Here is a 57,671-nt window from a genome sequence, read left to right on the forward strand (position 1 = left end):
AATAAATGCTAGGGTTTATTTTAATTGGCATATTTATTTTATTTATGAGTATTGGCGTACCCATCGCATTTGTAATAGCAATCATAGCACTATTAGGTATTTCAGCAGCACCATATATACCAACAGTTACAGTTGTAACCAAAATGTTTAATGGACTCAATTCATTTGTTTTATTAGCAGTACCTTTGTTTATATTGGCTGCAAATCTTATGAATCGTGGACAAATATCTCAAAAATTGATTAATTTTTCTATTGCTATAGTAGGACATGTAAGAGGGGGATTGGCCCATGCAAATATACTTGTATCAATGATTTTTGCAGGGGTTTCTGGTGCATCACAAGCAGATACTGCAGGGGTTGGGAAGGTTTTAATACCAAATATGATAGAATCAGGATACGATAAAGAGACAGCAGTAGGTGTAACAGCTGCATCTTCAACCATAGGGGTTATTATACCACCAAGCATTCCTATGATTATTTATGCAGGACTGACCAATGCTTCTATTAGCTCTTTATTCATTGCTGGGATTGTTCCGGGTGTTCTTATTGGCTTAGGCATGATGTTGGTTGTATATATATTGGCTATAAAAAAAGGCTATCCCAAATATGAGAGAGCTTCATTAAAGAAGTTGTTTAAATTATTTTGTGAATCATTTCCAGCTTTGTTAACACCTATTATTATTATTGGAGGGATTATTACAGGATTTTATACGGCAACAGAAGCGGCAGCTTTTGCCTCGCTATATACTTTTTTAATCAGTATGTTTTTTTATAAAACGTTGAAATTAAAAGATATACCAGATATTTTAGTGGAGACCTTAACGCTAAGTTGCCTATCATTATTTGCACTCGCTGCAGCAAGTGCGCTAGGTGAATTGTTAGGATATTATCAGATTGCAACAATAGCAGAACAGTTTTTCACAACTTATATTACACAAAAATGGTTATTTATGTCGATTGTGATTGTATTCTTCTTATTAATTGGAACGTTTATGGATGCTATTCCAGCTATGATTCTATTTATACCGGTTATATTGCCAACTGCATTAAAATTAGGGATTAGTCCAATCCTTTTAGGGATTGTTACAATCATTACTTTAGCGATTGGTCTTGTAACACCACCTTATGGATTATGTTTATTAATAGCAGCTCAAATTGGAGAGCTATCCATTGAAAAATCGTTTAAAACCACAGCTTTATTTATTTTAGTGATCCTTGTAGTTTTAATCTTTGTTGCGTTTTTTCCAAATATTGCTTTCTTTATTCCGCAAAAGATGCAGCCTAATTTATTTTAAAAAGAGTTATAGACAAACAACTTAAAAATCGAATTTTAACGTTGCTTATCTATAGCATGTGTTATGGATGATTATTATAATACAGCGGAGTATAGTAAAAGTAGGAGGAAAAGTTATGAGCAAAAAGGTTGCTATAACGTCTGAGTTTTTTGGTAGATTCTCAGATGAAGGAGAAAGGATCTTAAAAGAAGCTGGATTTGAAGTTATTTCAAATCAAGATAAGAAGTTTTTAGAAGAGGATGCGTTGATTACAATCATAGCGAATGCTGATGCGATTATTTGTGATTTAGAAAAAATCAATAAAAAAGTTATGGATCATGCACCAAACCTAAAGATCATCGCAAGAAGAGGTGTGGGGGTAGATTCTGTTGATGTTAAATATGCCAAGGAAAAGGGGATAAATGTTGCAAGAACCCTAGGAGTTGTAGAAAAGCCAGTTGCTGAATTAGTAATGGCATATATACTTCAAATTCATAGAAAAATTCATGAATCAAACCAGGAAATGAAAAAGGGTAATTGGAATAAGCAATTAGGCAATAGTTTAGAAGGAAAAATTCTCGGGATTGTTGGAATGGGGAATATTGCAAAAGAAGTAGTAAGAAAGGCAAAAGCCTTTGATATGAAAATAATATATACAAACTATACGAGAAAACCTAAACTAGATGATGCACTTCAAATAGAATATGTTTCCTTTGAAGAACTACTTAAGCATTCAGATGTGATAAGTATTCATGTGCCTTTAACAGAAACTACTGCCAATATGTTTGATTATCATGCAATGAAATTTATGAAAAAGCAACCGATACTCATAAACACAGCTAGAGGCCCTGTTGTGAATGAAGAAGATTTATGCAAAGCCCTAGAGGAAAAACGGATATCTTTTGCAGCAATTGATGTTTTTGATGTGGAGCCAAAAATGGATTCACCACTTAGAAAATATGATAATGTCGTATTAACACCACATGTTGGAACGTTTACGAAAGAAGTATTTATAAATATGGATATTTTAGCAGCAAAAAACGTTATTGACTACTTAGGGTAAAAGATGATAGAGGGGTATTAAAGCTTTATCGTAAACGTGCTGTATTGTCTATGAAAGGTGCATACATGGAATGAAATTTAAGTAAGGTTATTTTTTAGAGTGACCCCATAAAAAACTGTTTTCCTTAAAATCCAAGGAAAGTAGTTTTTTTTGTAGAAATATATCCAAAGATATTACTTAAAAGTAAACATAATTACGATTTTCTTTGAAACATTGTATGATACAATTAAAATAAATAACGCAAAAAGGATGCACAAATTAAATCGAATGTGTTCTTCGCAGTAGATAGAGACAGGAAAAACGAAAGAAATTAGAGATCTGAATTATTTAAGAACTTTTATGGAATCATTCAAAAGCTATTAACATAATTTTAAAATACAATATAAAAAATGAATAAGAGGTGAAAAGAATGAATTATTATTTAGGTGTTGATTTAGGGGGGACAAATATTATAGCAGGTGTGGTTGATGAGAACTATAAAATAATAGCACGAGTTACCAGCAAGACAAAGGCGCCTAGAAGTTTTTTAGAAATTGGAAAAGATATAGCAAGTTTGTGTTTTGAAGCGATTAAACAATCAAATTTGACAATAAATGATATTCCGTATATTGGAGTAGGATGTCCAGGAATGATTGATCCAGAGCAAGGGAAAATAGTTTTTTCTAATAATTTAGCTTTATATGATGAACCAATCAATCAAATTATTGAGGATTTGGTTGGTAAAAAAGTATTATCAGGAAATGATGCCAATGTAGCTGCTTTAGGGGAATATATGGCTGGCGCTGGGAAAGGATGTAAAAGTTTTGTTGCCATGACATTGGGTACGGGTATTGGATCAGGAATTATTATTGATGGTAAAATCATTGAGGGATTTAATTATGCTGGTGCTGAAATAGGACACACAGTGTTACAATTAAATGGAAGAGCTTGTACGTGTGGAAGGAAAGGTTGCTTTGAAGCCTATGCATCTGCAACGGGACTTATATTATCTACCAAAGAAGCAATGGAAAAAAATGAAGATAGCATCATGTGGCAACTCGTTAAAGGGGACATAAGGAAAGTAGATGGTAAAGTTGCCTTTGATGCGAATGAAAAAGGGGATATGGCAGCTAAGGGCGTGGTGGATGTATATATGGTATATCTTTCAGAAGGAATAGGAAATATTATTAATGCATTTCAACCTGAGATTATCGCTATTGGTGGAGGGATATCTCAACAAGGGAAGTGGATGACCGATTACATACAAAAATATGTAAGTTCAAGGGTTTTTGGACGTTTCGGAAGAAAACAAACAGAAATAAAAATAGCAGAACTCGGAAATCATGCAGGTTTAATTGGCGCAGCTATGTTAGGGGTGAAATTATAATGTTGCTAAAATTATCGCCTTCAATGAAGGATTACCTATGGGGAGGAAGCAGACTAAAAGAGAAATATGGTTAAATTTCTAGTTTAGAAAGAATTGCAGAAAATAGGGTGGTTCTTGTGCATGGAGAAGCTTTAATTGTCCCTACTGACTTAGGCGTGTATAATGTACAAGGTACGGGAATGTATATAAAATGTTATATAAAACCATCTATATAATACGATTGATTACTATTCAAGGAGTGAACAAATGGCATTAACAGTTCATGAAGCGTTAAAATTAGATGCATTAAAAAGATTTAGGCTCGTTGCAGGTATGAATGGATTAGATCGAAAAATAACTAGAGCTGGAATACTGGATCATGAGGTTGCGGAACAAGTTGGAGATATCGTTCAAAGTGGCGAATTTATTTTTAGTAATCTACTTGCCATTCGGGACCAACCCGAAAAAATTATTGATTTTGTAAAACATTTGATTGATGCACAAGCAGCATGTTTTGCAATTAAGACCATCTATTTTAAGGAGATCCCGAAAGAAGCGATCGAATTAGCCCATAAGCATAGATTGCCGTTGTTCTTATTTGATGAAACTTATGTTGAGACCCTTATTCTAGAGATTGATAAAGCGATTAATATTCAAAATCATGAACAACATATCAAATTGATGATTGACCAAATTTCAGGGAGCAATTTGAATGAATTCCGCATAAGGGATCTTGCTTATGAGATTAACAGGAATTTCAAGAAAAATCATATTGTTTACTTTGCACGAGAAACAGAAAATCATGGAGGGAATAATACAGGGCTATTTAATCCAAACAACCTCAGTAATTTTTTAGGAGACAGTGGCTTGGTTATTTCGTATAGAAACGGATATTTAGTCATTGCAACCTATGATAATGAGAAAAAAGAATATATCAAAAAAGTTTCTGAATCAGCATTGAAAGCATCGGGGCTATTAGAGGGTAAGTATCGATTGGGAATGAGTGAGATTAAAAATGATTTGGGTGCTTTAGGCAGAGCTATTGACGAAAGTAAATATGCGTATGATTTTGCATCCCTTTATAATATGAAACAAGCTACATTTTTAAATATGGGTATTTACCAATTATTGATTCCCATCATTAATGATCCATGGGCGTATGCATTTTATAGGAGAAAGATTGATAAACTTATTTCTTATGATCAGAATAAAGGAACAGATCTTTTAAATACTGCCATTGCTTATGTTGAAAGTGGAGGCAATATACAAAATACATCTAAAAAATTATTTCAGCATACGAATACAATACGTTATCGTATTCGAAAAATCAATGAAATCGTAGACAATACACAGCTTAAAAGCATGACTTATGAAACATTAGCCATAGCGATTCGTTTGCACCTAATTCATTCAAAGTTGATATAAGGAGATAAGAAATGAGAATATGTTTTCCAAAGTCTGCGTAGTTTGTATATTGTACAAATTGCGGAGACTTTTTTTGTATGAATTGAAATGCTCGATTGCATAGCAATACTATATAATGATTGTGGAGTAGTAAGCGAACTTTATACAATAAATGAGTACAAAGAGGAGGGGGCGCGTATGAAAAGAGGGAATGCAGAAATCATTATGATTGTAATTGTAGCAATGTGGGGGTTATCGTTTAGTTTAACGAAGCCAATACTGAATGATATTGAAATATTCAATTTTATGGCTATTCGATTCTTGATGGGTGGAGGTTTGTTATCGATCCTATTATTTCTAATAGGATATAGAAAGATTACACGCGAACAATGGATTGGAGGAACTATCACAGGAACTGTTCTATTTTTTGCTTTTACATTTCATACCATAGGATTAAAATATACAACCGTTGCTAAAAATGCATTTATTGTGGGTACCAGTGTTGTTTTTGTACCTTTTATCGTAACGTGTATACGAAAACAAAAGCAGCCTCCGCTTATTTGGGTGGGCACTTGTTTAGCTATTATTGGGCTTGCATTAGTCACATTAGAAGGGCATCAAGGGAACATTAATTTTGGTGATTTGATGACATTGATTGGATCAATTATTTTAGCGTATTATATTATTTTAGTTGAAGAATATGTTAAAAAATATGATGCGAAGGTAATTGCAGCGATTCAGATTGTTATTGTTGGGTTTTTGAGCTTGATTGAATCTTTGATGATAGAAACACCAACGATACATTTGTCTTCAGAAGCTTGGAGCAGGATGTTGTTTTTAGGTATCGTATGTACGGCTTTGACATATTTATCGGCGAATATAGCACAGAAATATATTCCTGCCACGAATATCGTGTTGATTTATACATTAGAGCCAATTTTTGCAACTTTATTTGGATGGATATTTTTATCTGAAATGATAGGATTACAAGCAGTAATTGGTTCTGTGGTTATTGTTATTGGCGTGGGTATGCCAAACATGGGTATGTGTATGAAGAAAATAGCTAGGCGTATTCAAGCAGAGTGAAATAATTGCAAAGGTAAAATAAACAATGTTAATTTCTCCCCTTTTGAATAAAAAGAAAAAACATTTTACGATCGTGTAAGATGTTTTTTTCTTTTTCCTTAAGAAAGTTGTAAGAATTATAATAGTAAAATCTTAGAAAATATATGCTAATATAGCTATAAGAGATATCTCAAAAGGTTTAGGAGTGAAATATGCATATGTACAATATATTAGTGGTTGATGATGAAAAAGAAATAACAGATGCGATAGAGGTTTATTTAAGAAACCAAAATTATCATGTTTTTAAGGCATATGATGGGAAAGAAGCGTTAGAAATTTTTGAAAAAGAAGCAATTCATCTAGTGATTATAGATATTATGATGCCAAGGCTAGATGGTACAAGTACTACAATCAAAATAAGAGAAAAAAGTACAGTGCCGATTATTATGCTTTCTGCAAAGTCAGAGGATATGGATAAAATATGGGGACTAAATATAGGAGCAGATGATTATATTACAAAACCCTTTAATCCAATGGAATTATTAGCAAGAGTGAATTCAAATCTTAGAAGATATACAAGTTATTCAAATCCTACAGTGATGAAAGAAAATACGATAAAAATAGGCGGCGTTGAGCTAAATGATGAAAGTAAAGAGGTGTTAATAGATGGGGAAGGGGTAAAAGTTACGCCGCTAGAATATAAGATTCTTTATTTACTCATGAATCATCCAAATAGGGTGTTTTCTATAGAAGAAATATATGAAAAGGTATGGAAAGAACCAGCTTATAATCCAGATACAGTGACAGTCCATATACGAAGGATTCGGGAAAAAATTGAGATTAACCCGAAAGAACCAAAATACTTAAAGGTGGTGTGGGGGATTGGATACAAATTTGAACAATAATATAGAGGATGATAAAAATAAAAGTAATCATGATAAAAATCATAAGGAATATGAAGAACAGAAACAGGAAGGAAGTACTAAGCGAATAAAGGATCAAGAAATAATTAATAAAAATGAAGAAGTGAAAGAAAATTACAATCAAGAAGATGAAAAAGAATACATAAAGGAAAATAGGAATAAAGAAAAAATAAAAAAACAGCAGAATAAATTTATGGCATCAGCTTTTGTGACAATACTGATGATTTTAATATTTGCAGTAGTTTCAGTAGGAAGTTATGCACCTATGAGGGAACGCATATTTAATACAGAAGAGAATGTAGAAACTTATATACAGAGCAATGATTTTGTTTATACATTGACCAGTCTAACAAGACATTTAAAAGAATCAAAGTTAGAAGATACGGATTGGTATAATTATAGATATGAAGATCTAAAAAGTATTAAGTATTATATGCACAATAAGGATCAAACAATCCGTATAAGTAATCTATCAGATGTTACAGAAAATGCATTACAAGAGCAAATCAAGAACAGTCAGTTTTATATGCATATGATAATAGATGGAAAGGGCAATCCTAAAATAGAAAGTTCACTAAATGACAAATTTAATAAAGCTGCATTTATAGATGGATTAAATTTAAGAAATGAAAAGAAACTGGAATATGCCAATTTAGATATTCTATATGTTGTTCCAAAAAATTTGGAAAGTTATCAAGATATATTTATTTATAACATGAAGAATTTCCATATGCTTTCATATGGCATATTCATTTTAGCAATAGGTGCAGTAAGTATTATTATTTTAAGCATTATGGCTTTTTCGATCCCTTATGATCTACAGAGAAGAATATCTATTTGCAGGCTTTTTAATAAAATGTTTTTAGAACTTAAGGGACTTATATGGATTGGACTTATTGGTTGTGTTTGTATGGGTGGGGAATATTTCTTTAATAATGGGATAGATGGATGGTCTAGCTTTATGGATATGATCTATTATATAAATAGGTATTTTTATATGATAGGAATTCCCATAACCTTTATATTGTACTTATTGATTTACTTAAGCATTGTTTATATAAAGAATATCTATTATACAGGATTTAAGAAAGGGTTTATTGAAAACAGTATTTTCGGAAAAATATGTTTTTATTTCCTAAAAAAATCAAAAATATTTTTCCAAGATATAATGAAGATCGATGTAAAGAAGGATATTCATAAAAAGCTTTTGATCGTATTAGGAATCAATTTAACCGCATTATGGATCATTGCATTATTTGGACCTTTTGGACTTTTTTTAGGGATTGTTTATACAGTATTTTTATTTCAATATTTATTGAAATTTATTCTTAAGATTAAGGCTTTAAATGATGCTAGTAGCAAATTAGCCCAAGGTGATTTCGATATTATTTTTAATGAAGATATGGGGATATTTACTTCTATTTGTGAAAATTTAAATAATATTAAAGATGGATTTAAAGTAGCAATTGATAAAGAAATAAAAAGTCAACAGATGAAAACAGAGTTGATTTCAAATGTTTCCCATGATCTTAAAACACCGCTTACATCGATTATTACCTATGTTGATTTACTGAAAAATGAAAAAATTACAGATGACAAACAAAAGGAATATATAGGTATTCTTGATAGAAAATCGAAACGGTTAAAGGTACTGATCGAGGATTTATTTGAGGCAAGTAAGGCGAGTAGCGGAAATATTGATCTTCATTTAGAAAAGGTAGATGTGATTGCTTTATTTCGGCAAACCTTAGGAGAATTAGAAGAAAAAATCAATCAAAGTACCCTTCAAATGAAAATGAATCTATCAGAAAATAAGGTGATTTGTGAGTTAGATGGGAGAAGGACATATAGAGTTTTTGAAAATATTATGAGCAATATTTTAAAATATGCACTACCCTATTCAAGAGTATATGTAGATGTTTTAGAAGCTGAAAAAGAAGTGAGTTTTATATTCAAGAATATTTCAGCTTATGAAATGAATTTTGATCCAACAGAGATTACAGAACGGTTTGCAAGGGGAGATAAATCAAGGAATACGGAAGGGTCAGGGCTTGGACTTGCAATTGCTAAAAGTATTATGCAACTTCAAAATGGAGAACTAACGATCGTTATAGATGGAGATTTGTTTAAATTGACGATATCATTTCCAAAAGTAAAAAATAAATAAATAAAAGGGGCGATCATAAAGGTAACACAACGGGTGTTACCTTTGTTCATGGTGTTAATATTTACTATTATATGGTAGAATGTGATGATAAAACTTTAATCATTGAGGTGCTTATTTTGAATAAGAAAACAACCTATTTAATTGTTACAATGTTTTTGATGAGTATGTTAGCAAATACGGCACATCCTGTTACACCAGAACTTGTTGTGAGTTTGAATATGTCTTCACTTATGTATGGAATCATGTTTGCTTCTATGTCCATAGCTAGTTTTACTATGTCACCTATTTGGGGGAGTTTATCAGATAAATATAAAAATAGAAAATTGTTTATATGTGGACCCTCTATTGGTTATGGACTTGCTCAAATAGGATTTGGTTTTTCCACATCTCCAATGATGATCATCATATTTAGAGTTTTGGGTGGTGGGTTTGCCGCATCCATATTTACCAACGCGGTAGCTTATATCGTTGATGAAACAGATCATACAAATAGAGGGAAAGCTATATCTTATTATACAGCCATAACAGGATTTGGCGTGTCATTAGGATATCTATTAGGGGGCTATATAGGGGCAAATGATTATCATAATGCTTTTGTTTTCCAATCACTAGGATTGGTTATACATGGTATCATGGTATATTTCTTCTTGCCAGAAAGTAATGTAAAGGTTGATTCTATAAAGAAATCATCAAAACATCTTATATTTCAAATTAAAAATGATTTTAAGCAATATATGCCTATGGCTTTAGGAACGTTACTTTTAGTGGTGTTATTAACATCATTTTCATTCGTTGCCTATTCTACAGGTATAAACTATTTCCTAAAGAAATATTTAAGTTTAAATCCTTTGCAAATAGGATATTATATGGCTTTTACAGGTACTATAGGTATGATAGCTAATGTTTATTTAACGCCAAAGGTATCAAGAAAATATGGGGATAAAAAATCACTTCAATATGTATTATTAGTTACGGGTATTACGCTTATAATTCTTGCAATGATCGATAATCTATTTTCTACTCTTTCAATGGTTATATTTATCGTATTTATATTTTTTATTTCCATGTTTAAGCCATTATTACAGACAATGGTATCCAACTTAAGTAAAAATGAGCATGGTAAAATCATGGGTCTTCAAAATTCGGCTAACTCTATGGGAATGGTTGGAGGATCTTTGTTTGCGGGAACTTTATTAGATATATACCCTAAAATACTATTTGTAATAGCAGCTATAATATTTATCGTATCTTATCTAACCATTTTATTTAGTAAGAGGTTAAAAGGGGATTAGGTGCATAAAAACAATACTTTGTACGAAATATTTTTTTGAATTTAAATAACAGAAACTTTAAAGGATTTCTTTGAATCTTTTATTGGTATAATTGTTATAGCGAAAATGATTAAATATGAATGAATGCAGGAGGAAATCAAATGAAGTTTGTATCATGGAATGTCAATGGATTAAGAGCGTGTGTAAAAAAGGGATTTTTGGATTATTTTAATGCGATCGATGCAGATATATTTTGTGTGCAGGAAACAAAACTACAAGAGGGACAAATTAACCTTGATTTAAAAGGGTACGAACAATATTGGAACTATGCGGTCAAAAAAGGGTACTCCGGCACAGCTATATTTACAAAGAAAAAACCATTGTCTGTGAATTATGGCGTGGATATAGAAGAACATGATCAAGAAGGGCGTGTCATTACCCTAGCGTTTGATGAATTTTTCTTGGTGAATGTATATACACCCAATTCTAAAAGAGAGCTAGAACGATTAGATTATAGAATGAATTGGGAAGATGATTTTAGAAAGTATCTTAAAAAATTAGATGCAATGAAGCCTGTTATTCTTTGTGGAGATTTAAATGTTGCCCATAAAGAAATTGACTTAAAAAATCCAAATACAAATCATAAAAGTGCAGGATTTACAGATAAAGAGAGAGGGAAAATGACAGAATTATTAGCTGCACAATTTGTAGATAGTTTTAGATATTTTTATCCAGATAAAGAAGAAGTCTATTCTTGGTGGTCCTATATGAGAAAAGCAAGAGAGAGAAATGCTGGATGGAGAATCGACTATTTTATTGTATCAGAAAGACTGAAAGAACGTATGAAAGATGCACAGATTCATCCAGAGATTATGGGAAGTGACCATTGCCCTGTATTTTTAGAACTAAAATAGTATGAACAAGAACATTGGATTGAGATGAAAAATATAAAAGTGAAATAAAAAACAATGTTCTATAGGAACATTCGAGGTGAATATAGAACATTATTTTAATGAAGCTTTAATTAATAAACAATACTTGTCCTTATGACATGAGTAGAATTATTTCCCTTATTAAAAATACAAAGGGGTAACCTTTTAGAGTGATTTTTTATATGGATAAGCAACAAATCTCCTGTCTGTAGAACAACCGCTTCTTTTTGATCAATCATAATATGTACAGGATGATCTACACAATAAAAACTTTCTGTGGATACAAAAAAATCATTTGTATATAAATCATGCATATCCATTATTTCCATACTTTCTTCTTTTGTAAGCGAAATAGCTTGTATTTTTCCATTACAGCGTTCAGTTATCATTAAATTAAAATCTTTTACCTTTCCAAAACTTTTAGTGATCCATGTGCCACTAAAGCTATCTTGTTCAAAGGGTTTTAAAGAAATAGAATGATGCCCTTCATGCTCAAGATGTATTTCTCCATCAAGGATCATGATGAATCTCCAAATATCTGGAAGTGGTGTAAATACGGATTCATCCATCTCAACCTTAGCAGAACTAATGCGCCATTTAAAATTACGTTCGCTATAAACAGCATCCTTTGGATAAATCGAGAGCTGTGTTGTTGTTCCCCCAGACCATGTACTTGTTTTTTGTTCGTTTTTTCTAATGATTTCAATAGAATAGAACATTGTGATCCTCCTCTTTTATGTTTTATCGTAATTTTATTATAGCATGTTGATTGTTATACTAAAGAGTTTAAAAAAATATGGATTAGTACCAAGGGAAAGATTTTATGCACTTATAACAATTTTTATATTTATTTATTTCCTCAATACGATTATAATAATGTTGAGTTAAAGAATTGTACACCGTAGGAGGTCAACATGTTTAATATAAATTACAAAATTACAGATGAAAAAGTTTGGCAAGGAAGAGTAGATAGTGAGAGTAATTATGATGCCTTCAGATGGCATCAATGGATTGAAACAATTGATTTAAGAAAAGATCATTTAGAACCCTATACGTGTAAAATAGGATTTGCTTTTATTGGTTTTTGTTGTGATGAAGGGGTGAAGCTTAACAAAGGAAGAGTTGGAGCTGCTGAAGGTCCCTATAGCATTAGAAAAAAATTAGCGAGTCTACCTTGTTCTTTTACTAAGGACGTAAAACTTTTTGATGCAGGGGATATATTTTGTGAAAATTGTACATTAGAGGAAAGTCAAAGCGTGCTTTCAAAAGCGGTGGAAAAAATATTAAGCTTAAATCTTTTTCCAATTGTCTTAGGGGGTGGGCATGAAGTTGCTTTTGGAAATTATAATGGGGTATTAAACTATTTAGAAAAAAATAGGAATAAGCCTAAAATAGGCATTGTCAATTTTGATGCACATTTTGATATTAGGCCCTATCCAGATGGTGCTTGCTCAGGAACAATGTTTAGACAAATAGCAGATCAATGTAAAGAAAAGGAACTTGATTATTCGTACTTTTGTTTGGGTGTTCAAAAACGTGGCAACACGATTGACTTATTCAAAACAGCAGATAGTCTTGGCGTACAGTATATTTTAGAAGATGATGTGCTTGACTATCCATTGCATACTATATTAAAAAAATTAGATGGATTTATTAAAGATCAAGAGCATATTTATGTCACAATCTGTACAGATGTATTTTCTTCGGCGTATGCACCAGGGGTAAGTGCTGCACAACCTACAGGACTAAATCCTGAAAGGGTATTAAAGATTCTTGAGTATATCTTAAAATCTAATAAAGTAGTAAGTTTTGATATTGCCGAAGTTTCACCCCGATTTGACCAAGATGAGAAAACGGCAAATTTGGCATCAACATTAATTTTCTCAGTAATTAATACATTAGCTGAAATGTACAGCTGATACTTTTTCAGAGAAAAAGGAGTTTTATGAACATAAATAATAAATACTAGTAAGATATGAATTTCTTGCTGGTATTTATTGTTTTTATAAATGTATATTGACTTAGACATATTTTTATTTTACAATTAAACTACCGAACGGCAGGTAAAAAAAGGGGAGATGTTGTGAGTATCAATAAAATTAAATTGGTGGCATTAAATTTATTTGCGAAGAACGGTTATGAAGGAACTTCTTTATCTGCTATTGCAGAAGGCGTTGGCATGAAAAAAGCTTCTATATATTATCATTTTAAATCTAAGGAAGATTTATTCATGACTATTTTTGATGATATTTTAAATGATGAGATTGCGCGTATGAAAAAACTTACACAAGAGATTAAAAATTATAAAGTTGAGGAAAAATTATACAGTATGTTCCAATTTTATTATGAAAAAAATGAGACAAATAAAGTAGACACAATTTTCTGGAAAAGAGCGATGTTATTTTCACCTGTAGCTTTATCAGAAAGTATTAAAATGAAATTTATTACGTATGAAAACGTTTCGAATGGTATATTAGCGTCTATTTTTGAGGAAGGTATTGAAAATGGCATTATTAAATCAAATAACATAAAGAATTTATTAGCAGCTTTTTACTGCTTAATCGATGGAGTGTTTGTAGAACTTCATTATTATGGAAGAGATGCATATAAAACAAGATTAGATAGTATTTGGAATGTATTTTGGACTGGAATTATAAATATTGATTAAGAAAAAGTGAATCTAGTCTTTCTAATGAATCTATATAGTTTGATTTATATATATTTCAACACTTATTTTTTTAAAAAAATATATTTCTGTAAGTACTAAAAAATTAGAAGGGGGCGAATTTATTATATGGATATTAATTTGATTGGAGTACCTATTTTTTATGGAGCGGATAAAAGAGGTCCTGAATATGCGCCAGCGAAACTAAGAGATAAGCAGGTTGTATCGGTTTTAAGTAAGCACAATCATAAGATTTATGATCTTGGAAACCTGAATGTACCAGAGACGAAAGAATATAATAAATTTTATGCACATCATAATTTAAAATATGTACAACAAATTGTAGAGGTAAATACCAATCTTGCCCATATGGTATATACATCTTTAAAAGCTGAAAGTTTTCCACTGATTATAGGTGGAGATCATTCTGTTGGACTTGGAAGTATATCTGGCGTTAGCAAAGCATACAAGAATTTTGCGGTCATATGGATGGATGCCCATGCAGATATCAATACACAGGATACGAGCGGCAGTGGAAATATTCATGGGATGCCTTTAGCTGAGGCTATGGGGCTTGGATATCATGATTTAGTGAACGTTTACTTTGAAGGACAAAAAGTTTCTCCTGAAAATGTTTTTATATTAGGTGCGAGAGATTTAGATGATGGAGAAAAAGCATTAATAAAGGAAAAAAATCTTAATGTATATTCACCAGAAAAAATTAGAGAAAAGGGTCTAGAAAATCTAGTGAATGAGATTGTGCAAGAGATTAAAGATAGAAATATTGAAGCTGTACATCTTAGTTTTGATATGGACTTTATAGATTCAAAATATGTGCCTGGCACAGGTACGCCTGTAAGCGAAGGTATGAATATTGAAGAAACAAAAGTACTTATAAAAAGTATTGTTGAAACAAAGTTAGTAAAATCTATGGATTTGGTGGAGTTAAATACACTATTAGATAAAGACGATGTTACGGCTGATTTAGCGATTGATTTATTAGATTGGACGTTTAAGCATATGAGATAGAAATTTTTTATGAACTCTGTTTTCTTTTATATTTGAGGAAAACAGAGTTTTTACTTATAAAATATTCTGTTCCAAAAGCATAGTACCTATTCGGTTTAGAGTAGTATTAGAAATACGCGCGTTAGCTCGATTATTGGTTCACAATGTAATAGGCTTTTAAGAATTTATGTTAATTATAATACTTAGCTTGTTTTATATCTTTTATTTTGGGATAAGTAATTGATAGATGTTTTAAGAATACTAATAACTCTGTTGATTTTCCAATAAAACATATTCTATTTGGTTTTGTGAATTTTAACATACTTAACAGCCCCTTTAGGAGGTATCTTTTGAAATTTTAAGCGTTATTACTGAATAGGTAATTATACCTATTTTTCACATTATATCATATTTTTCCATATATTTCGAAAGATTTTGACATATTTTTTCATATAAATTTCTAAAAGACTATAATTGTAAGTCAGCTGTGTTAAAAAAGATTTAAAATATTGTAGAATTTTTTTATATGAAAAAATTAGCAATTAATTCTTTACGAATATAAATTACCGTGGTATAATTGTACCAAGGTAACTGAAAATAGTATATTTAAAGGAGGCAAAAATATGAGTAAAATCAAAGTTCAACGTGTTCAAACTGGGGTTCGCATGGAAAAACAAATGGTAAAAGTACTTAAGGGTTTAGCAGAATACTTTGATATATCTTTAGGAGACTTACTTGAAGGCATCGTATTACATGCTTTTGAAGGTAAAAGTCCATTTAGTGATGAAACATTAGCGAAAGTAGAAGAATTAAAAAAAATCTATTCTATGGAGTATGATGCAAGTGCAAGTCATAATTTCATAGAAGAAGATGAGTAAATTAAACTGAAATATCAGCACAAAACAAAATCATCGTATATTCGTAAACAGCTACAGAATTATTGAAAAAATAAAAATAGAAGGTGATTTTAATAATCGCCTTCTATCTTTATTTTTTGAATGCAACATAACATATAATATTCAAGTGTTATATTATAATGGAATTGAAACCATGACCCTTCTTATGGTATTGTGGGGATATTTGAAAGACCTAAAAAATTTATGGGTATGGGAGGCAAAGAAACTTTAAGGCTATATGCCCCCTAAACTAATTTAGAACAAATTACAGGTAAAATAACTTATGGAGTAATAGAAAGGAACATGAAAAGTGGAGAAAATGTAAAAAATACCGTAATCAGTATTATAAATCTACTAGAAAGAAGACATGATATAGTAGGGAAAGAGAAATATGTCATGAATACCTCGGAAAGGATAAGAAAGGCGATAGGCGCTAATAAAGCTGCAAATCTCAATATCATTGTACGAATAGATAGATGCATCTCGTAGGTAGTAAATAATACTATGAATAGGAGGGAGACCTATGATTGACGTAGTTGCCGCGATCATCATAAATGAACAGCAACAAATACTCATAGCAAAACGGAAGGAAGAAAAGATGTTAGGTGGATATTGGGAGTTCCCAGGAGGGAAAATAGAATCTGGAGAAACAGCAGAGGAAAGTTTAATCAGAGAGTTGATGGAAGAGATGCATATAGATATAAAGATTTATAAATATTTTGGAGAAAATATCTATACGTATGAAAGAGAGACAATCAAACTTATAGGGTATATTGCTGAAATTGTAAAAGGGAAAATTATATTAACCGATCATTCAGATTATAAGTGGGTAAAAAAACAGGAACTTACAAAATATAATATGGCGCCAGCAGATATTTATTTCATCAAAAAGTTAGAAAAGGAAGCTAGTATTTAGGGATACCCCTTCGGACTAAAGGAGGATGAAATACCTATTCAATGTAGGATTCTTTTTATTGTAGATGCATATGATACCATGGCCAGTGATAGACCATACAGAAAGACCCTAAGTAAAGAAGACACAATCAACGAATTGAAACGCTTTAGAAAAATACAGTTTGATCCATATTTGGTGGATCATTTTTTGAAAATCCTCTAAACCTTGACACAATAAGTCTTATTCTATAATATAGAGCCTATGAAATATAGGATGTCATTATTTTGAAGGGGTATAAAAATGGGAAAAAATTATATGAAGCAAGCCCTTATAGAAGCGCAAAAAGCGATGGAACTAGAAGAAGTCCCTATTGGAGCAGTAATCGTAAAGAATGGGGAAATTATAGCAAGAGCACATAATTTAAGAGAAACAGATAAGGACCCTACTGCCCATGCTGAACTTTTGGCCATTCGAAAGGCTTCGCAGTTTTTAGGGGGGTGGAGGTTAACGGGATGTACTTTGTATGTAACGGTGGAGCCGTGCCCTATGTGTGCAGGCGCGATTATGCTTTCAAGAATTGATAAACTTGTCATAGGAACAATGGATCCAAAAGGTGGCGCTGCAGGATCTCTTTTAAATATCCCTGAAGATGATCGATTGAATCATCAAACAGAAGTGGTAAGGGGTGTTTTACAAGAGGAATGTGCGAATATTATGAAGGTATTTTTTAGAAGGTTAAGAAGTAAGCAATAGTTTTTTGTAATATAAGCAAATGGTTTTAGCTATTTTAATAAAATATTTTTTGGACTAACTTTTAACTCAATTTCATTTAAAATTTCATGTATTTCAGATTTATTGTCATTATCGTTTTCTTTTATGTTCTTTATTTTATCTAGTACTAAATACATATGATTATTTATATTATCTTTTTGAATTTGCTGTAGTTTTGAAGAACTATCATTAAATTTATCTCTAAAATATAGTAGTCTATCGATCGAATTGCTTAACTCTTTTAATGCATCTAAATTGTTATTATTTATTAATTTTCCATTGATAATACCAATAAATTTTTCTATTTCAGATTCAGCTTCAAACAATAAATTAATATAGGAATTTGATTCATCTAGCAAATCTTCATAGTCTTTATTTTCTGATAATATTAAATTGAATTTATTAGATAAATCATTATTTTTATCGATTATAATATTATAATTAGTTTCATCATTATTTAGGAAATTACTTAAGTCCTTTACAGATTTTGTGATTTGCTTTGAAATATAAGCAATACATATAAGACCAATAAACATAATAATAAAACTACTCGTAAATAGTTCTTGCATCATATTTTTTGTCTTTTTATAAATTTTTTCTTCTTCTATAATTCCAAGTACTTTCCATCCAGTTAAATCATTTGTCGTATAGGTTACATAATAATCAACATGATTTTCGCTTATATAAAAACTTCCTGATTTTCTTCCATAAATTTTATAAATCCAATTTGATTCAATAATCTTATCAAATCTTCTATCATTTATATCCTTTGTTATAAAAACATAATTTTCTTTATCTTGATCTATCAAAAACGCATATCCTTGTTTAAATGCTTGAAAGTTTTCAATTTTATTAGATAGCTCATCTAAAAAGAAATCTATAGCTATAACGCCTTTGAATTCATTATTATAATTTTTTACTGTTTTCGAAATGGTAATCGTTGTTTTTTTTGTTGTGGCATCTAAATAGGGTTTTGTCCATGCTGTCTTTTCATTTGCTTTTACTGCATTAATATACCATGGTCTTTGATTTGCAATCCAATCTGTATACTCTAATTCCTCTGATGTATCAGGCCAAGTTACTAGTTTCTTATTTCCTAAAATTATTTCAGTAGGCGCAAAATAAGCAAAAGCAATAGATGGATAAGATTGTTGAAATGATTTGAAAAGCTGTCTTGCAGGTAAGTAATATTGTTCTGGATTATCAGAAACATTTTGTATCATTTCATTTTGGGAGAACATCTCTAAAGCACTTTCAAAAGTAGAGATAAATTCAGATATTGAATGATCTAATTGTACAACCGAGCTATCAAATGATTCAATGTATTGATTTTTTAAAATCATTCTTGAATTATCAAAATAAAAAATACCGATTAATAAAACTGCTACAACAAATAATATAATAAACCACAATATAAATTTGCGTGGGGTATTGTCCATAATTCTCCTCCGTTCGTCTATTGCATGCTTATCTATATTTATTTTAACAGATAATTAAATTATTTTAAATGTTCTAAAATAGAAAAATGACCCTATCAAAAAGTTAATGAGCGGGTCATTTTTTTATTTGTGTTAAGTATTAAATTGCTTTTTCAAGACTTGATTTTTTAGATGTTCCCCAGCATTCAACATTTTTTAATCCTTCAATATTGTCTATATGGAAAACAGGATCTTTTCCTGCTTTTTTTTGTTTTATATAATCTTCTAATGCTGCAAAAGCAATTTTCCCTAGTATTGCAATTGCAATTAAGTTTATTACTGCCATTATACCCATAAATAAATCTGCCATGTTCCAAACGATTGATACTGCTGATTGAGTACCCCAAAATACCATACCTGCTACTGATAATCTAAAAATTAATAACCATGTTTTATTTCCATTTAAGAATTCAATATTTGATTCCCCATAATAGTAATTTCCAATGATAGAACTAAATGCAAAAAGTAAAATACAGGCTGCGATAAAAGTACTACCCCAAGCACCAACTTGAGAGCTTAAAGCTGTTTGTGTAAGCTGAATTCCTGTTAATCCTTCAGTAGTATATTCTCCTGAAATTAAAACGACTAATGCAGTTGCGCTACAAATTATTATCGTATCAACAAATACGCCAAACATTTGAAGAAGTCCTTGTTTTACAGGGTGACTTACAGTAGATGTAGCACCTGCATTTGGAGCACTACCCATACCTGCTTCATTAGAGAAAAGTCCTCTTTTAATACCTTGCATCATAGCTGCTCCAATTCCTCCACCAACAGCTTGCTTTAATCCAAATGCACTCGCAAAGATTAACTTGAATGTCTCTGGAAGGAGGGTAATGTTTTTAACAAGTACAAATAATGCAACCAATACATAAGCTGTAGCCATTACTGGTACAATCATTTCTGCAACCTTTGCAATTCTTTTGATTCCTCCAAAAATTACTAAGCATGTAAGTGCTGTTAACCCTATTCCTACGGATAACTTGTTAATTCCGAATGCAGTTTCAAATGCAGCTGAAATTGTATTTGCTTGAACAGAGTTAAATACTAGTCCAAATACTACTGTAATTATAACTGAGAAAGTAAGACCCATCCATTTTTGTCCGAGTGCTTTTTCCATATAATATGCTGGACCACCACGATATCCATTGTGGTCTTTTACTTTGTAAATCTGTGCTAAAGTATTTTCGACAAAACTTGTTGCAGCACCAATTAAAGCGATTAACCACATCCAAAAAACTGCGCCTGGACCTCCAACAGATACTGCCATTGCAACGCCAGCTAAGTTACCTGTCCCAACATGAGATGCAACACTAATACAGAAAGCCTGAAAAGCTGAAATGCCTTTTTGTCCATGTTCATCTTCAACGCTGCCTCTTCCTTGACCTAATACCTTAAACGTTTCGCTAAGAAGCTTAATTTGAACAAATTTTGTTTTAAATGTGAAATAAATGCCAAGTACAAGTAACATTCCTATAAGGACATAAGACCATAATATCGTATTACCCGTGGAAATTATTGAATCTAAAAATACTAACATAAATGTACACTCCTCTTTTATTTTTTATATTTTAAGCAATTATGATAATTGCTTAAAAAACTACTCAATACATTAAATGAATTAATATAAACTATTTTTACTAAAATATACTAAGTTCTAGTTTTTGAGATAATTCTTCTAACGCTTTTGTTCCAGCGACACTATTGCCTCTTTCATCTAAAGCAGGACCTACTACTGCAATACCCATTTTTTTAGGAACAACAGCCATAATGCATCCACCTACACCACTTTTTGAGGGTACGCCAATTTTTACTGCATATTCTCCAGAGGCATTATAGAGACCACAAGTCATCATAATAGCTTGAGCAATCTGATTAACATCTTTAGGAATAAGTCTTTCATTTGACCAAGGTGCAACGCCACCATTCGCTATTACAGAAGCCATCATTGAAACATCTTTTACCGTAACCTCAATAGAACATAATTTAAAATATGTATCTAATACATCTTCTACATCTCTTTCTATCACTTCGGCTCCTTTTAAGTAATAAGCAATGGCTCTATTTGTATTTCCAGTTAATTTTTCTGATTTATATACATCATAATTTACTTGAATAGCATCATTATCTGCCATTTTCTTCATCATTGCATGAACTCTATCAAATTTTTCAATGCCATTATCTCCTGAAACTAGTGATGTGGTAACGATTGCCCCTGCATTAATAAAAGGATTTAATGGTGTATGAGAATCTCTTGTTTCTAATTTGACCATAGAATTAAAAGAATCTGATGAAGGCTCTGAGCCCACTTTTGAAAATACTTTTTCTTTTCCTCTATCTATTAGCGCACAAATCAAAGTAATTACTTTCGAAACGCTTTGAATTGTAAATTTCGTTTCATAATCCCCTTCATAAAAACTATTTCCTTGAAAATCAACGATATAAATTCCTAAAGCATCAGGATTAGCTTTTGCAAGTTCTGGTATATAGGTTGCTACCTTTCCTTCTTTGGTCCATATTCTATTATTTTCGATAACTGTTTCTAGTAATTCTTGCATTATTTTCGCACCTTCTACTTTCATATTAAATTTGAGCCAATGTCTAGACACCTAGTATATAAGCAATATTTGTGCCAAATTAAATTTTGGATAATAAATGCGAAAAAAGCTTGATTTTACGTATTCAAAAGTCCCCTAAAAATTTTAAATGATCGAATTGTTCGATTTCGCACAAAAAATGATGTGCGAAATCAATCACATCGTTAGATTTCGCACATCATCAAAAATATTTTTCCATTCTTCTTTTTAAAGCAAATCTAGAAATCCCCAATAATTTTGATGCATTTGTATGGTTTCCATTTGCTTGATCTAATGCCTTTTGTATGTATTTTTTTTCAATTTCAGATAGCCTATCTTCTAATGAAAAGTTTTCTTCTATATTAAAATTTGCAACGATTTCTAAGGGGTCTTTTTTTGAAATATCATTTTGAAGTTCTATAGGAAGGTTTTGTACATCTAAAATTTCTCCATCATTTAATATGACGATTCGCTCTACTACATTTTTTAATTCTCTAACATTTCCGGGCCAGGAATATTTCATAATCTCCTGTTCTGCCTTTTCTGAAAATCCTATAAAAGATTTACCAAATTTATTAGAATAAATAGCTAAAAAATGTTTTGCAATTTTTAGTACATCGTAGCCTCTATCTCTTAATGGAGGAATAAAAATAGGCACTACATTTAATCGATAGTATAAGTCTTGCCGAAATTCTTTTTTTACGATTGCTTCTTCAAGATTTTTATTTGTAGCTGCAATAATTCGAATATCCACCTCTATAGATTCTAATCCACCGATTCTTTTAAATTTTCTAGTTTCTAGAAATCTCAATAATTTTGCTTGTATATCTAAAGGGATTTCACCTAATTCATCTAAGAACAATGTTCCGCCATCTACAAGTTCAAGTAATCCTCTTTTTCTTGAAGTCGCTCCACTAAAAGCATTTTTTTCAAAACCAAATAATTCACTTTCTAATAATTGACTTGGAATAGCAGCACAATTGATGCTAAGCATCACGGAATCCTTTCTAATACTATTTTGATGAATACATGAAGCGACTACTTCTTTACCAGTCCCAGTTTCCCCTCTGAGGAGTACTGTGACAGAATCGTTTTTTGATAATATATCCATTTTTTTCAATGTATCATTCATAATTGGATCCTTTCCAATAAATTCATGATTCATTTTAGATTCACGCTCTTGATAAATCTCAAGCTTTCTTTTTATTAATTGATTTTTTAATGCTTTAGAAATAGATACATTAATTTCTTCTAAATCTAATGGTTTTTTAAGAAAATCTATTGCCCCAACTTTTATAGCTTTTATTGCTGTTTTAATATCTCCATATGCAGTCATGATTATAATTTCAATATAATCATCTAGTTGTTTAATATTTTTAGCAATATCTAATCCATTTTCACTTTTTAACTTCATATCCAAAAGGACGACATCTGGTCTAAAGTGATTGATCTTATCTATTGCCTCATTTCCATCTTTTGCAGTTTCTACTTCATAATCAAAATCTTTTAAACCTTCCGTTAATGATAATCTGATCAATTCTTCATCATCAATGATTAATACTTTCTTCTTCATATTTTTCTCCCTTATATAGTGGTATATATAATTTTATTTTTGTTCCTACAGCTACCTGGCTTTCAACTTCGATTTCTCCATGATTCGCAGTGATCAATTTATGAACAACAGAAAGGCCTAATCCTGTGCCACTTTCATATGTTGTATAAAAAGGATCAAATATTTTGGGGATATTTTCTTTGTCAATGCCACATCCATTATCTTCAAAGACCATAAGCATATATTGTTTTTTTATTGCATCTTCTTTAGACACTGTGATTTCTAGTATCCCTTCTTGTGACATGGCTTTTATAGCATTGCCAATAATGTTTAAAAAGATTTGTGCCAATTGACCTTTATCAAAATACGCCAATGCATAGTTGCTTTTTTCTTCCTTTAAAACAGAAATCTTTTTTTCAGAAATTATTTTATTTGAAAATTGTAATGCATGTTCTAGAATTTCATAAATGTTTACAACTTGAAATTTGGGTAAATGAGGTTTTGCAAAATTTAATAAGTCTGTTATTAAACTATTTAATCGATCAACTTCATGAATGTTTGCATCAAATAACTTTTCATCTGTCTCATTTAAATATTTAGATAATCTATTTTTTAATACTTGACAGCTCATTTTCATCCCAGAAAGAGGATTTCTAATTTCATGTGCTAAACCAGCAGTTAGTTGGCCTAAAGAAGCTAACCGATCAATCCTATCTATTTTATCTTCTATTCTCTTTCTATTACTAATATCATTAAAATTGCATATAACGCCTATGTTTTCTCCTTTAATATTTTTCATTAATGAAGTTGTAATATCTAAATAAACATTTTTCCCTTCTTCTTTACTCTGAAAATTTTCTACTCTATTAATGGTTTCTTCTGTATGTACAGTGCTCATGATCTGTCTTAACAATACCTTTATTATTTCTAAATTGTTTTCCTGAGATTGTATTTCTTTTTCAATAATAGCAATAGCTGCTTGATTATATTTCAATATTTTACCATTTATATTTGTTGTAATAATTCCAGTGGAGATGCTTCTTAGTATATCTTCGTTAAAATTTTTCAATTGTATAAATTTATTGGTTCTATTGGCAATTTCATTTTTCATATCATTAAAAGCATCTCCTAATAACCCTAGTTCATCCTTTCTTTTAATATCTATTTCATTTTGAAAGTTACCGGAAATAATATCATTATACCCGTTTAAAAGTATGCCTATAGGCTTAGATATATTATCTGTAATTAAAATAATAGCTTCGAATGAAAATAAAACCAAAAGAGTAATTAATAATAATATATTTCCATTCATACTAAACGCTGTATAAGGAATCTCTTTCTTATCAATCAGAAGTCCAATTTTCCAATTCCATTGATGATAAACTCTATAGTTTAAAATATATCTATCAGATATTTCCTTATCATTCAAAATACCATTTAAAATCTTATCTTCATCAATGCTTTTATCTGGAGTGCTATTATATATAAAATCATCCTCCTCAATAATAAATAGGTTCTTTTTATTTAATGATTTTATATAATTGATTATAAATTCTTTATTATAATCAGTTTTTTCAATCCCATTTAGCAATACTAATAAATCATTCAATTCATTATTTACTTCTGCTACTGCATAATTATTGATAATCTTATAATTATTCCAGTACGTTAATATACTTAAAGCAATAGTTGGCATAATCATCAAAAGTAATAATGGCCAAATGATCTTCTTTTTAATACTCAGCTTCATATATCTATCTCCAATAATTTATTTGCCTCTTATTTTACGTAAATTTAATGGCACTTAAATTTTATAACAATATCGCATATTTTCCAATAAATTTACCTATCAATCAAGAAGGTTACTAATTATGCGTAATTATATCAAATTTTTTGAAGAATTTATAGAGTACATTCATTGAAATATTTTGAAAAAATATCATTTCAAGTTAAAAATGGATGGTAATATTGCTTAAAATCATCAGAAACTTGTAACCTAAATTAAGGACAGTTTTTTGCAAAGGGGAATTGACAACAGAATATATCGTTGATTTTTTAAATACATTACCACTTAGAATAAAACTATGATAGAATGACAGGATAGATTTAGTAATAGATACGAATAATAAATAAAAACAAGAAAGGAAATAGATAGAATGACTGATTTTTTAAAACTTGGAATTGGAAGAGAACTAGAAAATATATTGCAGAAAAATAGTATTATAGAACCTACACCTATTCAGGTTCAAGCAATACCCCTTCTTTTAGAAGGTAAGGATGTTATTGCTCAAGCGCAGACAGGAACAGGAAAAACCCTTGCATTTATCCTTCCAATGATGGAAAATATGGATGTAAACAAACCTTGTGTACAAGGACTCATTATTACGCCTACACGAGAATTGGCGATTCAAATCACAGCTGAGGCGAGAAAACTAATGTCTGCTAAGGGGATAAATATACTAGCGGCTTATGGTGGTCAAGATGTGGAGAAACAGGTACATAAATTAAAAAACGGCATACATATGGTTATTGCTACACCAGGACGGTTGCTAGATCACTTAAGACGTGGAAGTATTAACCTGGGGAAACTTTCAATGCTTGTACTCGACGAAGCGGATCAGATGCTGCATATGGGATTTTTAAAAGAGGTAGAGGAGATTATACATCAGACGCCTAAAAGACGCCAAACCATGTGTTTCTCTGCTACCATGCCAAAACAAATTCGAGCCCTATCTACACGTTATATGAGACAACCTATAAATATTCAAGTAAAAAGTAGTAAGATAACCCTTGATGAAATAAAACAGCTAGTCATTGAAACCACAGATCGAGGAAAGCTAGATGCACTTTGTACGGTAATAGATGAATATAAACCATTTATGGCAATGATTTTTTGTCGTACGAAGCGTCGTGCAAGTGCACTCAATGAACAATTGCAAATGCGTGGCTACAATTCAGATGAGTTACATGGAGATATTAGTCAAGCAAAACGTGAAAAGGTGATGAAAGATTTTAAAAATTTGAGAATACAATTTCTTATAGCAACAGATGTGGCTGCGCGAGGGATCGATGTAGAGGGGATGACACATGTATTTAATTATGATATTCCCCAAGATACAGAGTCGTATATTCATCGTATAGGACGTACAGGACGAGCTGGACAAACTGGTTTTGCCATTACTTTTGTTGCACCTAAAGATCGAGAAACTTTAAAGTCAATTGAAAAAGGAATACAGATGACCTTGAAGAAACGGAAAATTGTAGGGCCTCAAGATGATGAAGAAGTTAATGATTTTAAAAAGAGAGACAATAGAAGAGGATATGATAAATCCAAAAGACCTAGTAAACCAGAAGCTGGGCGGTTCAAAAGTAAAAAGAAAAGCAACGATAAAGAAAAATCTTCAGCAGACAAAAGACAAAAATCTACAAATGGAAAACCTCGTGCAGGTGTTAAAAACACCAAGATCAATAGTCCTTCAAGAGGCAAAAGATATTAGGCATAAAGGAGAAAGATGAATTTACAATGTAAATTTATATGGATAGTAAAAGAGGTTGTTCATTTTGTCTTAAATAAAGCAGTATGATAGATACAAGAAAAATAAATATATTATAAAATGCCTCTGCTAATAATAGTAGAGGCATTTTATGGATATATGAGAACAAATAAGTTGAAATTTAAAATAAAAGATTGCTTAGAGAGCCTAGATTTTAAATTCATTTGAAAATTTAGGCTTTTTTATTCACAAATCGCTTTTGATTTTATCACGATTTCATCACAATTAGAGATTATAATCCAATTAGAGATTTGCAGCTGATATACTTGGATAAATTACTAGAAAATTTAAGATTCAAGTAAGTTAAGGAATACACAAGAATAAATAGATCATTTATTTTTGCGTATTTATAAAAATGTAAAGGCTATATAAGGGAGGAAACTGAATGTGGTAAAGAAATTATTAATAAACAAAAAATCAAAGGTGCTAATTGTGCTCATTGCACTTATTGGGATGAGTTATGGTGGATATGCATATAAAACAAAAGTTCAAGCAATATCTTCAGAAGAACCTGTATTAAAAGAAGAAAGGGTACAAAAAGGAGATATTATTATTGATTTTACTGGAGATGGAGAAGCACAAATACCTGTTATAAACTTAGATTTTGAAATAAGTGGAAAATTAAAAGAATTATTTGTGGATACAGGGCAGTCCATAAAAAAAGGAGATATTGTGGCAAAGCTAGAGGATACAGATTATATGAATAAGCTTCAAAACGCGCAAGTGCAGTATGAAAAAGCCATCACAAAGCTTGAACAAACAAAACAGCAATTTAAGCTAACAACAATATCGGAAAAACAGAAATTAGATGCGCTAAAATCAACATTTGATGAAATTAGCCTAGACTATGATGCAATGATTCAGCTAGAATCCATTTATCCGAAGATGGAAATTGAAAAAAAAAGAATCGCATATGAAAGTGCAAAGATAGCTTATGAAACACAAATTGAAAGACTTAACATTATTGCAAATGAAAGTAAAGATATTGAAATGGAGAAAGCAAATGTGACTACTGCTGAAATAGCACTTAAAACCGCACAAAATGATTTGGATAACACGGTATTAAAATCACCGATGGATGCAAATATTTTAACCATTACATATAAACCTGGCGAGACGATTCCTACTGTCAAAGAGTCAGGAGAAGTGACTTCTGATACGAGTCATTTTATGGTTATATCGGATGCAGATAAACTAGAGGTAATTGTGCCCGTATCAGAGATCGATTTATCTAACGTGTTTATAGATCAAGAAGTTGAAATAGAATTTGAAGCTTTTGAAGGTAAAAAATTTAGGGGTAAAGTTCTTTCTATAGATGTTTTGCCTAAAATAGCAAGTAGTGGATTGGTCACTTATGAGGTGAAAATTGGTTTAGATGAGGGTACGAATCAACTTAAAACAGGGATGACTTGTACGACTTCTTTCATATTAAATCAACGGAAAAATATATTAACCATTCCCAATAAATCAGTCAGTATCGTTGATGGAAAGCAAGTGGTTCAAGTAAAAGATGAACAAGGAAATATTGAAATAAGGACGATTAAAACAGGATTGACAGATGGTAATAATGTAGAAGTGATGAACGGACTTAAGTCAGGTGAAACGATATTTGTAAAAGAGAAAAAATAGAAGTGGGTGTTAGACCATGCGTATGACAGAGATCTTCACAGCTGTGTTTATCAATATTAAAGAAAATAAATTTAAAGTTTTTCTTACTTCTCTTGGTATTATTGTAGGGGCTTTAACGATTGTCTTGGTAATTGGCATAGGAAAAGGAAGTCAAGCGAATGTGGAAGAACAGTTTAAAAGATTAAATGTAGGAACACTTTATATCATGCCTAACTTTGGAGGGAAAGGAACAGAAACACTTAGTTTAGAGGATATAGAGGCAATAAAAGAAGAGGCATCATCCGTCAGTGCCGTGACGATTGTGGTTAATGGGAGTTCAGAGGTAAGTTATGCGAAGACATCGACCTCTGCATCTATAGCAGGAGCTACAAAAGACTTTCAAAATATAAATAATTTGAGTGTAGCGCAAGGGGAATTCATTACCGATGCGCATAATGAAAAAAGAAAAAAAGTAGCTGTAATTGGTGCAGAGATTGCTACTGTGCTATTTGAAGAAAAAGAATATTCAGAAATCGTTGGAGAAGATATTGTGATAAATGGCAAAAGATATGAAGTCATAGGTGTTTTAGAACGTTTGGGAGGAAATATGCCAGGATTTAATCCAGATGAAGGGATTATCGTTCCTTATGATGTAGCAGAAAAATATATTGTAGGAAAAAGAGCACGAACAAGTATTATGGCTTTAGCAAAGGATATTGATTATGTTGCAGATGCAGCCGATGAAATAACACAGATATTAGCAAAACTGCATAAGGGAAAAAGTGATGATTTTAGAGTTCGGGATGCGGGTAGTAGCCTTGTAGCAGCACAAGATTCAGCAAAGGTGATGACATTGCTTCTTATGTCTATTGCAACGATTGTATTAATTGTGGGTGGTATTGGCATTATGAATGTACTGTTTGTTTCGGTGAAAGAAAGGACAAAGGAGATCGGTATTTTAAAAGCAATAGGAGCAAGAAAAAAAGATATTTTACTTCAATTTTTACTTGAATCTGTTGTGATTAGTACTTCTGGAGGGTTGATAGGTATTTTTCTTAGCATAATGATAATCCCCCTTATGAAGTATACAGATATAAGCGTACTTCCTTCTTTCCTTGGATATGGGATGGGATTGGTATTCTCTATTGCTACAGGAACATTTTTTGGTTACTATCCTGCCATGAAGGCAGCAAATCTTAAACCAATAGATGCATTAAATTATGAATAAAGGAGATGTTTAATCATGATGAAAAAAAAGTATAATTGGGTGATCCCTATGCTAATGGTGGGGCTACTATTTGTAGGATGCACAAAATCTAGTGAACCAGCGGATGCAGTACAAAATAATACACAACAAAGTACTGTGATAGATAATACAAAACAAGATGGTGTCAAAAATAATGAAAATGCTAAAAGAGATAGCCCTGATTTATATGGCAAGGTCAAAAAAATATTAGGAAACGAAGTAACTTTAGAGTTAGCAGAATTACCAGAAAGAAAAGAAATGTCTGAAGAAGATAGAGAAAAAATGAAGGTACAAATACAAAATGGCAATCCTGGTGAAGGCGGTTTTGGGGGGCAAGGAAATAAAATGAAAAGAGAAATTAAATTTACAGGAGAGACGAAAAATATTATTATTCCTGTAGGACTTCCTATTGTATCTGCAAAGCGTGGGGAGGAGACGGAGTTAGAATTAGGAGATATTATAGAAGGAACATTTCTACAAATATGGCTCAATGAAGATGCATCCGTTAAAGCCGTACATGTGATACAAGGTAGAGAATAATTATGGATCAAGAAAATATTATATATATGAAAGATGTTGTGAAGTCCTATAAGATGGGGAATAATGAATTGGTTGTATTAAAAGAAGTATCTTTACAGGTAAAACGAGGAGAATTTGTTGCAGTATTAGGGCCTTCAGGTTCTGGGAAATCAACACTGATGAACATTATAGGCTGTATTGATGTTGTTAATTCAGGGGAATATAGACTTTCTGGCCAAAATATAGATGCAAAATCAGAGGATGAATTGAGCGCAATAAGAAATAGAGAAATCGGGTTTGTTTTTCAAAAGTTTAATCTTCTTCCAAAATATACGGCAATTCATAATGTGCAAATGCCTTTACTTTTAAGAGGATTAGACAGAAAAACAGCTTATGAAAAAGCAAAATACGTTCTAGAGAAGGTAGGACTTGGAGATCGAATAGACCACAAACCGCTAGAATTATCAGGGGGACAACAACAGCGTGTTTCAATTGCAAGAGCATTAGTGGGAGACCCCAATATTTTACTTGCAGATGAACCTACAGGCGCTTTAGATTCTCAGACGGGTAAGGAAATTATGGATATGTTTTTACAATTAAATCAGCAGGGAAATACAATTGTAATTATTACCCATGATGAAGAGATTGCCCAAAAAGCCAAGAGAATCATTCATGTGAAAGATGGGAATATTTATCAATGAAAAAGAGAAGCGTGAAATTTTACGCCTCTCTTTTTTTAAACTCAAACCAAACCGTTGTACCTTTATTGATTTCACTGTCTATACCATATGAAAAATGATGATTTTCTAATATGTTTTTTACAATAGACATCCCTAGACCTGTACCGCTCGCATCTCTTTTTCTAGATTTGTCTACCTTGTAAAAGCGATCCCATATATAAGGCAAATCTTCTTTTGGAATGCCTTGTCCATGATCGATAATCGCTATTCGCACAGAGGTATTTGTAGGTTTTACTTTAATCGTGATTGTACTAAATTCATAAGCATGTTTAATGGCATTATTCATTAAATTAAAAAATACTTGATAGAGCTTATCTTTATCGGCATAAATGTATGTATTTTCATCCTCCATATCTAAAACAAATTCAATATTTTTCTTTGATGCAAAGAAATGAAACTTTCTAAAAATATTTTTTGTTAAATCGATAATAGGAAATTTTGTCCAAACAAGATCTAAATAACCAGCTTCCATCTTAGATAAGTAAAGGATCTCTTCAACCATTGTATTTAATCTGCTTGACTCATCTATGATCACTTGTAAGTGTTGGTCTCTGTCTTCTTTTAGATCATCTACATCCATGACCAATTCAGCATAAGCGCGAATGAGACTAATAGGGGTTTTTAGTTCGTGAGAGATATTCGCAATGAATTCTCTACGGAAATTTTCGGTTTTACCTAATTGGATAGCCATATGATTAATCGTATCCCCTAAAATACCAATTTCATCATTAACATCTAAGATTACGTGGGCTGTAAAATCACCTTCAGAAATTTTCTTTGAAGCTTCTGTAATCTTTAAAATGGGGTTTGTGAAAAGCTTCGCGAGTAAAAATGCTAAGAGCGCTGTAATGAATAAAGAAATCCATGTAATAATGGATAATTGTTTTTTTAAAATAGAGGATGTTTCTTGAATCGGTGCTAAAGCGGATGTTAATATAATATTACCAATAAAATGTGTATCCTGTTGAATAGGGACCTTTACAACGAGTACAGTGCGCTGAGATTTGCCAAATTGTTCAATAACGGTTTCGACTTCCTTAGAATTCAAATCTATATTAGAACGGTCAAACAAGGTCGGAGGTTTTCTAAAAGGCATATGCGTTTCAACTTCTCTTGAATTTAAGTTTATATCGAATCGTTTAAATAAATCAACCATATCTTTTGGAGGTCTAGTATTTTTAGTAGGAAATAAGGGATTGTTATTTATATCCATGATTGTAATGTTAATAGTAAAAGAAAAAGTAGATCGAAAGGCATCTATTTCATCAACTACTTCTTGGGAGATCACGGTGGGATCAGCAGATGATAATACAATGGAGGCTATTTTATTTCCTTGTTCTAATAAAAGATCTTTCCTTTCCTCAATATAAAAATTTTCTAATAAAATCACTTGAAACAACCAAATCATTAAAAGAATGATGACTACTAAAGCGCTAATCCCTAGCCATAGCTTACTTAATATACTTTTCATTTTATTCTCCTATCTTAAGTTTATAACCAGTTCCCCAAACTGTATGAATATACTTTTTATAAGTGCCTAGCTTTTCTCTAATTTGTTTGATATGAGTATCTACTGTCCTTGCATCTCCAATAAAATCGTATCCCCAAACTTTATTTAATAATTGTTCTCTTGAAAAAACTTGTTGTGGATTTTGTGCAAAGAAATATAAAAGGTCAAATTCTTTAGGGGTTAAAAAAATTTCATGCGCATTTAAAAATACTTGTTTAGCAAGGGATCTAATTTCAAGATGATTGATTTTTATATTATTTTCATCTGTTTTATGATGCATATTACTTCTTTTCAAAAGTGCCTTGACTCTTGCTATCAGCTCTTTTGGGCTAAAAGGTTTTGTAATATAATCATCTACACCTAATTCGAAGCCAAAAAGTTTATCATACTCTTCGCCTCTTGCTGTTAGCATGATAATAGGAACAGAAGATTCTTCGCGAATTTTCCTACATACAGTCCAGCCATCTATTTCAGGCATCATGACATCTAATAAAAGAAGAGAGAATGAGGAACTTTTAAATTTTTCTAATGCATCTTTTCCATTGATGGCTTCTTCTATTTTATAGCCTTCACGCGCAAGATATATTTTAATCACTTGACGCATTTTATCTTCATCATCTGCGATAAGAATATTTATATTTGACATATACAAATCTCCTTTATTTACTTTAAGATTATCATAACACAGTTTAAATAAAATAGAGGATCATTATAAAAAAATTTATTATTTGCACACAAATGCATCACAAATTGCACACAAAGTGAGTTTGTTCAGAAAAGTTAAATATCTATAGTGGAGAGGGTGATTCTATCCTAACGGAATCAATTTGAATGCTCACTTATAGAAGTGGGAGGCTTATAAAAAGATAAAATGATTAAAAACATATAAAACATTTATACAACATACACGAATTGACAATATTTTAGATAATACGACAAAATAGGCCGATTCATGATATAATGAATGTATTGAATTTACAAAGATACAAAGAAATGGAGTGAAGTCATTGTTGAAAAAAATGTCAAAAGTATATTTACCTATTTTTGTACTCGTATTATTCTTTTTATTCATTTTAACTGCATGTTCTAAAGAGCAAAAAATAGAAAAGAAATCAGCGAATAGTGCTGGAAATTTAGAAGTTCACTTTATTGATGTAGGTCAAGCAGATGCGATACTAATTAAAAATGGTGAAAAATCTATGCTAATTGATGGAGGAAATAATGGAGATTCAGATGTAGTGGTAGATTATTTAAGGAGCAACGGAATAAAAAAATTAAATTATGTCATTGGAACACATCCTCATGAAGATCATATTGGCGGATTAGATGCAGTTATTGATGGGTTTGATATAGAAAAAGTCTATATGCCAAAGGTTACACATACGAGTAAAACGTTTAAAGATGTAATCACTGCAATAAAAAATAAAGGACTTAAGATTTCTAATCCTGTTGTAGGCAGTGAATTTATGCTAGGAGATGCGAACGGAATAATTCTTGCACCAAATAGCAGTGAATATAAAGATTATAATAATTATTCTATTGTAATAAAATTAATATATGGGAATACTTCTTTTCTGTTTACAGGAGACGCAGAAGAGATATCTGAAAAAGAAATGCTACAGAAAGGATTTGATGTATCAGCGGATGTATTAAAGATTGGACATCATGGAAGTCATTCTTCTACGACTTCAGCATTTTTAGACAAAGTAAATCCCGAATATGCGGTTATTATGACGGAGACAGGAAATGACTATGGGCATCCGCATAAAGAAACAATGGAGAAGTTAAAAAATAAAAAAATTCCTGTTTATAGAACGGATGAAAGTGGAACCATTGTTATGATAAGTGATGGAGACCATATCCAATTTAATATAAATCCTGGAGATTATAGCTACGGGAGAGAAAGTACAAGTACCGTAAAAAAACAAAGCAACATCATTCAAACTGCACAAGCAGCAGAAATACCTATAGAAGAGAAGGTATATGCTGATGAAAAAGAAGAAGGATTAATAAAAGGAAATATTAATAGCAAAGGAGAAAAAATTTATCATATGCCTGAGGGGGCGTATTATAAAAACGTAAAAGCAGAGAGAATGTTCAAAACCGAAGAGGAAGCCAAAGATGCTGGATTTAGAAAATCTAAAAAGTAGGTGAGTACATGTATGCTGTTATAGACAGATTCGAAGGAAGCTTTGCTATATGCCAAAAAGATGATGGTGAAATGATAAACATTGAAAAGAGTAGGATTCCTTTCTATGCAAAAGAAGGAGATGTATTATCGTTAAGTAAAGATAAGGTTATTATTGATCAGGATGAGACGGGAAGAAGAAAAACTAAAATAGAGGGAATAACTAAGGATTTATGGGAATAGCTTCAGATTTCTGCTGAAGCTATTTTTATATTATGAAGTTTTTTTATAATATAATAAGCAAAAGTAGATTACATAGCGTTTGTACTGATTCGTATTGAATGGTAATATATATAAATTTGTGGAATTAATTCCTTAAAGGATTTTTTGATTTGTTTGTCTAATATAGAGTTTAATATTCAAATTTCTAAAACAAGGAGGCGTTTTATTTTGACGAAAACGATTAAACCTATACTTATGATCGTGATTACTTTGCTTTGTGTATTATCTATGTTTTCACTAAATTATGCAGAAGAAGTTGTAACTGGGACTGTGATTGATAAAAATGCAGTTTTAATGAAAGAACCTAAAATTTCAGCACAAAGCTTAAATCATTTGGCTTTAGGAGAAGAAGTGTTTATAGAAGGAAATCATGGGAAATGGTATCAGATATCTACGCGTAATGGTCTATTTGGATGGATGCATAGCGAATGTATTTTGGTTGACGCGGGTGAAAAAGACCCAATAGAAAATGGTATCGTCAATGCAGGATCTGTAGATGTATATGAAAAGCCAGAAATTGAGGCTGGAATTAGTGGGAAATTAGGATTTTCAACGAAAATTGTAGTAGTGAAAAAAGATGCAGATTGGTATCAAGTGGCTATGGGGGATGAAATCATCGGATGGGTGCATTCTGAAAGTATTTTAACAACACCTATTCATAAAAAAGCAAAAATAATGGCTGAAAACGGAGAAGTTCGATCAGAGGCATCAAGAAATAGTAAGATTATAAAAAATTTAGAGAAAAATGATAAGATAAAGATTAATGGTTTTAAAGAAAGCTATTTTCATATCACATGGGGTGAAAAAGAAGAAGGTTGGATTTATTCGAGTGAAGTGAGTTTGATTCATGAAGAGTTTTTTAATGGTGTTTTTGTAGCAAAAGATAAACAAAAAAAGTTTATAGAAAAAGAGGAAAACGAAGAAAATAGCGTACAAACTTTTGAAGATATTATAGAGAATGCTACAGATCTTGGAGATGGATATAGTGCTACAGCCTATGACTTATCTATTGCTTCCTGTGGAAAAGCTGTAGGGGCAAAGCATAGAGGATTTACTAGGACAGGATACAACTTAAATGGAAAGAGTTGGGAAGATGCAATGATTGTTGCTGTAGACTCAAGAACGATTCCATTAGGAAGTAGGGTGCTCATATTATTTGACGAATCAGATTGGAGAGCAAGATACAATGGAATTTACCTTGCAGCAGATACGGGTGGTGGCGTAAAAGGAAAAACAATCGACTTGTATTTGGGAGATATAGGAAATCAACAAATGAAAGAAGTAAAAGATTTTGGTAAAACCGATAATGTAAAAGTGTATCTTTTGAATTAATGCATAAAGCCCAATTTAGGGCTTTTTTTTTATAAGCATAATGCATTAGTTATATATAAATGGAAAAGATAAGGATATGGAGGTGAGCATTATTTGAATGAATCTCTTATGAATAGACAGATTGCTTTTATTATTTTTCATTACGAAGGTGAAAAAATATGATAAGAAAATGCAGTAAATTATTAATAATATTTATATTTTCTTTAACGTTAACAAGTTGTTGGGATTATGAGGATATAGATAAAAAAAGTATAGCCATTTCTATCGGTGTAGACCAGGTGGCAGACAAGGTTCAATTTTCTAGTGAAATTACCAAACTTATTCCTTCTCAAGGAGATACAGAAAAGGCTCAAACAGCAAATGTATACAATACAGTATCCTATGGGAAGAATTTTGAGGATGCTCGGATCCACTATGATGCGATAAACCCATTTCCCGTTTTTTTAGGAGTAACAAGAGTTGTTATTTTTGGGACAGATTATGCAAAAAAAGGGATAGAATCTTATTTCAATAGAATTGGCAGTATATATGATTATAGAAAAACCCTTTTACCTGTAGTAAGCCGTGAAAAACCTACGGAGTTATTTGACATAAAGGTAGAGAAAGATATTTCTGTAGGATTTTTAATAGAGAACACGATAAATAGTTTAGCAAATAGCGGAAAAACATTATATCCAAACGTTGGAGAGGTGCTTTCTAATATTGCATTAGATGAAGTTGGTTATGTTATGCCATATGTTGGAATAGAACATGGCCATATAGTTTATTTAGGGTTTGCAGTGATGAAAGATTCAAAATTAGTGGGTGTGATAGATCTTGTAGATACGGATGGGGTGCTGTATCTATTAGCAGAAAAACCTATATTGGTTGAGGCGATACCTGATCCTAAAAAAGAAGAAAATGTATATTCTTTTCGAACAGCTATTAAAAAAAGAAAGATTAAAACAAACTATATGAATAAAAAAGTTGTAATCAATATTGATTTAGATTTGAATGCAGCATTAAGATATCAGTATTATACGCAACCAGTAAGTGATAAAAAGATAAAGAAGCTAGAAGAGATGATATCAGAAAAAGTAAAAGAAGACATGCGTAACATTATTAAAAGGTCACAGAAAGAATTTCAATGTGATATTTTTCAATTTGCAAAATACTTCAGAGCACAATATCCTAATATTTACAAAAAAATAAAATGGGAAGATGCATTTAAGGATGCGAATGTAAATGTTACGGTTAAAACAAAAATTATAAACAAGAATTTAGCAGATCCAAATGCGAAAAAGAAATATTAAAGGATGGATGTTATCAAAAAGAAAAAGAGGAAACTGAAGAAAATAACGTAAAAGCTTATCTTTTGAATTAATCCATAAAGCCCAATTTAGGGCTTTTTTTATGGAAATAATGCATTAGTTTGTGATAAATGGAAATCATAGTATCATGGAGGTGTGAATTATTTGAATGAATCTCTTACGAATAGACAGATTGCTTTTATTATTTTTGGTGTACTTATAGGATATGGTGTGATGGAACTTCCCAAAAATGTTGCAGAAAATGCAGGGACAGGGGGATGGCTGTCTTTACTTATTGCTACTGCTATAACAATCATTTTTGCTTATATGATTACATATCTTTCATATGTTTATAAAAATAAGACAATCTACGAGTATAGTGAACGATTAACAGGCAAGTTTATTACGCATATATTTATGATCATCTATATTTTTTACTATTTCTTAGGGTTTACAATGATTACAAGAGTTTCTTGTGAAACAATAAAGCTCACGATATTATTAAAAACCCCTATATGGGTATTAAGTTTATTGTTCAGTTTTGTTATATACTATGCTGTAATAAAAAGACTGCGTGTCATTGCAAGGGTTTGTGAAATTTATGGAATCTTTATTATTATAGCTGCGCTTTTGATACATACATCATTATTCACCCAGGGGAAACTGATTAATTTAAGACCATTTTTTGTTTTAGAGGATTTACCGTTGTACTTTAAATCAACACTGAATATGATATTTCCATTCTTGGGTATAGAAATACTTACAATAATCCCTTTTGCAAAGAAGAATCATAAAAAAGTTTTTAAATATATCACTTTGATGATCGTGTGTATAAGTTTTTTTTACATAATGATTGTAGAATCTTGTATTTCTGTAATGGGTGTTGATGAGATTGTTCATTATAATGATGCATTATATGCCACAATTAGAAGAGTGGATATTCCAGCTTTTCAGGTTATAAGAAGATTAGATGGTATATTTCTGATTGCATGGATTATGGCTATATTTTGTACAATAACCATATGGTGTTATGGCGCAATTGTTCTGTTAAGTAAATTATTTAAAAAAATTCACTTTAATCTGCTTGCTTTTATTGTGGTTTTTATGGGCTATATTGTTTCTCAAATGCCTACTACATATGATCAAGTGAAAAAAGTACTTGATTATATGAGTTACTATGGGTTAGTGGTTATGGGCATCATACCAACCATATTATTTTTCATTACGAAGGTGAAAAAATATGATAAGAAAATGCAGTAATTTATTAATAATATTTATAGCTTCTTTAATGTTAACAAGTTGTTGGGATTATGGGGATATCGATAAAAAAAGTATGACCATTTCTATCGGTATAGAACAGATTGGAGACAAGGTTCAATTTTCTGGTGAACTTGCAAAACTTACTCCCTCTAAAGAAGGTACAGAAAAGGCCCAAACAGCACAGATATACCATACAGTATCCTATGGGAAGAATTTCGAGGATGCTAGGATCCACAATGATGTGATAAATCCATTCCCAGTTTTTTTAGGAGTAACAAGAGTTGTTGTTTTTGGAACGAATTACGCAAAAAAAGGGATAGAACCTTATTTGAATAGGATTGGCAGTATATATGATTATAGAAAAAACCTTTTATCTGTAGTAAGTCGTGAAAAACCTAAGGCGTTACTTAATATAAAGGTAGAGAAAGATATTTCTGTAGGATTTTTAATAGAAAACATGATAAATAGTTTAGCGAATAGCGGAAAAACATTATATCCAAATATTGGAGAATTGCTTTCGAATATTGCATTAGGTAAAGTTGGTTATGTTATTCCATATGTTGGAATAGAGCATGACCATATCGCTTATTTAGGGTTTGCAGTGATGAAAGATTCAAAATTAGTAGGGATGATAGATCTTGTAGATACGGATGGGGTATTGTATCTATTAGCAGAAAAACCTAGATTGGTTGAAGCCATACCGGATCCTGAAAAAGAAGAAAATATATATTCTTTTAGAACAGTTATTAAAAAAAGAAAGATTAAAACAAACTATATAGATAAAAAAGTTGAAATCAATATTGATTTAGATTTGTATGCAGCATTACAATATCAATATCATGTTGCGCCATTAAGTGATAAAAAGATAAAGAAACTAGAAGAAAGGATATCAGAAAAAGTAAAAGAAGACATAGGTAGCATTATTAAAAGGGCACAAAAAGAATTTCAATGTGATATTTTTCAATTTGCAAGATACTTCAGAGCACAACATCCTAATATTTATAAAAAAATAAAATGGGAAGAGGCATTTAAGGATGCGGCTGTGAATGTTACGGTCCAAACGAAAATTATAAACAAGAATTTAGAAGATCCAAATGCGAAAAAGAAATATTAAAGGATGGATAGTATGAAAAGGAAAAATAAATTATTTGTGGAAAAAATCAAAACATTCAGCGAAGGGAAATTTGGCGTATCTGTAAGAAAACTAACGATTCTAAATGAAGAAGCGTTTATACTTTATATTCAAGAGCTTACAGATGGAAAAATATTATCCGATAGCATCATAAAACCCATATTACAAAATGGCAAAGATACAATGCTTACCATAGACAAGATCTTTAGTTCTGTTATTTATATAGACGATATTTCCATGGATGATGATGAAAATAAGATAGAAGATTATATTTTAAAAGGAAAATCAATTATTATTTTGTCTAATAGTGAAAAATATATCATTGCAAATACTTTAAAGATTGAAAAAAGAGCAGTTTCAGCACCACAGGTAGAGACTACTTTAAGAGGTCCTAGGGATTCCTTTACTGAAAATATGGATACAAATCTTTCATTAATACGTTATAGAATAAAAGATCCATCCCTTAGAATGGATAATTTTGTAATTGGAAGAAGAACAAAGACGAATGTTGCAGTAGTTTACATAGAAGATATTGCAAATAAAAAGCATGTGGATGAAGTGAAAAAGAGATTAGACGAAATAGATATAGATGGGGTACTTGAGTCAGGATATATTCAAAAATTTATCTTAAATAATACTTTTGATTTATTTCCTCAAGCGGGGATTGTTGAGCAGTCAGATACAGCATGCCAAAACATTCTAGAAGGAAAACTATGTATTATTGTAGAGGGAAGCAATTTAGCTTTGGTTGTTCCAAAAACATTTATTGAATTTTTAGATACGGGGGATGATCATTACGAGAATTTATATTTAGCAATTTTTTCTAAGATGTTAAGATTTTCAGCGCTTGGTATAGCTTTAACACTATCTGCATTATATGTTGCAGTTGTTAGTTTTCACTCTGATATTCTGCCGCCCCAATATATTTTAGCCATCGCAACATCAAGAGTAACCGTTCCTTTCAATGCATTTTTAGAAGTAATAGCAATGGAATTTATAACAGAAGTACTCAGGGAAGCTAGTATAAGACTTCCACAACAAGTTGGTGCAGCAATCAGTATTGTTGGTGCTATTGTTATTGGTCAAGCAGCGGTTGCTGCAGGGCTAATTAGTCCCCTTATGGTGATTATTGCATCTTTGTCTATGATGTGTTCATTTGTCGCTGCTGATTATACTATTATGAATCCAATTCGTATATTAAAATTTATGATGATTTTTATAACAGGGATATTCGGGATATTTGGATTTACGCTAGGATTTACCTTTATTATAATCAATTTATGTTCTCAAACAAGTTTTGGTATTCCATATTTTGCACCTATTGCACCCTTTAATTTTCAGGATCTGAAAAATTATATATTTAGCGACGTAAACTTAGAGAGGAAGAGGCCCAAATTTCTAAACACAATAGATAAGACAAGAAAATAAAAGTCAAATTTTTTCTAAAAAATACAGGAATGCATAGCTTTACAAAAGATAGCGTAAAGATTAAAATGATTACCATAAAGTATTTATTTTAGTCTATTTTGGAGATGATTAAATTGGTAGAACTATTAAAACATCTTGTGAATAATCTTAGCTATCTGATTGTCATTGCTTTTTTTATTTCTAAGTTGAATACATTTAGGCAGATGATACGGAAGGATCGCATAAAAAGAATTGAAATTTTTATACTAGCTGTTGTATTTGGAGGAATAGGCATCCTTGGAACATATGTAGGGATTAATATAAGAGGTGCCATTGCTAATACAAGAAATATTGGGGTGATGGTAGGCGGCATTTTATGTGGTCCTTTTGTGGGGATTGTTGGGGGGATACTTGCAGGGGTACATAGAATTTTGATTGATATAGGAGGAATCACATCATTTCCATGTGCTTTAGCAACGGTAATGGGAGGGTTTTTGTCTGGGATTATCTATAGAAAATCTAACGTAAAAAATAGATGGCTGTATGGGCTTGGTGGAGGCATTATAGTAGAAAATATGAGCATGTTTTTTATATTGGTATTTTCAAAGCCATTTGATTTAGCTTTAAGCATTGTGAAAGATATTTATGTGCCGATGGTATTAATCAATGGAATTGGAATTGCTATCGTTATTATGATAACAGAAAATATTTTTGAAGCAGAGGAAGAAATTGCAGCAAAACAAGCAAAGCATGCGCTTGAAATTGCAAATAAAACATTGCCCTATTTTCGTGATGTCAATGAAGATTCTTTAAGAAAGGTTTGCGAAATTATCAAGGATTCTGTGAAAGCAGATGCAGTGTCTATAACAGACAGAAAAAAGATCCTTGCCCATATAGGCAATGGAGAGGATCATCATACTGTTGGAAAGGAAATACTTACAAAAGCAACAGCGCGAGCAATCCAAGAAGGAACAACACAAATTTTAAACACACCAAAAGAGATAGAATGTATGGAGGATCATTGTCCATTAAAATCAGGTATTATTGTACCTTTAAAGGAAAATGAAAAGATAATAGGAACTTTGAAAATTTATTATAAAGATGAAAATCATATAACCTTTCGGGATATAAGTTTAGCAGATGGTTTATCACAACTTATTTCTACACAACTTGAAATTAGCAAACTTGAAAAATTAAAAGAAATGGCAAATAAATCTGAAATCAAAGCCCTTCAAGCACAAATCAATCCACATTTTTTATTTAATGCACTAAATACAATTGTATCCTTTATGCGACTAGATATAGATAAGTCAAGAGCATTGATTATTGATTTATCAACGTATTTAAGATATAACCTTGAAATAGAAGATGAATTAGTAAGTTTAAATAAAGAATTAGAACAAGTAAGGGCATATATAAAGATTGAACAAGCCAGGTATGGAAACAAGTTAAATATTATTTATGATATGAAAGAAAACATAGATATAAGAATCCCAAGTCTTACGATACAACCCCTTGTTGAAAATGCTATAAAGCATGGGATATTAAAGAATAATCAAAATGGATTTATAAAGATTAGTATAAAAGAAGAAACGGATAAAAAAAGGGTTGAAATAATGATAGAAGACAATGGGGTTGGCATAGAAGAAGATATTATTCAAGGTATAAAAAATGGAAAAACCAAAGAAGGAAGTATTGGACTTTTAAATGTGTATAATAGATTAAAACTTATTTATGGGAAAGGGCTTAATATTGAGAGATTGAAGAAAGGAACAAGAATATCTTTTGAAATCTATAGGAAATAGGGGGGGGGCAAAGTGATTGAGATGCATTATTGTAGAAGATGAATATCCATCTAGGGAGGAACTAAAATATTTTATTAAAACATACAGTTGTATTGAAATTCTTGAGGAATTTGATGAAGCTTTAAGTGCATTAAAATTTCTAGAGAATAATCGGGTGGAGGTTGTGTTTTTAGATATTAATATGCCTAATTTAGATGGTATGTCGTTTAGTAAGATTATAAGTAAATTTGAAGAAAAACCAAAGATCGTTTTCATTACAGCTTATAAAGAGTATGCGGTAGAAGCTTTTGAAGTACATGCTTTTGACTATATTTTAAAGCCATACGCTGAAGAAAGAATCATTGATGCACTTAAAAAGTTAGAAGATGAGGATGAAGTAACAAATAAAACATACCAATGTCATAAAATTACTTTATGTAAAAATGAAAAAATGATTGTAATGGACTGGATGGATATATATTGTTGCGAAGCGGATGAAAGAGAAACCATTGTTTATACAAAGGATGAAAAATATATTGCTAAGATGAATATATCACAGTTTTTTGAAAAATTACCCCAAGATAAATTTTTTCGAAGTCATCGATCATATATTTTAAATCTAGATAAGATCGAGGAAATTATTCCTTGGTTTAACAATACTTACAATGTACAGCTTGAAGATATAGATGTACAAGTGCCGGTTAGTAGAAAAAACATAAAAACATTTCGCAAAATTATGGGAATATAAAATCTAAGTGCATACACGAAGCATCTTTCGTGTTTAGTGTGGTATTACTTGTATTAGCAGTTGTATGCTTCGGTCTGTTTATGAATAAAGTAAAAAAAGAAAAAATAAAAACATCTATATAACCAATAGAAGCAGATGATTTTGCTATCTATTTTTTTCTGTTTTATAAGTCGATATATTAAAGTTAAAGATAATTTTTAAAATAGATTTTTAACATAGACATAAAGAAATAGCACCAAAAAAACAGAAAATTTTTTATTGACATATTATAAGAATGTTTGTATAATGAATATCGAGTCACAAATCACATAGGATTAAAGTGAAGACGGAGAGAAAAATACCATGTATTTAACTACAGAGAGCTAACATTTGCTGAGAGTTAGTGTTAAGACTAGTATACAATGATCACTCCCGAACTGCCGCGTCGAAAGAGGTATTGAGTAGACAAGGATGGTTGCCACCAATATATGGCTATGGTTCAAATAAGTCTTAATAAACTTTATTTCGACCTGAATAAAGATACAATGGTGTTCATTGTAAATTAGGGTGGTACCGCGAATATAATCTTTCGTCCCTATAAATATTTAATAAATATTTATAGAGATGAGAGATTTTTTTAGTGCTATTTTGAAAGGAGGAATACATTAGAAAACATCTTGTAGATAGGCGAACACAAAATGTAGTGAATATTCTAAAAAATAAATATATGTTGAATTTTTATGAAATTAAGTAAAAAATTACAAAAATGGATTTTAAAATAATGTGAAGCATCTATGTGAAATCACAAAAGAAAGGAATAAAAAAATGAAAAGAGATAGTTTTGGATCAAAATTAGGGATTTTAGCAGCTGCAGCAGGATCAGCAATTGGATTAGGGAACATATGGAAATTCCCTTATATTACAGGAAAAAATGGAGGAGCCGCATTTATATTAGTTTATTTATTTTGTATCGCATTGATCGGATTGCCTGTTATGGTATCTGAGTTTGTATTAGGTAGAAAAACACAAGCGAATGCAGTCGGTGCATTTAAAGCAATAGAGCCAGAAAAACCGTGGTATTTAGCAGGTCATTTAGGGGTTGCGACTGCATTTATTATATTATCTTATTATGCGATGATTGCAGGGTGGATATTCTCTTATATGGGTAGAGCTGTAACAGGAAAATTAATGACTGTAGCACCGGATCAATTAGGTGATTATTTTGGAAGCATCATTGGTGGTACAACAGAGTCAATGTTTTGTACTTTTCTCGTATTACTTATAACAGCAGCTATTGTTATATCAGGGATTAAAGATGGAGTAGAAAAATATAGTAAGATATTAATGCCTGTTTTATTGACCATATTGATGGTACTTATGGTTAGGTCTGTCACTTTAGATGGCGCTTCAAAAGGATTAGAATTTTTATTTAAACCTGATTTTTCTCAGTTAACGACAAAAGGCGTACTAGAAGCCTTAGGACATGCATTTTTTTCTCTGAGTTTAGGAATGGGGATCATCATGACCTATGGTAGTTATATCAATAAAAAAGAGAATATATTTAAACTAGCTGTTCAAGTAACGATTGCAGATACTTTGATTGCACTTATGGCAGGTGTCGTAATTTTTCCAGCAGTGTTTGCTTATGGATTTGAGCCAGCAGCAGGACCAGGACTTATTTTTATTACATTACCAGCAGTTTTTGACGCAATGCCATTTGGTACATTCTTTGAAACCTTATTTTTCGTGCTTATCGCAATTGCTGCCTTAACCTCTACAATATCACTTTTAGAAGTAGTTGTAGCATTTGCTATAGAAGAATTTAAAATGAGTAGAAAGAAAGCAACGATTATTGTAACATTTGCTCTTTATTTATTGGCAATACCAAGTATACTATCTTTTAGCGCATGGAGTGGGGTTACAATGTTTGATGGAAAAACATTCTTTGATCTATTTGATTTTATGACATCAAATATATTCCTACCGTTAGGAGGATTACTTGTATGTATCTTTGTAGGACGCGTATGGGGTACTAAAAATGCAGTGGATGAAATTACGAGCAATGGACTCTTTGGATTCGAATATGAAGGCGTATATAATTTTACGATCAAAGTGCTAGCGCCTGCCGCTATTGTAGTGATCTTCTTAAATTCTACAGGATTATTGAATAAAATTTTTAGTATGTAAGTAATTTGTAGTTATTATATTTATAAGACGAGCAGTTTTTCTTTAATAGCCCTTGTTGCGAAAGGTTAAGCAACAAGGGCTATTGTATTATATACGATACAATGATAAATACCAATTATATTGTACTATAGATTACAATACAATATAATTAAATATATCATAAGTTTGAAAAATAACAAAAATAGGTAAAAAATAAATCTGAAAATATAGATTGAAAGGGGAAAACGAGCATGCAAAGATCTGTTAAAAGAGTAGCTGCAATTCATGATTTATCTGGTTTTGGAAGAGCAGCGTTATCTGCTGTTATACCCGTTTTATCCACAATGAAAGCACAAGTTTGTCCTGTTCCTACAGCAATTTTATCAACCCATACAGGAGAATTTGAAGATTTTAGCTTCGTAGATTTAACAGATTCTATGGAAAGCTATATTGCTCATTGGGAAAAACTCGGAATAGAATTTGATTGCATTTATAGTGGTTTTCTAGGATCGACCAAGCAAATTGATATTGTTTCAAAATTCATAGATATATTTGGAAATGATCAAAATTTAAAGGTCGTTGATCCAGTTATGGCAGATAATGGTGAACTTTATACTACCATGAGCAATGAAATGATTGAACATATGAGGCGATTGATTCAAAAGGCAGATATCATAACACCGAATTTTACGGAAGCAGCCTATTTATTAAATGAGCCCTATACAAAAGATATTTCAGAAGATACAATCAAGCAGTGGCTTATGAGATTATCAGATATAGGTCCGGAAATTGTAATTATTACCAGTGTTCCACATACAAAAATCAGTAAAAATACAAGCGTTATTGCTTATGATCGAAAATGCAATAAATTTTGGAAAGTAAGCTGCTTATATATTCCAGCGTTTTTTCCTGGAACAGGAGATGTGTTTACCAGTGTATTAGTGGGGAGCTTATTACAAGGAGATAGTTTACCCATTGCATTAGATCGAAGTGTACAGTTTATTACATCTGCGATTCGTGCAAGCTACGGTTGTGATTATCCACAAAGAGAAGGGGTTTTATTAGAGCGGGTGTTAGAAAACTTAAAAATGCCTGTGATTGTAAGTAGTTATGAATTGTTAAAGTGAAAGCTGGGTTCCTAATAATAGCATTAAATCTAATGCTATTATATTTTTGTATAAATGAAAACCACCTGCTATGCGGGTGGTTCTAAAAAGCTTTCAGCGGTGAGTGGAAAAGAAAAAACTCCTTTGTTAGAATTGTATTTAGGTTTGCCGACCAAATACAGAACAAAGGAGAATGCCCAAATGGACAAGAATAGTTTAGCACATACCAAATGGAATTGTAAATATCATGTTGTGTTTGCACCAAAATATAGAAGACAAATAATATATGGAAAAATCAAAACAGATATAGGAGTAATACTACGAAAGTTGTGTGAATACAAAGGTGTAGAAATAATAGAAGCTACTGCATGTCCAGATCACATTCATATGCAGGTGAGTATACCACCAAAATTGAGTGTGTCACAATTTATGGGATATTTGAAAGGTAAAAGTTCGCTAATGATATTTGATAGACATGCAAATTTAAAATATAAATATGGAAATAGGCAATTTTGGTGTAAAGGATATTACGTTGATACTGTAGGAAGAAACAAAAAGGCAATAGCAGAGTATATAAAAAATCAGCTTCAAGAAGATATAGCAAGTGATCAAATAAGTATGAAAGAGTTTATAGACCCGTTTACGGGTGAGCAAGCAAATAAAGGCAAGAAAAAATAACCCCTTTAGGGGTAGCATGAGAAGGCACAGCGGTTGGCAGACCATTCAGAGTGTCTTAAGACACAGCAAGTAACATGCCCTTATAGGGCTAGAGCAAACCACCCGTTATACGGGTGGTCCTGATTTTTGATGTATTAAGAAGTCTTAGAAAGAAATTTGATAGCAAAGCTCTGCTTTTTTATAGAAAAACTTGAGGAAAAATGTAGAAATTGATATAATTTAAGGAATTAATAGAGTTGATGAATATTAACAAAAAAATAAGGAGGGGAAAAAGGATGATGAAAAACAAAAGGAAGCTATTATCTATTTTTATGTTGTTGATTATACTTGGTACAAATACTTTTGTTGGCTATGCGACTACAGAAGAACCAAAGATTATAACAATAGCAGGAAATGGAACAGCAGGATACGGTGGAGATGGGGGTCCTGCAACAGATGCAAGCCTAAATATGCCTTATAATGTAGTTTCAGATGGAAATGGAAATTTATACATACCTGATCAAGGAAATAATCGCATAAGAAAGGTGGATACAACAACAGGAATCATCAGCACTATAGCAGGAGATGGAACACTAGAATATGGAGGAGATGGAGGGCTTGCAACAGCTGCAAAGCTTAACACTCCAGGGGATGTAGACGTAGATAAAAATGGAAATATATACATAGCAGACTCCTATAACCATCGTGTGAGAAAGATTGATGCAGAAACAGGAAACATCACTACAATAGCAGGAAATGGAACAGCAGGATATGGAGGAGATGGAGGGCTTGCAACAGCTGCACAATTAGATAGGCCTTATGGTTTAGCAATAGATGAAAAAGGAGGCGTATACATAGCAGATTACGTCAATAATCGCATAAGAAAGGTGGATACAACAACAGGAATCATCAGCACTATAGCAGGAGATGGAACACCAGAATATGGAGGAGATGGAGGTCTTGCGGTAAATGCAAAGATTAACACGCCAGCTGGGATCGATCTAGATAAAGATGGAAATCTCTATATAGCAGAGTCAGGGGGCCATCGTATAAGAAAGATTGATGTAGAAACAGGAATCATCAGCACTATAGCAGGAGATGGAACACCAGAATATGGAGGAGATGGAGGGCTTGCAACAGCTGCTACATTGAATAGACCTTGGGGAATAAAGGTAGATCAAAATGGTGATGTCTATATAGCATGTAGAAGTTCGCACCGTATAAGAAAAATAGATGGTACAACAGGAATCATTAATACCATAGCAGGAAATGGAACAGGAGCATATGGAGGGGATGAAGGCCCTGCAACAGCTGCAATGTTAAAATACCCAACGGGTGTAGATATCGATGAAAATGGAAATATCTATATAGCAGATAAAACCAATCATAGAATTAGAAAGATCATAGAAAAAATAAAACCTATTGTAGCATCTGTAGATGTACCTGTAGATGAAAATTATATCACAGGGACAAACCTTGAGTTTACAGTGAATTTTAATGAAAAGATGATGATAGATATTAATGGAGGGACTCCTTATATACCTATTACTTTAAAAACAGGGGAAACAGCAGCAAAAACAGTTTATGCAGAATATGCGAGTGGTTCAGGGGAGAAATCCTTGCTGTTTCAATATGAAGTAAAGAGCGACGATCAAGATTTAGATGGAATCAGTATCGGTACAGATATTATAGCGAATGGAGGAACATTAAAGGATTATGCTGGAAATGATGCGATTCTTTCGCTCAATGGTGTTGGCAGTACAGCTAATATATTAGTAAATGTTAATACAGCACCTACAATCAGTGATATACAAGATCAAACGATAGACGAAAATACTACTACACAGTGGTTAAGTTTCACAGTGGAGGATGTGACAACATCTGTATATGATCTAGATGTAACAGCAACATCAAATAATCAAAGTTTAGTTCCAGACGATCATATTGAATTAGATGGAAGTGGGGGAAATAGAAAGCTTAAGGTAACCCCACTGATAGACCAATTTGGGAGTGCTATTATTACTGTAACGGTAACGGATCATGAATATAGCACAAATGAAACATTTACGCTAAATGTAGTGGATAAAGATTATGAAAAACCATATGTAGTAAGCACAACACCAATTGGAAACCAAACAGATGTAGCAATAGATACCAATATCTTATTGACCTTTAGCGAAGGGATAATCGCAAAAGATATGCGTTTATTATCTATAAAAGATAGTAATGCAACGGTGATGCAGTATACCTATACCATAAATAACGATCAGTTAACATTAGATTTAAATAATGATTTACAAAAAGGGATGACATATACAGTAAAAGTAAATGAAGGAACTGTCATGGATGATGTGTATAATAATAATCTTCAAAATGAATTTAGCTTTACAACGATCATGCCAGACAACACAGGTGGAGATAATATAGCGCCTACAATCAGTGATATACAAGATCAAACGATAGACGAAAATACTACTACACAGTGGTTAAGTTTCACAGTGGAGGATGTGACAACATCTGTATATGATCTAGATGTAACAGCAACATCAAATAATCAAAGTTTAGTTCCAGACGATCATATTGAATTAGATGGAAGTGGAGGAAATAGAAAGCTTAAGGTAACCCCACTGATAGACCAATTTGGGAGTGCTATTATTACTGTAACGGTAACGGATCATGAATATAGCACAAATGAAACATTTACGCTAAATGTAGTGGATAAAGATTATGAAAAACCATATGTAGTAAGCACAACACCAGTTGGAAACCAAACAGATGTAGCAATAGATACCAATATCTTATTGACCTTTAGCGAAGGGATAATCGCAAAAGATATGCGTTTATTATCTATAAAAGATAGTAATGCAACGGTGATGCAGTATACCTATACCATAAATAACGATCAGTTAACATTAGATTTAAATAATGATTTACAAAAAGGGATGACATATACAGTAAAAGTAAATGAAGGAACTGTCATGGATGATGTGTCTAATAATAATCTTCAAAAAGAGTTTAGCTTTACAACGATCATGCCAGACAACACAGGTGGAGATAACAACACAGGCGGTAGTAGCACATCTAGCAGTGGTGCAAGTAATCCTTCTTCATTAAAAGATGTAGATGGGGATGTAGAAGTAGCTAAAACAAAGAATGATGTTTCGCCAACAATCGATTTGAGTGAAGATCGTGATGCTAAAGCTTCAGTAACGCTAAAAACAATCAAAGAAATGAAGGAAGCAGATAAGACAATCGTTGTGCAAAATAATGGCGTAAAAGTAGAGTTTAAGCCAGACTCAATACAAGCAATACAAATCAAAGAAACACTAGAAAAAGAATTGAATAAAGAACTAGACTATGAAAGTGTACAGGTGGTGTTAGGGGCAAAAGAGATAGTAGCATCTGAAAAAGAAGAAATTCTAAAAAAATCAAACTTAGGAAAAAGTGAAGGACTATTCGAAGTAGGAGGAAAAATATTTGATTTAACAGCCAATATAGTCAAAGAGAAAAATGGTGTAAAAACAGAAGAAAAAATAGAACATTTTAATCAACCTGTAGCAGTAACGATAGATCTATCAGATTTAAATTTGAAAAAAAAAGATATAGAGAATTTAACAGGCGTGAGATATGAAAAGGATGAAGAAGGAAATATTAGACCAATAAAGCTAGGTGGAACCTACCATGAGGATCTAGCAACAGGAAGAAAAATCTTCACCTTCTATACAGATCAATTTAGTCTATATGGGGTAATGAAAGCAGAAAAAATAACCAATATTCATCTAACTATAGGCAAGGAAGAATCAACAGTAAATAATATAAAAAAAATAAATGATGTAGCACCAGCTATCATCAATAATAGAACCATGGTTCCTGTAAGGTTTGTAGCGGAAAATTTAGGTGCAGAGGTTACTTGGATAGAAGCAACAAAAAAAATAGTAATTCAATTAGATGGAAAAGCACTGAATCTAACAATAGACAAGCCTTTAGTAGGTTTGGATACGCCACCAACGATTTTGAAAGACCGTACTTTTGTACCATTAAGATATGTAACAGAAAACTTCGGTGCAAATGTAATGTGGTTTGCTAAAGAAAAAGCTGTGCATATTGTGAAATAATCTCAATAAAGAATAGATCCAGATAGATAAAGGGATGGGGGTAATCCATCCCTTTTAAATTAATGAAAATTGGGTTATTATCATTGAATCGACAGAGATTATATGCTAAACTAATCTTAGTTGACATGGAAACAGTCAAACTGAAAATTTGTTTTGCTGAAAAGTGAATAGCTACAATGATGTATTTTGCACTGATCCTTTGGACAGGGACGAAAGAAATTATGAGTGGGAATATCTTTGAACATGGAAAAGCTTTTCATGCGTTCAATGTTATTGTTTTGCATCTTTATACCCTTTCTGTCCAATAATAATTTTAGGCAGAGAAGGGTATTTTTATTTGAAATTTCATGGATGAAATCAGAAACTATGATAGACACATACAAAATTTTAATAAGGAGAGGGAGGAAACTATTGAAAATAGGGTTCATTGGCGCTGGGAAGGTAGGAACGGCATTTGGTATATATTTGAAAAACAAGGGGTTTCATATTCATGGCTATTTTAGCAAAACTTTGTCGTCTGCACAAAAGGCTGCTAAACTTACGGATAGTGTTGCCGTTATAGATGTGAATGAACTTATAAAGCATATAGATATTTTATTCATTACCACAAAAGATGATGTGGTTGAAAGTGTTTGTAATAATCTAGTAGAAAAAAGAAACCTGTCTAAAGGAAAAATACTTGTACATATGAGTGGTGCATCTTCTTCAAATATTTTAAAAAAAGCCAAGGAAGTGGGTTGCTATATTTATTCATTACACCCCCTTCAAGCTTTTGCAGAGGTTCAAAAATCTGTAGAAGATTTAGAAAACACAGTTTTTAGTATCGAAGGAGACATAGAAAAAATAGAAGTAATGGAAAATATATTAAAAACCCTTGGGAATCATTATTTTAAGCTGACAGCAGAGCAAAAGGGTATTTATCATGCAACAGCTTGTGTTGTATCGAACTATCTCGTTACGCTAATGGATTATGGATTATCTTTATTCTCCTCCATTGGGATCGATGAGAAAGAAGGATACAAGGCGTTATATCCCCTGATTGAAGGAACCATCAAAAATATTGATCATTTAGGAACCAAAAATGCATTAACAGGACCTATTGCAAGGGGTGACATAGGAACGATTGAAAATCATATGAAAGTAATAAAAAATATAAAACCGCAAGATCTTACATTTTATAAAATGGTGGGATTAAAAACAGTAGAATTAGCAGAAAAGCAAACAAGCAGTGACAAAAATAAATTAGAGCATTTAAAAAATATTTTAAAAGAGGTGGACTAAATGTCAAAAAAATTTACAGTAAGTTCTTTTCAAAAAGCAAAAAAAGATAAAAAAAAGATTTCAATGCTTACAGCTTATGACTATTCGACAGCAAAGCTTTTAGATCAAGCAGAAGTAGATAGCTTATTGGTAGGAGATTCGCTAGGAATGGTAATGCTTGGATATGAAAATACTTTGCAGGTAACGATGGAGGATATGGTTCATCATTGTAAAGCAGTTTCAAGAGGGGCAAAACGTGCGATGGTGATCGGCGATATGCCATTTTTATCTTATCATATAAGTATAGAAGAAAGTGTGAGAAATGCAGGGAGACTCATTCAAGAGGGTGGCGTGCACGCAGTAAAGCTTGAAGGGGGAAGAGATGTTATTGATCAAGTAAGCGCGATTGTGAAGGCACAGATTCCTGTTATTGGACACTTAGGCCTTACCCCTCAGTCAATCAATATGTTCGGTGGATTTAAGGTACAAGGAAAAAACGAAGAAACTGCAAGAAAAATTCTTGAAGATGCGATGCTTCTTCAAGAAGCAGGCGTTTTTGCTATCGTACTTGAGTGTGTGCCTGAAAAATTAGCAAAGCTTATTAGTGAAAAGCTAGATATTCCTACAATTGGTATTGGTGCAGGAAAATATTGTGATGGACAAGTTTTAGTAACACAAGACATGTTGGGCATGTATACAGATTTTACACCTAAGTTTGTGAAGCAATATGCAAATTTAAATGAGGCAATTATAGATGCTACAAAGGCTTATGTGAATGAAATGGAGGAGGGCATATTCCCAAGTAAGGAGCATACATTTCAAATAGATGATGAAGTGATTGAGAAGTTGTATTAGTGATAATTTATTTTATATAAAAGTTTTATTGAATCTATGTGGAACAGGGAACGAGTCTCTGTTCTTTTAAATTGAAAAATATTCCATATTCCTATAAAATATGAATAGGAGCGGTTAGGTTATGTTAAATTTCCCAGACTAGTACGCAAAATCTACCACATGTGCATAAAGGTGGGAAAAAATATTTTATAGAAATTCAGACCTCCTAAAATATGGCTTGTGTTACTTGGAAGTATGATAGGTATAGAGGGTGCACTAAAGCTGCTTAAAGGTATAAAAAATGAGATAAGGGAAGATGCCATTTATACAAATAAAGGAGTTTATAAATGGCATGAAATAAAGAAATATGAGTGGATAAAAACGAAAAAAAGAGAAGTTTATTAAAATGTGATCTAGCATATAGCAGTTTACAATTTCGTTAAAATATAAAGGATATGAAAAAGTCTTCATAGAATGATACTAAGAAGATGGGTTTTAGCAAAACTTTTATAACAGGAGGCGAATAATGAAACATTTAAAAAGTAATAAATTATACGAAAAAATTTCTGAACATTTACTACATTCTGATTTTATAGCGTTGTGGGCATTAGAGATAGAATTTATTTATAAGCATATAGAAGATAAGACTTTTCAACAAAAAATAGAGGAAATGATTGAAAAGAAAGATTTTAGCTGTAAGGCTGTACTGGGGTTATGTAACGAAATGATGGATTTATTGGCAGAAGAGGATAGGCCTAAGAATTGGTTGAATTATATCTATCAATTTGTGCTTAGCAAATCTTTTCCGAAAGCAGTGGAAATTGAATTACGCGATATATTAAATAAACCTTGTATTATCTATTTAAATATATTAAGAATGGTTTCAGAATTTGAAAAGGAAGTAGACGATGCGTTATATACGATTCGTTTTTTAACTGGAGAAGAATATGACTTGGAAAGCATGGATGAATATAAAAGATTTAAAGAAGCATTTGAAAATGAATATATCTATGAAATGATGAAATTTAAAAAAGAAGTTATAGGATATAATACATTAGAGCATGTATGTGGCGTGCACACCTTAGCGCTTTTTATAGGAAGACAACTTAAAAAAGCAGAACTTCCTATAGATTTAGGAAGAATTTCAGGTGCTGCAGCAGGACATGATATAGGAAAATTTGGGTGTAGGGTTTGTGAAAGGGAAAGAGAATCTTACCTAAAATATTATTATACAGATCAATGGTTTAAAAAACACAATATATCCTACATTGGAAATATTGCTGTAAATCATGCTACTTGGGATTTAGAGTTTGAGAATTTATCACTAGAATCTTTGGTTTTGATTTATTGTGATTTTCGTGTAAAAAAGAAAAAAATAGAGAATATGGGAAAAATGTATATATATACATTGAAAGAATCTTTTGATCTTATCTTGCAAAAGCTAGATAATGCAGATGAAGCAAAAGAAAAAAGATTGCATCGCGTTTATGCAAAGTTAAAGGATTTTGAAAATTATATGATGCATTTAGGAATTCATACAGAAATAGAAACAGAAAATAAAAAGAATATTTCAAATATCAAAAATGAACAGTATACATTGATGCAAGGAAAAGAAATTATAGAAAATATAAAATACCTGTCTATTCAACATAATATTTATGTAATGGATAAATTGAGAGATGAATCTTCTTTAAATGCCATTTTAGAGAATGCGCGAAGTGAAATTGATTTGAACAATCTTCGAGGATATCTCCATGTATTTGAGGAATATTATACCTATATGACGCAAAAACAAAAAATGATTATTATCAATTTTTTATATGAACAATTGATGCATCCTAGAGAATGTATAAGAAAAAAATGTGCAGAAATTATGGGTGTTGTAATAGCTAACTTTGATGAGGCATATAGAAAAGAAGTTCCAAAAGATGTGATCCTCAAACCATCAGAAATGAATAGCTATGTAGTGTTAGACAAATATTTGGATTTGTTGATTGATCCTGATCCACAGGCGATTATGCAGCAACGTATATACTTAGGCCGTAGTATTAGCAACATTTTTGAAACATTATTATCTAATTGTGATAAAAGTAAAATCAATGGATATATAGAAGTTTTATTAAAATATTATGAAAAGGATTATGAAGATCAAAACATACAAAAATATTTATTGGAAACTGCAAAGCATGTCCCGTTAAATGAATGTGACAAGATTTTTATAGATCAGTTTATGAACTTTATACAAAAAATGATCTTATCAAAAGACCCTAGTTTAAGATTATATGGGTTTGAAAACATGTATCAATTATTACATAAAGCATCTTTAGACAAGGAAATAAAGAGGCGATTGCAAGAAATATTTATAAAAAGTGATAATCACGCAAATGTTTTTGTTGAAAATTTCTTAAAATGGGAAATTGCACAATATTTCGCGTTAGATGAAAAAATTATTGAAAACTATAAAAAAGGTTATCGTGAAGATAAAAAAAATATCTCAGATATTTTTTTAAGTAATTTGAAAACATCTACTGAATTAGTGGTTAAAAAAGTACAAATCAACTTTTTACTTCAATATGCAATGAACCACGTAGAAAAAATTGGCCGCTATACAGCTATACACTATTGTAATATTTTGAAGGTAAGTGACAATGCAAGTATCAGAAATCACGCAGGGACAGCATTGCTTTCGATTGTCCCGCACATACCCTTTGAACAAAGAAATGATGTAGTGGTTGAACTTTTAAGAGGATTGGAAATAGAAGGATACCAATTTGCAAAGTATATCCCTAAATATCTTGGAAAATTGATGCTTTATTTAAAGCCTACTGAATTAGACCAACTCATAGAGGATTTAATTGAAAAAATTAAACAAGCCAATGCACAAAGTAATACACTGCTTCTTAAGACAATGGGTGTAGCAACTCAAAATTATCATGTATATAAGGATTTATTTGAAGAAGAAGAAAAAAATTATGATATGCGTCTTGTAAAGATGCTGAGTGTTTTACAAAATGGGTTGGTTCATTATAACGTTCAAGTCAAGCAAGCGGCTTTTCGCGTCATAGGGAAAGATATTTTTGGGTCAAAGCATTTGAAGCTTTCACAAAAGAATAATATCTTTCAGCTTATTGCAAAAAAGCTACTCACATTGATTGGAGAAGAAAACGAAGAAAAGATCTTAACATTTTTTATCCATGCTGCAGCATTGAAGCATATCTATGGTTTTATATCTGCGTATACCTTTTATGAGGGAGAATTAGATGTCAAGCTGCAACAGAAAGTGGCTTTTTTTCCAGGAACCTTTGATCCATTTTCTTTGGGACACAAAGAAATTGCAAAGGAAATTCGTTCTCTTGGATTTGAAGTATACTTAGCCGTAGATGAATTTTCTTGGTCTAAAAAAACACAACCCCATTTAATGAGAAGAGATATTATAAAAATGTCTATTGCAGATGAACTTGGCATTTACTTATATCCCAAAGGCTTATCTACAAATATAGCCAATGATAGTGATTTGAAGGTACTAAGAGAATCGTTTCCATATGCAGATGTACATATTGTTACGGGAAGCGACGTTGTTTTGAATGCATCTGCGTATAAGAAAGCGGTTTACCCAAATTCAATACAATCTTTTTCACATATTATTTTTGAAAGAAAGAGTACGCTTTCAAAGGATGATGATGATAAAAAAATAGATGAGGCCATAAAAAATATAAAAAACAAGGTGATT

At 31.6% G+C, this 57,671-nt stretch carries 47 protein-coding genes, 1 pseudogene and 1 other annotated feature (2 of these 49 cut by a window edge); of the genes and pseudogenes, 39 read left to right on the forward strand and 9 right to left on the reverse strand.

Annotated features, from left to right (window positions below):
- The 10 genes from EV214_RS06465 to EV214_RS06510 all read left to right on the forward strand — a co-directional run.
- Positions 1 to 5 carry the 3' end of a TRAP transporter small permease gene (locus EV214_RS06465; protein ID WP_165916276.1) on the forward strand. Its footprint begins 466 nt before the window's first position, so only the last 5 of its 471 coding nucleotides appear in the window; the start codon falls outside the window, past its left edge; it ends in the stop codon at positions 3 to 5.
- Positions 6 to 1,295 (forward strand): TRAP transporter large permease, encoded by a 1,290-nt coding sequence (locus EV214_RS06470; protein ID WP_132243920.1) that lies wholly within the window; start codon positions 6 to 8, stop codon positions 1,293 to 1,295.
- Positions 1,296 to 1,410: 115 nt separating this feature from the next.
- Entirely contained in the window at positions 1,411 to 2,337 is a 927-nt protein-coding gene (locus tag EV214_RS06475) for a phosphoglycerate dehydrogenase (RefSeq protein WP_165916277.1), read from the forward strand.
- Positions 2,338 to 2,746: 409 nt separating this feature from the next.
- On the forward strand, positions 2,747 to 3,703 hold the full coding sequence (locus EV214_RS06480; protein ID WP_132243924.1) for an ROK family protein: 957 nt from the start codon (positions 2,747 to 2,749) through the stop codon (positions 3,701 to 3,703).
- A 246-nt stretch (positions 3,704 to 3,949) separates the two neighbouring features.
- Entirely contained in the window at positions 3,950 to 5,107 is a 1,158-nt protein-coding gene (locus EV214_RS06485; protein WP_132243926.1) for a PucR family transcriptional regulator, read from the forward strand.
- A 177-nt stretch (positions 5,108 to 5,284) separates the two neighbouring features.
- Entirely contained in the window at positions 5,285 to 6,172 is an 888-nt protein-coding gene (locus tag EV214_RS06490) for a DMT family transporter (RefSeq protein ID WP_165916278.1), read from the forward strand.
- A gap of 197 nt (positions 6,173 to 6,369) precedes the next feature.
- The gene (locus EV214_RS06495; protein ID WP_330571273.1) at positions 6,370 to 7,056 is read left to right on the forward strand and encodes a response regulator transcription factor; all 687 of its coding nucleotides are present in this window, start codon (positions 6,370 to 6,372) and stop codon (positions 7,054 to 7,056) included.
- The gene (locus EV214_RS06500; protein ID WP_243116575.1) at positions 7,034 to 9,241 is read left to right on the forward strand and encodes a sensor histidine kinase; all 2,208 of its coding nucleotides are present in this window, start codon (positions 7,034 to 7,036) and stop codon (positions 9,239 to 9,241) included. The genes EV214_RS06495 and EV214_RS06500 overlap by 23 nt, the downstream gene beginning before the upstream one ends.
- Before the next feature lie 116 nt (positions 9,242 to 9,357).
- A complete protein-coding gene (locus tag EV214_RS06505) occupies positions 9,358 to 10,533 on the forward strand; it encodes an MFS transporter (protein WP_165916279.1) in 1,176 nt (391 codons plus the stop codon).
- 140 nt (positions 10,534 to 10,673) lie between these two features.
- Positions 10,674 to 11,426 carry an exodeoxyribonuclease III gene (locus EV214_RS06510; RefSeq protein WP_132243934.1) on the forward strand — a complete coding sequence of 251 codons (753 nt, stop codon included), beginning with the start codon at positions 10,674 to 10,676 and terminating at the stop codon, positions 11,424 to 11,426.
- Positions 11,427 to 11,536: 110 nt separating this feature from the next.
- On the opposite strand, the gene EV214_RS06515 is transcribed toward EV214_RS06510, so the two are convergent.
- The gene (locus EV214_RS06515; RefSeq protein WP_132243935.1) at positions 11,537 to 12,163 is read right to left on the reverse strand and encodes a HutD family protein; all 627 of its coding nucleotides are present in this window, start codon (positions 12,161 to 12,163) and stop codon (positions 11,537 to 11,539) included.
- 195 nt (positions 12,164 to 12,358) lie between these two features.
- Here EV214_RS06515 and hutG point away from each other — a divergent pair, with 195 nt between their 5' ends.
- The 3 genes from hutG (at position 12,359) to rocF (ending at position 15,138) form a co-directional block, all read left to right on the forward strand.
- Complete coding sequence (hutG, locus tag EV214_RS06520; RefSeq protein WP_132243937.1) at positions 12,359 to 13,363, forward strand: formimidoylglutamase; 1,005 nt, start codon at positions 12,359 to 12,361, stop codon at positions 13,361 to 13,363.
- Positions 13,364 to 13,527: 164 nt separating this feature from the next.
- Complete coding sequence (locus EV214_RS06525) at positions 13,528 to 14,112, forward strand: TetR/AcrR family transcriptional regulator (RefSeq protein WP_165916280.1); 585 nt, start codon at positions 13,528 to 13,530, stop codon at positions 14,110 to 14,112.
- A gap of 126 nt (positions 14,113 to 14,238) precedes the next feature.
- Positions 14,239 to 15,138, forward strand: a complete 900-nt coding sequence (rocF, locus tag EV214_RS06530; protein WP_132243941.1) for an arginase — start codon at positions 14,239 to 14,241, stop codon at positions 15,136 to 15,138.
- Between the two features lie 169 nt (positions 15,139 to 15,307).
- Here the strand turns inward: rocF and EV214_RS19350 are convergent, their stop codons facing one another.
- Positions 15,308 to 15,439 (reverse strand): hypothetical protein, encoded by a 132-nt coding sequence (locus tag EV214_RS19350; RefSeq protein ID WP_279233108.1) that lies wholly within the window; start codon positions 15,437 to 15,439, stop codon positions 15,308 to 15,310.
- 301 nt (positions 15,440 to 15,740) lie between these two features.
- Between EV214_RS19350 and EV214_RS06535 the strand changes: the two genes are divergently transcribed.
- The 5 genes and pseudogenes from EV214_RS06535 to tadA all read left to right on the forward strand — a co-directional run bounded on the left by EV214_RS06535 (position 15,741) and on the right by tadA (position 17,661).
- On the forward strand, positions 15,741 to 15,995 hold the full coding sequence (locus EV214_RS06535) for a hypothetical protein (RefSeq protein WP_132243943.1): 255 nt from the start codon (positions 15,741 to 15,743) through the stop codon (positions 15,993 to 15,995).
- Between the two features lie 321 nt (positions 15,996 to 16,316).
- Positions 16,317 to 16,502: a hypothetical protein gene (locus EV214_RS06540; RefSeq protein ID WP_132243945.1), complete on the forward strand. Its 186-nt coding sequence runs from the start codon at positions 16,317 to 16,319 to the stop codon at positions 16,500 to 16,502.
- Between the two features lie 34 nt (positions 16,503 to 16,536).
- The gene (gene mutT, locus EV214_RS06545; RefSeq protein ID WP_132243947.1) at positions 16,537 to 16,929 is read left to right on the forward strand and encodes an 8-oxo-dGTP diphosphatase MutT; all 393 of its coding nucleotides are present in this window, start codon (positions 16,537 to 16,539) and stop codon (positions 16,927 to 16,929) included.
- A 12-nt stretch (positions 16,930 to 16,941) separates the two neighbouring features.
- Positions 16,942 to 17,130: pseudogene (locus EV214_RS19640) on the forward strand (HD-GYP domain-containing protein); the annotation flags it as partial.
- 78 nt (positions 17,131 to 17,208) lie between these two features.
- Positions 17,209 to 17,661, forward strand: coding sequence for a tRNA adenosine(34) deaminase TadA (gene tadA, locus EV214_RS06550; RefSeq protein ID WP_207669636.1), 453 nt, complete (start codon positions 17,209 to 17,211; stop codon positions 17,659 to 17,661).
- A gap of 29 nt (positions 17,662 to 17,690) precedes the next feature.
- Here the strand turns inward: tadA and EV214_RS06555 are convergent, their stop codons facing one another.
- The 5 genes from EV214_RS06555 to EV214_RS06575 form a co-directional block, all read right to left on the reverse strand.
- Positions 17,691 to 19,118 (reverse strand): cache domain-containing protein, encoded by a 1,428-nt coding sequence (locus tag EV214_RS06555; RefSeq protein ID WP_132243949.1) that lies wholly within the window; start codon positions 19,116 to 19,118, stop codon positions 17,691 to 17,693.
- 139 nt (positions 19,119 to 19,257) lie between these two features.
- Complete coding sequence (locus EV214_RS06560) at positions 19,258 to 20,697, reverse strand: alanine/glycine:cation symporter family protein (protein ID WP_132243951.1); 1,440 nt, start codon at positions 20,695 to 20,697, stop codon at positions 19,258 to 19,260.
- Positions 20,698 to 20,797: 100 nt separating this feature from the next.
- Positions 20,798 to 21,715 (reverse strand): glutaminase A, encoded by a 918-nt coding sequence (glsA, locus tag EV214_RS06565; protein ID WP_132244086.1) that lies wholly within the window; start codon positions 21,713 to 21,715, stop codon positions 20,798 to 20,800.
- A 220-nt stretch (positions 21,716 to 21,935) separates the two neighbouring features.
- On the reverse strand, positions 21,936 to 23,306 hold the full coding sequence (locus EV214_RS06570; protein ID WP_132243953.1) for a sigma-54-dependent transcriptional regulator: 1,371 nt from the start codon (positions 23,304 to 23,306) through the stop codon (positions 21,936 to 21,938).
- Positions 23,281 to 25,035 (reverse strand): sensor histidine kinase, encoded by a 1,755-nt coding sequence (locus EV214_RS06575; protein ID WP_132243955.1) that lies wholly within the window; start codon positions 25,033 to 25,035, stop codon positions 23,281 to 23,283. The genes EV214_RS06570 and EV214_RS06575 overlap by 26 nt, the downstream gene beginning before the upstream one ends.
- Positions 25,036 to 25,441: 406 nt before the next feature.
- Between EV214_RS06575 and EV214_RS06580 the strand changes: the two genes are divergently transcribed.
- The 5 genes from EV214_RS06580 (at position 25,442) to EV214_RS06600 (ending at position 30,913) form a co-directional block, all read left to right on the forward strand.
- Positions 25,442 to 26,782: a DEAD/DEAH box helicase gene (locus EV214_RS06580; RefSeq protein ID WP_132243957.1), complete on the forward strand. Its 1,341-nt coding sequence runs from the start codon at positions 25,442 to 25,444 to the stop codon at positions 26,780 to 26,782.
- Between the two features lie 444 nt (positions 26,783 to 27,226).
- Positions 27,227 to 28,468, forward strand: coding sequence for an efflux RND transporter periplasmic adaptor subunit (locus tag EV214_RS06585; protein WP_132243959.1), 1,242 nt, complete (start codon positions 27,227 to 27,229; stop codon positions 28,466 to 28,468).
- A 16-nt stretch (positions 28,469 to 28,484) separates the two neighbouring features.
- Positions 28,485 to 29,675: an ABC transporter permease gene (locus EV214_RS06590; RefSeq protein WP_132243961.1), complete on the forward strand. Its 1,191-nt coding sequence runs from the start codon at positions 28,485 to 28,487 to the stop codon at positions 29,673 to 29,675.
- Between the two features lie 15 nt (positions 29,676 to 29,690).
- On the forward strand, positions 29,691 to 30,233 hold the full coding sequence (locus EV214_RS06595; protein WP_132243963.1) for a hypothetical protein: 543 nt from the start codon (positions 29,691 to 29,693) through the stop codon (positions 30,231 to 30,233).
- Positions 30,234 to 30,235: 2 nt separating this feature from the next.
- Positions 30,236 to 30,913 (forward strand): ABC transporter ATP-binding protein, encoded by a 678-nt coding sequence (locus tag EV214_RS06600; protein ID WP_132243965.1) that lies wholly within the window; start codon positions 30,236 to 30,238, stop codon positions 30,911 to 30,913.
- 19 nt (positions 30,914 to 30,932) lie between these two features.
- On the opposite strand, the gene EV214_RS06605 is transcribed toward EV214_RS06600, so the two are convergent.
- Together EV214_RS06605 and EV214_RS06610 are read right to left on the reverse strand one after the other, a co-directional pair.
- A complete protein-coding gene (locus EV214_RS06605; protein WP_132243967.1) occupies positions 30,933 to 32,423 on the reverse strand; it encodes a sensor histidine kinase in 1,491 nt (496 codons plus the stop codon).
- Position 32,424: 1 nt separating this feature from the next.
- Positions 32,425 to 33,108, reverse strand: a complete 684-nt coding sequence (locus tag EV214_RS06610) for a response regulator transcription factor (RefSeq protein ID WP_132243969.1) — start codon at positions 33,106 to 33,108, stop codon at positions 32,425 to 32,427.
- A 361-nt stretch (positions 33,109 to 33,469) separates the two neighbouring features.
- Between EV214_RS06610 and EV214_RS06615 the strand changes: the two genes are divergently transcribed.
- The 16 genes from EV214_RS06615 to EV214_RS06690 all read left to right on the forward strand — a co-directional run.
- The gene (locus EV214_RS06615) at positions 33,470 to 34,612 is read left to right on the forward strand and encodes a ComEC/Rec2 family competence protein (RefSeq protein ID WP_243116576.1); all 1,143 of its coding nucleotides are present in this window, start codon (positions 33,470 to 33,472) and stop codon (positions 34,610 to 34,612) included.
- An 8-nt stretch (positions 34,613 to 34,620) separates the two neighbouring features.
- Positions 34,621 to 34,833 (forward strand): DUF3006 domain-containing protein, encoded by a 213-nt coding sequence (locus EV214_RS06620; protein WP_132243971.1) that lies wholly within the window; start codon positions 34,621 to 34,623, stop codon positions 34,831 to 34,833.
- A gap of 207 nt (positions 34,834 to 35,040) precedes the next feature.
- A complete protein-coding gene (locus EV214_RS06625) occupies positions 35,041 to 36,204 on the forward strand; it encodes a 3D domain-containing protein (protein WP_132243973.1) in 1,164 nt (387 codons plus the stop codon).
- Between the two features lie 158 nt (positions 36,205 to 36,362).
- Complete coding sequence (locus EV214_RS06630) at positions 36,363 to 37,496, forward strand: Ger(x)C family spore germination protein (RefSeq protein ID WP_132243975.1); 1,134 nt, start codon at positions 36,363 to 36,365, stop codon at positions 37,494 to 37,496.
- A gap of 162 nt (positions 37,497 to 37,658) precedes the next feature.
- The gene (locus EV214_RS06635; RefSeq protein ID WP_165916281.1) at positions 37,659 to 38,753 is read left to right on the forward strand and encodes a GerAB/ArcD/ProY family transporter; all 1,095 of its coding nucleotides are present in this window, start codon (positions 37,659 to 37,661) and stop codon (positions 38,751 to 38,753) included.
- Positions 38,734 to 39,867, forward strand: coding sequence for a Ger(x)C family spore germination protein (locus EV214_RS06640; RefSeq protein ID WP_132243979.1), 1,134 nt, complete (start codon positions 38,734 to 38,736; stop codon positions 39,865 to 39,867). The genes EV214_RS06635 and EV214_RS06640 overlap by 20 nt, the downstream gene beginning before the upstream one ends.
- A gap of 12 nt (positions 39,868 to 39,879) precedes the next feature.
- The gene (locus tag EV214_RS06645) at positions 39,880 to 41,313 is read left to right on the forward strand and encodes a spore germination protein (RefSeq protein WP_243116577.1); all 1,434 of its coding nucleotides are present in this window, start codon (positions 39,880 to 39,882) and stop codon (positions 41,311 to 41,313) included.
- Positions 41,314 to 41,426: 113 nt separating this feature from the next.
- Positions 41,427 to 43,097, forward strand: a complete 1,671-nt coding sequence (locus tag EV214_RS06650; protein ID WP_132243983.1) for a sensor histidine kinase — start codon at positions 41,427 to 41,429, stop codon at positions 43,095 to 43,097.
- Between the two features lie 16 nt (positions 43,098 to 43,113).
- A complete protein-coding gene (locus EV214_RS06655; RefSeq protein WP_132243985.1) occupies positions 43,114 to 43,824 on the forward strand; it encodes a LytR/AlgR family response regulator transcription factor in 711 nt (236 codons plus the stop codon).
- A 313-nt stretch (positions 43,825 to 44,137) separates the two neighbouring features.
- Positions 44,138 to 44,403, forward strand: a binding site (T-box leader).
- Positions 44,404 to 44,628: 225 nt separating this feature from the next.
- A complete protein-coding gene (locus EV214_RS06660; protein ID WP_132243987.1) occupies positions 44,629 to 45,990 on the forward strand; it encodes a sodium-dependent transporter in 1,362 nt (453 codons plus the stop codon).
- A 230-nt stretch (positions 45,991 to 46,220) separates the two neighbouring features.
- Complete coding sequence (locus EV214_RS06665; protein WP_132243989.1) at positions 46,221 to 47,096, forward strand: pyridoxamine kinase; 876 nt, start codon at positions 46,221 to 46,223, stop codon at positions 47,094 to 47,096.
- Between the two features lie 180 nt (positions 47,097 to 47,276).
- Entirely contained in the window at positions 47,277 to 47,753 is a 477-nt protein-coding gene (tnpA, locus tag EV214_RS06670) for an IS200/IS605 family transposase (protein ID WP_132243991.1), read from the forward strand.
- A gap of 275 nt (positions 47,754 to 48,028) precedes the next feature.
- Positions 48,029 to 51,847 carry an NHL domain-containing protein gene (locus EV214_RS06675; protein ID WP_165916282.1) on the forward strand — a complete coding sequence of 1,273 codons (3,819 nt, stop codon included), beginning with the start codon at positions 48,029 to 48,031 and terminating at the stop codon, positions 51,845 to 51,847.
- Positions 51,848 to 52,258: 411 nt separating this feature from the next.
- On the forward strand, positions 52,259 to 53,128 hold the full coding sequence (locus EV214_RS06680) for a Rossmann-like and DUF2520 domain-containing protein (RefSeq protein ID WP_165916283.1): 870 nt from the start codon (positions 52,259 to 52,261) through the stop codon (positions 53,126 to 53,128).
- Positions 53,129 to 53,962 carry a 3-methyl-2-oxobutanoate hydroxymethyltransferase gene (gene panB / locus EV214_RS06685; protein WP_132243997.1) on the forward strand — a complete coding sequence of 278 codons (834 nt, stop codon included), beginning with the start codon at positions 53,129 to 53,131 and terminating at the stop codon, positions 53,960 to 53,962.
- Between the two features lie 505 nt (positions 53,963 to 54,467).
- A protein-coding gene (locus tag EV214_RS06690; protein ID WP_132243999.1) for a cytidyltransferase crosses the window boundary here: on the forward strand, positions 54,468 to 57,671 show its 5' portion. The gene runs 1,686 nt beyond the window's last position; only the first 3,204 of its 4,890 coding nucleotides appear in the window; it begins with the start codon at positions 54,468 to 54,470; its stop codon lies beyond the right edge, outside the window.

The sequence above is a fragment of the Marinisporobacter balticus genome (genome assembly GCF_004345705.1).
In the GTDB taxonomy this organism is placed as follows: Bacteria; Bacillota; Clostridia; order Peptostreptococcales; family Thermotaleaceae; genus Marinisporobacter; species Marinisporobacter balticus.

Bases quoted from the DNA above. Each gene is read 5' to 3' on its own strand.
- EV214_RS06510 (WP_132243934.1), top strand. From the start codon at position 10,674: ATGAAGTTTGTATCATGGAATGTCAATGGATTAAGAGCGTGTGTAAAA.
- EV214_RS06675 (WP_165916282.1), top strand. From the start codon at position 48,029: ATGATGAAAAACAAAAGGAAGCTATTATCTATTTTTATGTTGTTGATT.
- EV214_RS06620 (WP_132243971.1), top strand. From the start codon at position 34,621: ATGTATGCTGTTATAGACAGATTCGAAGGAAGCTTTGCTATATGCCAA.
- EV214_RS06580 (WP_132243957.1), top strand. From the start codon at position 25,442: ATGACTGATTTTTTAAAACTTGGAATTGGAAGAGAACTAGAAAATATA.
- EV214_RS06640 (WP_132243979.1), top strand. From the start codon at position 38,734: ATGATAAGAAAATGCAGTAATTTATTAATAATATTTATAGCTTCTTTA.
- EV214_RS19350 (WP_279233108.1), bottom strand. From the start codon at position 15,439: ATGTTAAAATTCACAAAACCAAATAGAATATGTTTTATTGGAAAATCA.
- EV214_RS06595 (WP_132243963.1), top strand. From the start codon at position 29,691: ATGATGAAAAAAAAGTATAATTGGGTGATCCCTATGCTAATGGTGGGG.
- glsA (WP_132244086.1), bottom strand. From the start codon at position 21,715: ATGCAAGAATTACTAGAAACAGTTATCGAAAATAATAGAATATGGACC.
- mutT (WP_132243947.1), top strand. From the start codon at position 16,537: ATGATTGACGTAGTTGCCGCGATCATCATAAATGAACAGCAACAAATA.
- EV214_RS06485 (WP_132243926.1), top strand. From the start codon at position 3,950: ATGGCATTAACAGTTCATGAAGCGTTAAAATTAGATGCATTAAAAAGA.
- panB (WP_132243997.1), top strand. From the start codon at position 53,129: ATGTCAAAAAAATTTACAGTAAGTTCTTTTCAAAAAGCAAAAAAAGAT.
- EV214_RS06630 (WP_132243975.1), top strand. From the start codon at position 36,363: ATGATAAGAAAATGCAGTAAATTATTAATAATATTTATATTTTCTTTA.
- tadA (WP_207669636.1), top strand. From the start codon at position 17,209: ATGGGAAAAAATTATATGAAGCAAGCCCTTATAGAAGCGCAAAAAGCG.
- tnpA (WP_132243991.1), top strand. From the start codon at position 47,277: ATGGACAAGAATAGTTTAGCACATACCAAATGGAATTGTAAATATCAT.
- EV214_RS06470 (WP_132243920.1), top strand. From the start codon at position 6: ATGCTAGGGTTTATTTTAATTGGCATATTTATTTTATTTATGAGTATT.
- hutG (WP_132243937.1), top strand. From the start codon at position 12,359: ATGTTTAATATAAATTACAAAATTACAGATGAAAAAGTTTGGCAAGGA.
- EV214_RS06610 (WP_132243969.1), bottom strand. From the start codon at position 33,108: ATGTCAAATATAAATATTCTTATCGCAGATGATGAAGATAAAATGCGT.
- EV214_RS06570 (WP_132243953.1), bottom strand. From the start codon at position 23,306: ATGAAGAAGAAAGTATTAATCATTGATGATGAAGAATTGATCAGATTA.
- EV214_RS06665 (WP_132243989.1), top strand. From the start codon at position 46,221: ATGCAAAGATCTGTTAAAAGAGTAGCTGCAATTCATGATTTATCTGGT.
- EV214_RS06600 (WP_132243965.1), top strand. From the start codon at position 30,236: ATGGATCAAGAAAATATTATATATATGAAAGATGTTGTGAAGTCCTAT.
- EV214_RS06540 (WP_132243945.1), top strand. From the start codon at position 16,317: ATGAAAAGTGGAGAAAATGTAAAAAATACCGTAATCAGTATTATAAAT.
- EV214_RS06475 (WP_165916277.1), top strand. From the start codon at position 1,411: ATGAGCAAAAAGGTTGCTATAACGTCTGAGTTTTTTGGTAGATTCTCA.
- EV214_RS06480 (WP_132243924.1), top strand. From the start codon at position 2,747: ATGAATTATTATTTAGGTGTTGATTTAGGGGGGACAAATATTATAGCA.
- EV214_RS06660 (WP_132243987.1), top strand. From the start codon at position 44,629: ATGAAAAGAGATAGTTTTGGATCAAAATTAGGGATTTTAGCAGCTGCA.
- EV214_RS06560 (WP_132243951.1), bottom strand. From the start codon at position 20,697: ATGTTAGTATTTTTAGATTCAATAATTTCCACGGGTAATACGATATTA.
- EV214_RS06515 (WP_132243935.1), bottom strand. From the start codon at position 12,163: ATGTTCTATTCTATTGAAATCATTAGAAAAAACGAACAAAAAACAAGT.
- EV214_RS06495 (WP_330571273.1), top strand. From the start codon at position 6,370: ATGTACAATATATTAGTGGTTGATGATGAAAAAGAAATAACAGATGCG.
- EV214_RS06555 (WP_132243949.1), bottom strand. From the start codon at position 19,118: ATGGACAATACCCCACGCAAATTTATATTGTGGTTTATTATATTATTT.
- EV214_RS06490 (WP_165916278.1), top strand. From the start codon at position 5,285: ATGAAAAGAGGGAATGCAGAAATCATTATGATTGTAATTGTAGCAATG.
- EV214_RS06645 (WP_243116577.1), top strand. From the start codon at position 39,880: ATGAAAAGGAAAAATAAATTATTTGTGGAAAAAATCAAAACATTCAGC.
- EV214_RS06535 (WP_132243943.1), top strand. From the start codon at position 15,741: ATGAGTAAAATCAAAGTTCAACGTGTTCAAACTGGGGTTCGCATGGAA.
- rocF (WP_132243941.1), top strand. From the start codon at position 14,239: ATGGATATTAATTTGATTGGAGTACCTATTTTTTATGGAGCGGATAAA.
- EV214_RS06590 (WP_132243961.1), top strand. From the start codon at position 28,485: ATGCGTATGACAGAGATCTTCACAGCTGTGTTTATCAATATTAAAGAA.
- EV214_RS06575 (WP_132243955.1), bottom strand. From the start codon at position 25,035: ATGAAGCTGAGTATTAAAAAGAAGATCATTTGGCCATTATTACTTTTG.
- EV214_RS06605 (WP_132243967.1), bottom strand. From the start codon at position 32,423: ATGAAAAGTATATTAAGTAAGCTATGGCTAGGGATTAGCGCTTTAGTA.